Genomic DNA, 57,671 nt, shown 5'->3' on the forward strand with positions numbered 1-57,671 from the left:
ACATAGTCGAAAACGAATGGGGCCGCAGGCGCTACCTAGATGTATCGCTGCTCGAAGACGAGGAGGGCAAAGCGTAGGGCGAGAATGCCGATGGTCTCACCTAGGCATCAGCGAATTTGCGAAAGATTATTGACGGTACCTGACCGCTTTAGCTTCACCACGAACGCTGCTCCCGGCAACCTTGAACCGGGCGATAGCATCTTCAATACATTCACCGCGTATGTCGAAGAAATCGAAACCCCGCCGGCGGAGCTTTGCAAAGACGCCCAAACAGAGGGCAACCCGACCATCGCACCTGGCGAAAGCATTGAGTGGGTGTATTTCTGGGTCGTTGACAACAACTATTATGGACCCATTACCGTCGAATTCGAGAATGACGTATCGGGCGGCACCAACCCCAGCGTGATGCACTTCGATACCACGGGATGCGAGACCGACGAATACAAGGCAGTTAAGGAAAAGGCCGACGAAATCAAGGCCCTTGGCGGCGTCGATTTCGAAACCTATAGCGCGAAGGCCGCCGATGGCTGGACGCTTACCGAAATGGACGAGAAGCACAGCGATGCCGAATTCAGCCTCGATGCCGTAGATGATGGGCACGTCGACGTGTACACCGCCTCCAAAGACCCGATGGGCGAAGCCAAGCTCGCCCAGAACAACATGGGTGGCGGCGAGATTGACGAAGTCGAAATCAATGGCGTAACGTGGACGCGCTTCGTCGCTACGCATGGCGCCACGTACTTGTATGCCGAAGCATCGAACGGCACAACGGTCAGCATCTATGCCAACAGCAATCTTACCTGGGAAGATGCCCTGCCCATGTTCGAAATGGTAACTTTGAAATAACGAGACGCCGTGACCGTTCAAATACAAATGTGACCTGCATAGCACCAACGTTCAGCAACAGCAAAGGCCGATTCCGGAAATTCGGAATCGGCCTTTTTGATAAACGACCCGGTTTCGGCGCAGCAAGCAACGACAAAACGACAGGCTAATAGAACAATTCCACCTCATCTTTGAGGAATTCCTCGACGCCGCATGCGCCAGACGCCGCGCCGCCAACAACGATTCGCTTCGCACTCGGATGGGCAGACAGGAAATCGGCCATCCCGCTCTGACCCTTTTCTTTGCCGCTTTTCACTTCAATAGCCGAAAGCGAATCAAAGCCCTTCGAAACGACGAAGTCAACCTCTTTCGTCCCCTCACGCCACCAATACACGCTCAGACCCTCTTCGGACGCCCGCGCGAGAAGCCGTGCGCCAACCGCCGATTCGACCAAATGGCCGCGCAAATCGGGTTCACCCAAATATCTCGATTTCTCAATTCCCGACGATGCCGTCATAAGCGAGGTGTCGTATACCATGAAACGTGGCGACGATTTTCTGCGCCTCACCTCTTTGGCATCGTATTTCTGAATGCCGCAAAGCATTCCCGCTTTATCAAGCAAATCGAGATAATGCGCAACCGTCACCGTGTTGCCCGCATCTTGCAGTTGTCCAAGCATCTTGGTATACGAGAGTTCTTGCGCTGAATACGTTGCGCCGAGCCGGAAAAGCGCCCTCATGAGCGCCGGCTTGCGAATATCTTCAAGGGCCAAAACGTCTTGCGAAATCGTCGGCTGAATAATCGCTTCACGAATATACGAAATCCAGCGAGCATCATCGCTCGCAAATCGCGATGCGCCAGGGTAGCCACCGTAATAGAGATAATCGTCAAACGAGAAGCCGAACGCCTGGGAGCATTCCAGATAACTCCAATGCGGAGAATGAATAAGCTCAAAGCGCCCCATGAGGGAATCTTCCAATCCCTTGTGCAGCAGAAGCGATGACGAACCACTTAGAACAACCCGAACCGGCGTGTCGTTTCGCCGATCGGCATCGTAGAGAGACTTAACGACGAGCGACCAATGGGGCACCTTTTGAATCTCGTCAACGACAAGCACCACAGGACGCGACCCCAACCGCGTGGCGTTTCGAGCCTGTTGCCATTCGACCTGAAGCCATTCCTCGCTCGGAACGATGGCATCGTCTGCGCTTATGAAAAACTGCTCCGTGTCGATTTTCGCCAAAGCTTGACCGAGCATTGTGCTCTTGCCTGTTTGACGAGGCCCAACGACAACCTGCATAAGCGGATTGTTCGTTTCGGAGATTCTATCGACGATGGTTTTCACATAATGCCGCTCAAACATTCCAGAACCCGCATTCTTGTCGTACTGAGTATTTTTACTCATTGTACTGAGTATTTTTACTCAGTACAATGAGTAACTTCAATCAGGTCGGTTACGACTTGCCGTTTGGCCTGCCCTCCCATGGGAAGGCAGGCGCGCGGCCATCCCCATCGTGCCACACATCACGCACACAGCTGGAACGCGCCTGCGCAACGGGAACGCATTCTTCTCAAATTCTTCCCCAGGGCGAATTCGAGAGCCGAAAACAAAAAAGCAGGACAGAACTTTTACCGTTCTGACCTGCTGAAACTTTTGGTCGCGGGGACCGGATTTGAACCGATGACCTTCGGGTTATGAGCCCGACGAGCTGACCAGACTGCTCCACCCCGCAATATGTTAGGTGCCTTAAGGCAAGAAAATATATTACCAGCCTCAGCGTTTAATGCAAGACCGAATTTCCGAGAATACCCGCCAATCACCAGTTCTTCACAATCGAGGCCAGATAGGCAGTTGCTTCTCAATCATAATAAGAATTTCGTCACCCAAACGCGGAATGATCGCTCGTCCCTTGCAAGCAATAAGAACTTCGGCATCTAAACGCAGAACGGCCCCGATTCCTCGGGGCCGTTCCATTCACTACCGCTCGTCCTTCGCTAGCTGCGACGACGCCAGCAAGCAGCCGCGCCGCAAACCACCAGCGCCAGCCCAGCCGCAACCGCAGCCGCGCCAAGCATCAATCCAGCATCGTCGGCCGTCTTCGAGAACAGCTTCACAACCGGATTCTTCGGCGTCGTTGCGCCACCGCCCGGCGTGGGCGTAGGAGCAGGCGGCTCAGTATAGGAATTCTTGAACGTCGGGGCCGCGCCACCGTCGTAAGCCACCGTCGCGACCAAATTCCCCTGACCATCGTCGACCACGTTCACGACAACGTTATACGTCGCGGTATCGTAGGTCACATTCGCCTGCTTGTCATTCACCTCGGAAATCGTATACACGTAGGTGCCAGGTTCCGCAAACGTCAGCGCAGGGAACGCAACCGATCCCGCAGCATCGTTCTTCGCCTGATAAACTGTGCCGTCTTCCGCAGTCAACGCAAAGGCGAACTGGCCATCGGCCAAAGCCTTGCCACTCAGCACCTTCGTTGCGCCAAGCACCACACTCGTCGTGCCGTGCGCATACGTATTCACAAACGCAGCATTGGCATCATCCGTGGTGAGTGCATGCTCAACCACCAAGCTACCTTCGCCGTTATCGACCACCCTCGTGTGAATCGCAATCGATTTGCCGTCGAACGTCACACCATTATGCGTCGTGCCAGCGCCCACCTCGCGCAGAACGTAATCGTGTTCGCCAGCCGTCGTATACATAACTGCGTTCATGTCCACGTTGCCCGCAGCGTCATTCGTGCCCCGCGCCACAACCTGACCGTTTTCAACAAGCTCGAAAAGGAACTCGCCCTCGACCAGCTCGCGCCCCACGAGCGACTTCGAGACCGGAATCTGGTCGGTTACCCTCGAATCAACGGGGGTAACGCTGTACGCATTGGTGAACTCGAACATCGGCTTGGTCTCGTCGCCGACGCGTTCAACCGTCAGCTCGCCCTTACCGTTATCGGTCACCTTGAAGTTCACCGTTTTCACGCTGGTATCGTTGGTGACGCCAGGTGCGCTGCCAGTTTCGGTAATCGTATAGGTGAACACATGGGAGCGAACCGTGGCAGTTTGCGCCGCGGGAGCAGCACTCTGAACGCTCGCCGCCGCATTATCGGTTGCCGCATTGGCAGCCGCTACAGCGTTGACAGAAGCCGCAGGAGCTGTCGCCTGGTTGTCGGCATTGCCGCTCGGAGCCGCATCGCTTGTGCTGGAAGCGGTGTCAACCGCTGCAGGCTCAGCGCCGCTCGCCGCAGCAAGTCCAACTGCATCGTCACTCACAGGAACCGCACTCTGACCAGAACCGTCGGCATTCGCCGCACCATCGACAGCATTGTCAGCAAGACCATCGCCCGTCGCCGCCTGCGCAGGCGTTGCGGAATCGCCCGCAACCTCGACGCCTGCGGTCGTGCCCGCAGCCACGACATCATTCGCGGCAGGAGCTGCAGACTGAATGCTTGCCGCACCAGTGTCAAGAGCCGCTCCTTGCTGCGTGGTGCCCAGCGCCTTGTTCAGAGCATCGAGCGTAAACACGATTTTGCCGAAATCGATGCTTCCATCAGCGGCATTCGTCGCAGTCGCGCCGCCGGAAGGCATGGGAGCGCCCTCTTCATTCGCCGTAATGGTGAACGTGAATTTGCCCGTGATATCGTTCGGGGTCAAGCCTTCGGCGTGGCTCAAATGCTTCACGCCCGTCACGCTCACCGACGCATCGCCCGTTCCGTACGCGTTCTCGAAAGCCAGCCCCTTATCGCCAGCCTCGATAGTCACAGCAAGCGCGCCAGAACCGCCATCGACAGCCTTAATGGTGAACGGAATCGACTGAGTCGTTGCGGTAATGCCACAATCGGAGAGCCCATCGGTCTTCTCGTACGCAATGCACGGAATAATCCAGGTCACGTCACCATTGTCGCTCGTCGCCTTCGTGGCAGAACCCTTCGCGAACAGCTCGTTCAGTTTCGGTGTGTCGAAATTCAGCGCGCCGAACGCAACCGTGCCGTCGGCCGCATTCGTTGCCGTAAGCACATCGCTACCCGCCGCTTCACCGTTGGCATACTGAACGCCAAAGGCGAACTCGCCTTCAATCAACGCGCGGCCGCTCAAGGTTTTCGTCGCATTCACGTCAACGCTTCCCGAAGCGGAATAGCCGTTCGTGAACGCCACTTTGGCCGCAACAGCCGCTGGGCTATTGCCCGTCTTGTAGGTATACGTCGCAGCATCGGGACCGCCGGAAACCGTCGTGGTCGCTGTAAGCGTTGCCGTAGCGGGATCATCGCTCACGGAAATCGTCACCGTACGAACAGCCGTATCGAAGGTGTATCCGTTGCCCGCGTCGCCAAGCTCGCGAACGGCATACGTGAACGTTTTGCCCGCGTCGAGCTGCGTGAATTCCACATCGCTGCATACCAGGGCACTTGCCGCATTGCCGTCCAAGGCGGCAGGCATGTCGAACACCTTACCGCTCACAGGCAGACCAAGCACTGCAGCCGACGCCTCGTCGTTAGGCACAACCTGAATCTGGAACTGGCCCTGAGCCATGTCGCGGCCGTTCAAGGTCTTCGTCAGCGTCAGTCCGCCAGCAGCCGTGTAGTCGAGGCTCGTTTCGTACTTGTTCACGAACTTGCCGTTCTCGGTCGAGGACGTAGCAACCAGGTGGCCCTCGCCGTCGTCGGTCACCGTCACGTAGACCTTCGCGACATTCGTGCTGTACTGGATGCCAACCTTCACAGGGTCGGGCACGGTTTCACTCACGGTGTAGACGAACGTCTTGCTCGTGACAGCACCGCCATCAACGAGCATATCGCTCGCCGTGAACGTGATGTTGCCAAAATCAAACGCCACCGCCTCGCCATCTTTGCCGCTCGTCGACTGAACAGTCGCAGTCGCGCCGCCGGAAGGCATGGGAGCGCCTTCGGTCTCAGCCTGAATCTCAAACGAGAAGCTATCGCTTTCGATCCAATCGCGGCCCTCGAGAACCTTGTTCAAGCCGAAGTTCGTTGTCGCAAAGTCCACATTAGCTGGTTTGTAGGCATTCGCAAAAGCCACCGTAGGAACGCCGCTTTCGACCAGCTCGCCGTCGACATACGTCGCCACGTCAAGGTTCATGCCGTCCTTCAGGCTTACGGCAATCTCAACCTTATGGGTCGCTTCGTCGTAGGTCACGCCAGCGAGTTTGTCACCGTCGCCAGGAACAATTTCGCTCACGACGAATTCAAACGTCTTGCCCACGTCGGCCTGCGTAAACGCGATACCGTCAATCGGCTTCATGACGTCGGCCACGCCTGCGGCGCGATCGTTCGGGTTGCTGAACTGGAGCACGCCACTGCAGTCTTCGTCAATGCGCTTGAGCAGCGCCTTCGAGGCATCATCGGCTCCTTCGATGCTGAAGGCGAATTCGCCCGCATGCATCGTGCGACCCCCAAGCGTCTTCTCCACCGCAAGGCCACCAAAGCTACCGTACGTCTTTTCCTCGGAATACACGTTGGTAAAAGTCGCCCCACCGTCGTAAGAAACCTCGGCCTGCAAAGTGCCCGAATGGTCGTCGGTCACCTTGACCGTCACCAGGCACTCATGGGTATCAAACGCGATATGGCTCGCCTGCGCAGCTTCGGAATTCAGCGCCTCGCCGCAGTAAGCGTTCTCGACCATTTTGAACGTGTACGTGCCAGGCTTGTTAAACGACAGCTCACCGAAGTCGAAACCCTTCGACCCGCCGTTCGCCAAGCCGCTTACCGTTGCCCGCTTCGCAAAATCGGCGCCGAACGCGTCGGTCGCGGCTTTGTTAGCCGGCGCCAGGCCGAACCCGAAGCTCTCAGCTTCGGTCATCGCACGGCCCTGGAACACCTTTGTGCCAGAAATTGCGGCCGCAGCAGGTTCGGGACTGTAGCTGTTTTCGAATGCAAACGCCTTCGCGTCGGTCGGAACAGCTTCCGCATCGGTCGCGGCACCCTGCTTGGCATACGCGACGCTCAGCTCGATATGGGCATCGGCTCCCTCACCCACGCTTTCAACCGTGACAATCGCCTGCCACGCTGTGGGGTCATACGTCACACCAGGCAAACCTTGGCCAGCAGCCAAGTCTTTCGCATCGACCCACGCATTGCCGACCTTCACCACTTCAGTAATTCCGTAGACATACGTCTTGCTTTGCGCGCCACCCAAGTCGCTCAGGCTGAATGCCGCCTGGGGGAACTCGATGATTCCACCCGCAGAAACCGTCGACACCACACCGCGGTAGTCAACGCCGGCGGCGGTTTTGCCCGTCACGACCTCGACGCCATCCCCCTCGGGCAACGGAGCCGAAGCGTCAGTCGTTTTCGCCATCACGAAGAACATGCCCGACTCAAGCGCACGCTGCCCCGTTGCGTCGTTCCACGTTTTCGTGCCGCTCGGATTCCAGGTCACGCTCTTGTCGCTGAAGGCGTTCACAAACGCAGCAAGTTCGGCGGCCTCGGGCGTTTCGAATTCAATGCCGTCGTCACCCGCAAGCTTCGTCATGGCAGATTCAACCGAAAGCGTGCCGTCATGTTTATCGGCGACAACGACCTTTACCTCGTACAAAGCTTGCGACATGGAAACGCCCGGATTAACGGTGCTGTCTTCTTCCGATTCGTAAATCTGGTAGATATACGTGCCCGGCTGCGTGTACACGATGTCGCCGAAGTGGAAACCAACCTGCGTGCCCGCGGGCGTGCCTTCGGGCTGCGTTACCTCAAGACGTGCCACGCCATCGCTTGCACCTTCGGGCATCGGAGCGACCACGGACGTATGAGCGTCTTTCAGCAGGAATGTGAATTTATCGCTGGGCAGCCAAGCGCGGCCGTTGAGGGTCTTCGCGCCCGCAAGCGCAGTTGAGCCCTCCAACGTGCCCTGCGCAGCATACGTGTTCACGAACTCGGCCTTCGCAACCTCGCCCGCTACAACCGCGCCCGTCGCGGCAATCGCCTTGCCTTCGGCATCAGTCGGAGACGACTGCAAGAAACCAGGGTTCGCATGCGTCAGCGAGCCATCGTCGGCAGATACATTCAGCAACTCCTCGACCGAATAGGCGGCATTCGGAGCAACGCCATACACGTACAGCGTTTCATCGGCCTTGATCGAATGCGTTGCCTTTCCATTCTCGTCAAACGTCAGCTCAAACGGGTCGCCGCACACGTCTCCCGCGGCGTTCTTCACTTCGGCATGCAGCGTTTTACCCGCCGCAGCCTCTACCGTGAGCTCGAAATCAAATGACTTGTCGGAATAAGCGGCCGCATCGAAACCCTCGGGCATATCGAGCGTCTTCGAAACCGCCAGCGTTCCCGGAATTTCAACCGACAGCTTGCCGTTGTTGCCCAAATGCGGAATAACCGTCGTCGCGGCCGAGGTCGACGTCTCGCTGTTCCACTTCGGATTCAGCACGTCAGTCGCCGTGCCGGTGATATTTTCCGCCTTCGACTTCGCGAGTTCATCGATATACGTCAAACGTGCCGTGCCAGCCTTGAAATAGGCATTGCCGCTGGCGTCGTACGCAAGAGCTCCCGAAAATTGCTCGGCCGTGCCAGATGGGAAGCTCACGACTTCCGTTTGAGAAACGGCAGCGCCGCCTTCGCCCATCGCAAAGAAATGATTCTGATAGTAATGCGTTCCACCCGCCTCGATCGCGCCGCGAGTCGCAGGCCGTGTGCACGCTTCATCAGAATAAATGGGCGTATCGCTCGTGAAGTAGTAATACGCATTGCCCTTAGAAGGATTGAAGTGCGAAACGGTATCGCCCAACGCGGCACCCGGGGTGAACGCGTTCGCGTAGAAATTCACCTTGCCGTTTTCGGTGTTGGCCTCGATATATTTCGCCATGGCTTCGTCGGGGTTCGCGACAAGCGCAAGCGCATCGGGTTTAATGCTCGACGTGAAGAAAACGCGCAGCGGATACGTATCGCTTACCGTCATAGTGCCCGCAGTTTCGTTCACATTGAAGTTGCGCAGCGGAATAAGGCCCGCGGGAACCTTCACCTGAACCTTATCGCCCGTGGCCACGTCACTCGATTTCGTCACGGTGATCACGATATTGCCCAGGCTCGCAGTTTTGCCGTTCAGTTCGGTCGTGCCTGCAAATGTGTAGGTGTCGGCGGTATCGGTCGTGGCTTTCGTCACGTCGCTAAACACATGGTTATTCACCACGATCGCTTTGAATGCGTCAACCTGCATGTACGAGCCCAGCGAGTCGTCGAACGTGATGTAGCCATCGCTCATCTCAAAGCCCTCGCGAGCGTCGGTGGGATAGCCCGCGCCCTTCACGATTTCCTTAGAGATGTCTTCAAAGATTTTCGAGAGCTCGCTCGCGCTCGAAGCAGACTTATAGAAGTCGGAGCCTTCAGCGCGATTGCCGAAGCTCCACTTCCACTCGCCACTCAACCAGTATTGTGTATAGGTATAGGCAGCTGCAGGGTAGTTGCTCGAAGCCGCCTGCATGAACTTGTTTTCGTTGGAGGTTCCCGAGGCATTCACATTGGCACTCGGATTTGCGCCATCAAAAATGCCGATGGTATACACCGAGGCGCCCGCGTCTTTCATGGCTTTCGCGGCGGAAATGGCGTCAGAGGCAACCCCATTCGAGAATTCACTTTGAGTCGTCGGCGTACCATCGGTAAAGAAAATAACAATCTTTTTAGCATCGGCTCGGTTGGAGGTTTGGCCCTGAGCAAGCTCCATACCGGCAGCCGCGTTCGTGGCACCCGCCGGTTTAATGGCATTGATGGTGTCTTTAAACGAGCTCTTCGTCGTTTCGCTGCACGCCGTCATGTTTTTCATGACCTGGCTGTAGTTGTATGTGTACCTACCCTCGCGATACGTGTCGTTGCCAACCTTATTTGACTTCTCGCCGGCGAACTTCACGATAGAAACCTGATGCTGCTTCGATGCGTCGGAAATGCTCGCATTTTGCGTTGCAATCTCGTCGATAAACGCGTTTGCGGCATTCTTCAGCGCGTCGATGCGTTTTCCGCCGGTCATGTCGTCGTCCATGGATCCCGATGCGTCGAGCACAAGCACGATGTCGAGCGGCGTGGTCGACGTCGACGCAATGTTCGACGTCGAAGAAAGCACCGAAAGCGCCGTGATGAAATCGGAATCGCCCTTAGAAACCGTAGCGCTCATGGCGCCTGAAATGTCAATATCGTTAGTCGATACCGTTTTATCGGTCCAAATACGACCGATATTTTGAGTCGTATTTTCGACGACGCCGGACCAATCGCCCATCGTCGATGCGTCGGCGATCGTCTCAATGTTTGCTGCCGCGCGAATCTGCTGATCGCGCGACGACGCGCTCGATTCGTCGGCCAAAGCCGTGCTCCCAATCAAGGGAAGCAGTGCGAATGCGAGCAGCGCCGCAATCGCCATTTTCAATCGCTTCATGGTGTGGCCTCCTTCATGCTTCCCGCCTTATGCGCCCATTGCTTGACCCTTCCTACTTTCATGTACGGCTCCTTTCGCCCAAAGATAATTACCTCGATTATTCGATCCCTTTTGTTTCTGCGGAAGTGCCATTTCGCAACAAAAATGGCCAAAAAATAGGCAGCGACCTACTTTCATTTCCTACAAAGAAAGCCCTGGCGCCGGAAGGTTCGCATGTGCGACGCGACACACAAAAAGAGGGCCGTATTTACGAACCCCTTGAAGAAAACGCAGGTAGGAGTAGAGAAGTCAGCTTTTGCGTTTGGAACGCACGCTTAGCCCACAGCGCCCTGTCGCCATCGCGCTGCGGGAGCGTTACGCCCGCCAGATTCCAGAGGCGCGACTGGTCGCTTCTATATGAGAAACTTTTATATACTTATATATCTCTTAGTTACTAACATTCGTTTGAAAAGCTTGCTTCTATTTCAATGTAGGAGCTTTTTAGAAGCTATTGACTCCCAACATTGCAATTGCGCGACATGCGGCTGGGCTGCGTTGTTGTGCGGCGCGCATTCAACTACAATCGACGGCGAAATCGAAATTCCGACCAAGGGAGGAAATCATGCCCACTCGCGATGAGCGCCGCGCTGAAGCCAGCAAGCATTTGGCCCTTATGAAAGGCGCATTCGCCAAAGAAACCCAGGCGACCATCGATGCCGCTGTTGTCTACGAAGACGGCGACGCGCTCGCGCTCGAGTTGCCCGAGCCCACCGCCGAGGCAACCGAAACCCAGGTGACCACCGATTTCACCACCACCGCGCTTCGCCGTGCACAAGGCAAAACCGCCATCGTCGACCCCGTTTCTTACACGCGCCCCGGCGGTGCCTACGAGGACGGCTCCTTCGGCCCCGAGCAAATCTTGTGCTCGGAAAGCAACCTCTACCCTGTTCTGTGCGGTATGAAATCGACCTACCACGACCAAAACCGCAGCTACATGTGCGGCATGCTGCTCACGAGCCGCGCGATGTACTTGCCGAACGTCGTTTTCATTCGTGAAGGCGAGATTCGCGAGGCGAGCGTCATCGCCGTGCCCGAGCCCAACCGCGAGCGCGCCCTGGAAAACCATCGCTCCGAACGCGAATGCCTCGATTGCCTGGCGGCCCGCATCGAAACCATGCTCAACATCGCGGCTGCCAACGAAATCGAAACGCTCATCGTGAACGCCTACGCATGCGGACGCCAAGGCTTCCAACCCGCCCAAGTCATCGAGCTTTTCCAGCAATGGATTGCAGCTCACCCTGGCGTCATCAAAACCATCGTGTTCGCCGTGCCGCGCGCAAGCTTTGATGCGTTCGACGAGGCGTTCGGCCAACCCGCGCCCGTCGTTGAGGAGGTCGTCGCGCCCGCCGAGGAACAGGAAGACGACGAATTCGACTTCCGCGCAATCGATTTGCCCGAAGGCATCACCATTCGCTAAAAGCGATGCCATGGGGCCGCCGACACCATCGGCAGTGTGCTGGGACCGTAAAGCCCACCACCATTCCGACACGACTATCTCCTTCACTAAAGTGGTTTAGCTTGTCACTAAAAGCCTCAATCAAATTTTTAGTGAGATTTTTAGTGAGGACTCTCAGTATTGGAGATAGTCCCTCTTGAGAGCACAGCCAAGGCCCCGCGCTGAATACGCAAAAGCGATTCGAGCTCTGAACGCTAACTGTCAAAAACCACATCCTCACATATCAGTTAAAAATTCTATTTATCACTAAAATATTGAGTGATATGAAGATTCTTTTAGTGAGGTGCTAGAATATTTTATTGAAACAGAAAGCGCCAGTCAGGCAAGGAGCACAATGAGTCCGGAAGAGCTGACGGAGGTCGTCGAAAGGCTGCGCATCCAGCACAACGATGACGAAAACATCGAGGCAAAGAAGTGCGAAACAAAACTGAGCAACGACGTGTGGGAAAGCGTGAGCGCTTTTGGCAACACCTCGGGCGGTCTCATTCTCCTTGGTCTGGACCAAGAGAACGGCTTCACTATTCCCCCGAAATTTGACATAGATAAGTCAATCGAGCAGTTTGTCTCCGGCATGCAACCGAGAGACGGCAAGCTGACTAATCCGCCCCAATACAACCTCTCGAGAGTTGATTTCGAGGGAAGACAGGTCCTCGCCATCCGAGTAGCCGAGGTAGACCTCGCGCAAAAGCCCTGCTTCATCACGAGTCGCGGAGTGGAAAACGGTAGCTACAAGCGTGTTGCCGACAAGGACATGAAGCTCTCGGCGACAGAGATATTCGCTTTGCAGAACGCACTGGTGCCATCACCTGCGGACAAGGAAATCGTCCTGGAGGCATCCGTCGACGACCTCAACAAAGAAACAATCAGAAAAATCATCGAAAACGAGAAGATAAATCATCCCGAAGCGCTGCGTGGAGCCAAGACCCTGCAAGTCCAGATGGCTCGGCTGAACATAACCGATCAAAACGGCAAGATCAGACTTGGCGGCCTCCTTGCTGCGGGCAACTACCCGCAGCAGTTCTTCCCTAAGCTGGCCGTCGACGTCATGGTCCATCCCGACATTGAGAAGTCAACTCCGACAGGCCCCCGGTACCTAGACAGAACGGTATGCGAAGGAGAGCTTGGAGAGATCATAGAGGACGCCGTTGCGGCAACCGCAAAGAACCTCAGGCGAATATCCGTCATAGAGGGAGCTGGCAGAAAAGACGAGCTGGAGATTCCCGAAGAGGTCTTGCGTGAGGCTATCGCAAACGCAGTCATCCACCGAGAATACGGACCCCGCCATGAGGGCCAGTCCGTCACAGTCGACATCTATCCAGACAGGGTAGAAATCACGAACCCCGGAGGTCTCTGGGGCGGCAAGACTCTCGACAACATAGCAGACGGAACCTCGCTTTGCAGGAATGCGGCGCTCATGCGCTTGATGTCCGCAGTCGAGCTGCCTGGAGGGACTGGCAGGCCCGCCGAAGGCGGCGGAGGCGGCGTACCCTTCATGATCAGGGCAATGCAGTCGAAGACGCTCACTGCACCAGATTTCAAGGCAAATATCGACAGCTTCAAGGTAAGGCTCGGCAGGAGCGGAACGGAGATAGCAGTGAACCGCGAATGGATCAGTCGCGTAACCAAGCGGAAGCTATCGCAACACGAGCAGTCCCTGCTTCTCACCATGAAAAAATTGGGCACGTCAACGGTTCAGGAACTCCATAGAACCCTGATGATCGACTCTGACGAGATCCGCGAGACTGCCTCCCGATTCGAGAGGGAAGGCATAGTCTCCCATGTATATGCAGACACTTACAAGATGCTCGCTGACGATACCGGCCAGCACCCAACGCCGGAAGTGGAAGACGTCCTGCTCTCTATACTGCAAACCGACAAGGCTTTAAGTATCCAAGAACTCGCAGAGATGATCGGGAAGACCGTTCCCAGCACCCGCTATCACGTCAAGAAGCTTGTGGAAGCCGGGTTCGCAGTGCCAACCGCATCGTCAACAAGTCGAAGCAGGAAGTACCTGAGGAAGCAGGCTTCTCTGTAATCGCTTAGCCGTCGGTCAGTAGCACACGCACCATGGCGGCGCGCTTGATCTGTAACGTAACGGTCATAAAGGAGGTCGCGGTTGCCTGGAGAAACCCCGCCCACCAGTCTGAACAGCTTCCCATTCCTTGGACACGAGAAATAGGAAGCTGTTCAGACGGCGTGACAGCCTCTGCCATTCAATCGAAACTACAGGCTCTCGTAGTAGCCACGTATTTTTCTAGCCATAAGGATACGGCGCTGAGCAAGGAAGCCCTCGTAATCGGCCGCACCCATATCGAATATTCCTTCCGGAATACAATTCGCTTTGAGATTGGCAATAAGATCCGCCTCGGTGGCGATGTCGCCGAAATACTTGTCTTCTGCCGCAATGGCTTCGCGTGCCTTAGTAAAGTACTCGCCGGGACGCATTTCGCCAATCGCTATGTTGATGCGCTTTTCGAGGTAGGTGTAGTTTGCGATTTGATTATAGAGGCGTTGCGGCGCGTCGATCGTTTTTTTCAAATACGCCTTTGGGAAGATGTGGTGGATATCACCAACGTTACCGATGACGCCGGCCACCTTAAACCCGTTGGTAAACAGGGTGTTGTCAGCTGATCGAACCTGCGAGGCCACATAGACCATCCATGCGCCGGTACGCACCGAGGTCGTAACGAGACTCTGAGGCAAGGCGACTTCCCAGAAATTGTCGGAAAGCTGCGATGCGACGATCTCGTTGTAGAACGGGATGAATCCCTGCTCGGATATACGACGCATGTCGCGATCCATGATAGATTCCGACGAGCCCGAATAGCGCCCCGTAAGGATGGACATCACGTACCAACGCTGCACCCAGCGCTTAACGTCGGTCGAAGGCACAGAGTCATCTTCTCGCAGGGTAAGGTACAAGTTGTAAGCAAAATTAACCGCCCCTTTGGATCCGATTATCGACGAAGACGCGAATCCCGCAGAGCGAAGAGCGGCGGTAAAGTCCTGGAAATTGCTTTTACGCATGAACTTAATCACGCCGTCGTGCAGTTTGGCGAAGGAGGCGTCCGCTATCTCGCCCTTGAAATCACGAGCCTCAAAATCACGACCAGAAAGAAGAGATACCAGGTCGGCGAGTTTGCCCCGGCCGAACATGTGCATGAACGCGACGCGCAGGACGTCATTGTAGTCGGGGTCGTAAATGTCATCCTTGTCGTCTTTGAGCCATTCGCACTTGTCTGCGTACTCAGATCTCATGAACTCAGCGTCGTTCTGGCTGATGGTGGTCCAGAATTCAGGTTTGACGGCCAAATGGCAATAATAGTCGATGGCCTTACGCAGCATGTTGCCTCCGTGCGCCTCATCGGCGGCAATTTTAGACATCGCGAAGTCGGCTTGAGATAAAACGGCGCCCCTAGAATTGATGCGGATAAAGATGTCCGTAACCTCGTCGATGCTGCATTCAGCAGCCACGACGATGCAGCCGAGTTGACGCGTTGCTATCGCCTTAAGATCGGTAATCCTCGAGTTCACGACCTTGGGATCGCAGCCGGGATTCGCCTCGATGTATCCGTTGACGAATGTCCAGGAGTCGAAATCGGGGGCGAAGAATTCGGCGATGTCCGATATCCAGCGCGGATCCTTATCGATCACCGGCGTAAGTACGGCAAAGGGAGTATCCTCGCCTTCGTAAAGAGGGTTGAAGGCTATCTTTACGCGCTTCGACTCGTAATCTTCGTTAAGCACGGCTTTACCCGCGAGCGCGGCGGTGAGCGCAGTCACGCGCTGCTGACCGTCGATAAGCACCGTCTTGCCCTCTGCGACGCCGCCGCCTTTGATTTTCACATCAGGGTTCTTCCAGGTGATCAGATAGCCTGTCGGATATCCATAGTAAAGAGAGTCGATCAAGTCGCGAACTTTGGTGCTGTCCCATACGAAGGGTCGTTGGATTTCAGGAATCGCGATGTCGCCGGATTCTATAAGTCCGAGAATGCTTTGCACTGAGTAAGTAGTGACGCTGTAGCAATCTTTCATATGCAATCCTAGAAACTTGAGCTAAACGAACGAAGCCATTTTACTTCCTATATACGGTTTTCACAGAGATGGATCCCGTTAACTCCCCCTACGAGAAGCGCGTGGATGCCAAGCACGACGTGCTGCAGATTTACACCCATGTCCATCAGAACGTCAGCCGAAGCCACGATGAAATTGGAACGCTTCACGCCCCCCACGAAGACCGGCGCAACTACCCTCATTGCAAGTTCTGGATGGCAAATCCAATCCCAACAACGAGGAAGGCGCCTGCTGAGCCAAGCCTTGGGAAACCGGCTATTTAGCTTAGTTACGCTTTTTCTGGTTATTGCGATTGGCAGTCGTTTTTTTTCTGGCCCAGATTCACACGGATTGCATCCGCACATACCTCAGTCAAGGGGTCGCCTATCGCCTTCTTGTAATCAAATCCCAGAAGCTGCATAGCTTTTAGCGTATCGACAGACAGGAGGGATTTGAACCGCTCGAAGTAATTCAGGGGCATCCCTACATACCTGCCACAGCTGCAACTGCTGTCACGCAAGCATGTGTTGGAACCATGAAAGTTTGGTACTTCTTGGGGTTTGGGACCACTTTGGGACCACTTGGGGTCCAGACAAAGAAAAAGGTCACAAGCTTGAGCCTGTGACCTGGTGTTATTGGTCGCGAGGATCAGATTTGAACCTACGGCCTCCGGATTATGAGCCCGACGAGTTGACCAGGCTGTTCCACCCCGCAATATGTTAGGTGCCTTAAAAAGGAATGCATACAGCCTCGGCAATTAACGCAAAGCCGAATTTCCAAGAATACTCGCCAATCGCTAGCTCTTCATAATCGGGGCAAAGCGCTCGTTCGCTCGTCAATCGTAATAAGAATTTCGGCATCCAAACGCGGGGCGGTCCCTATTCCTCGGAGCCGTCCCATTCAACACCACTCGCCCTTCGCTAGCTACGACGACGCTAACAACCTGCGCACGAAAGCACGCGAACCAACGCAAAAACGCCGCACCCAACGAACGATTGGGGACGGCTGCGCCGAAGATTGACCGCTCGAAAATCGGGCTTGCAAGACGCAACCAGACGCCCCAATCGAAGAAGCCCCGCCCAAACGTCGCCCACACGAAACCAGCCACTGCCCATTTGCCTCGCGCGCTTATTCAATCGGCCCCATGAGGAACATATTGTGCGTCGACTGGAACAGCAGCTTGCCCGTCGCCGCCTCGCGCGTGGTCACGCGAATCACAGCGGTCGAGCGGCCCTTGTGCAAAGGCTCGGTCGTCACGTCGACCTTGCAGCACGGCACCGCTTTGAAGAAATTGATGCTCGCGGAATTGCACACGTTGTTCACACCGAATGAATACGTCGCGAACCCGCAGCCGATTTCTCCAATGAAATAGCCCGTGCCGCCATGGATACCGCCGCGATAATTGCCCAAGCTTTCGGGAATGTCCATCGTGAAGTGCACATACCCAGGCTCGCTTACCTCGACAATCTCAATATTCTCTCGGAACTCGGGCGCTTCAGGAACGTTGCACCACATCTTCTCGATCAGTTTCTCGTCAACCATTCCGATTCCCCTTCCGCATGCAAAAAATATTGTTCGCACCAACAACGTCAGCTGCCTTCATCGGCGTCATTTTCGTGCAACCGTCACATTGCATCAATAAACAACTTCCGTTATCTGTGGAAAGAAGTCGAGCGCAGGCCAGTCCGCCTTCTTCCGCCTAGGCCTTGCGCACTAAATAGCAGCAATGGATTTTGGCATTGCGCTCGAAATCGTGCGGAATGGTCTGCGGCGTAATATCCTCAATTGCCACGCCCGCCTCGGCAAGCGCTTCAACATCAGGCTTGAAATTGCGCAGGTTGCAGCTGAACACCGCTACGCCGTCGCGCTCGAGCAAGCGCACCACATTCGTCAGCAGCTTCACGTGATCGCGCTGTACACTCCAGGTGTTTTTGCCCATGGCCTTCGAATTCGAAAACGTAGGCGGGTCCACGAAAATCAAATCGAAGCGGCGCCACCCGCGCGCCTCACGTTCAATCCACTGCAACACATCGGCGCGCACGAAGCCGTGCTCGGGGCCATCGCAGCCGTTCAATTCCATATTGCGATGTGCCCACGACAAATAGGTCTGCGATAAATCGACCGTAAGCGTCGATTTTGCGCCGCCCACCGCCGCATGAACCGTGCAGGTACCCGTGTACGAGAACAGGTTCAAAAACGACTTGCCCTCGGCCATGCTTCCGACCATTTCGCGCGTCACGCGGTGATCGAGGAAAATGCCCGTATCCAAATATGAACCAAGATCGCACTCGAACACGTTGCCCGATTCCTGCGTATAGAGCACATGCCCCTCTTTTTGCTGGTCGGTATATTGCCCGCCGCCTTTTTCGCGACGGCGTGTCTTCAAGAACACGCGCTCGCGAGGAATGCCGAGCGTTGCCGAAGCGATTTCCACCGCATCGTTCAGACGGGCGGCAGCTTTGGCTGCATCAATCGATTTCGGCGCCTGATACTCGGCTATGACCAGGCAACTCTCGCCTTCGCTTTTCCATACGCCATCATATCGGTCGATAGCCACGGCGAAATCGGGCAGGTCGGCATCGTAAACGCGATAGCACGAAATGTCGTTGTCGCGCGCCCACTTGCGGCGGTCTTTCGCCACTTTGCGAAGACGCGCCGCGAACTGATCGGCGCCCTTGTCGCGACACAGCACCTCGACTTTGCGCCCGCCGTCGATGTTGCCCACTATGAGGGGATACTGCGCAGGCAACGGTTCGAAAGCGGGCTCCGTGGCCGCCAGCTCAACATCGCCGCGAGCGCCGCGGGACGCGCCATCGCCACGGGACCCCCGATCGTTATGGGGTCGGCCATTGCCACGAAATCCCCGTTCACCGCGGGGCCTCCCATTGCCACGGGACGCGCCATCGCCACGCGAAGCACCGCGACCACTTGGCCCGCTTTTGCGCGAATCTCGCCCCCGGAAATCGCCTCGTGCGCTCGAGCGACGCGCTTCTTGGCCGCCTTGGCCATCACGCGCACCACGTTTATCGTGCGATGGGTTTTGAAACTGCTCGTTTTGCGCCACTTACGCACCCGCCTTCACGCCGAATTCGAACGGCGGCTGAGCCACCATCTCGAGCACCAACTGACAACGAATAGAAAGCGGATCGCGATTCTCGCGCAGAAACGCCGGCACCTCAGCGCGCGGAAGAAGGAATGACTCGATAAATTCGGTCGACTCGCTGCGCGGCTCGGCCACACGTTCTACCTCGGCAAATACCATGGCGATGCTCTCGTCGCCCATGCCAAGCGACGAAAAACCAGGCTGCACGCATGCACGCGCGCTCACCGGCTGACCGCACTCGTCGCGCACCAAATCGAAGCCGGTTTCTTCGCGCAGCTCGCGGGCCGCGCATTCCACGATGTCCTCGCCAGGCTCGCGCAAACCAGCGGGAAACGCCACGCACATGCGATTCATGGGGAAACGGAATTCGCGAATGAGCAGGAACTCATCGTTCGCCGTATGGCCCACAATGCACACCGCATCAACCTGGGGCGCAACGGTTCCCAGCGTCTCGATTTCGCTGCGATATTCCTCAAGGCCCTTGCGCGAAACCACGTCATATTTCAGCTCGCGCCCATTCGGCAAGCGATACGTCAGAATATATTTCTTAATCCAGCCATCGCTCACCTGCTCGATGCCGAGCAATTCGGGCAATCCGGCCGCCTCATCGAAGCTTGCCGTGCACACGTCTTCTTCCATAATCGCTCCTTCGAATGCCACTTGGTCGGCAGCGTTTACTGCAGCGTTTTTTAATCTGCACCATTGTATAGCGACGACGCGCGCAAAACAGAAGAGGACGGCAACGCCGCCGCGAAAATGGCTATCGCGCCCCATAGCAGACCCCTTTCCGCAAACGCAAAAGCTCCTATCGTATGCTCGCCGCGAGAGTTTCGCGAAAGAATCAAACCCCTTTCGACGAGCGCGGGAAAAGTCCAATTCGCTGGAATCAGCATGCCGCACGAACGTAAAACCCACGCAAAGCGCAGGTCAAAAATGAAATTCAACTTTTGAAGGCTACTTTGCAAAACGTGAAGATGCTGCTAAAGTGCCATGGACGTTTTTTCACATTTCCAAGAGCAGCTCCATGCGGGTGTACGATGGCGACCCCTTTTACCGAAAGCCTGGAGATGACTCACCCATGCGAGAACGCATCAAATTCCACAGCAAGCGACTTACGCTTTTCTTCATTCAGCTGGCCTTCCTTGCCGGCGTTTGCTACATCGGCGAAGCGGTTTCAGTCCATTTGCCCGTCGAGGTTCCTGCGAACATCTGCAGCATGGGTATTCTGCTCTCGCTGCTTATCTCAGGCATGATCGACGAGAGCAAAATCGAACTCGTATCAAGCTTCCTGCTGAAATACATGCCCGTGTTCTTCATTCCCGCAGGCGTCACGATTCTGCGATGCCTCCCCATGATCGGCGACCGCATCGGCTGGTTCGCACTCGTGTGCATCATCACCACCGTGCTCGTGTTCCTCTCCACGGCGCTCACGGTAATTCTTGTTGGACGCTTGCAGAGATACATTGCAGGCAAACGTGCCGGCAAAGACGTCCACCTGCGTGGCGTGTTCACAACCGAGACCGAAGGAGAATAGCCATGGATTTCGCATCAATTCTTGAAGCAGGCGGAAGCCTGGCGCTGAGCATTGGCGTGTTCGCGTTCGCCGTGTGGCTTAACCGCAAAACGAATTCCCCACTCCTCAACCCCCTGCTCGTCACGGTGGCCATCATCATGATCGGCCTTACCGTGTTCAACATCCCCCTCGATTCGTACGAAAAGGGAGCAACGCTCATTTCGTCCATGCTCGGCCCCGCCACTGCTGTGTTGGCGTTCTCCATTTACCAACAACGCAAGATTCTACAGAGCAATTTCCTGCCGATTTTCATAGGATGCTTGGTAGGATCCACCGTTTCCATGGTGAGCGCATACGGACTGTGCGAGCTGTTCGGCCTGGGCGACCAAGTGGCGCTTTCCACACTGCCGAAATCGACCACCGCCCCCATCGCGCTTGCCGTGACCGGAGAGCTGGGCGGAACGGCGTCTATCACCATGGCGGCCGTCATGACCACGGGCGTTATGGGCGCCATCTTCTCGCCCATGCTGGCCAATTTGTTCCACATCAAGAACAAAGTAGCCCAGGGCGTGGCCATTGGCACGTGCAGCCACGCAGTAGGCACGGCGAAGGCCCTGGAAATGGGCAAACTCGAAGGAGCCATGAGCGGCGTGGCCATTGCGGTATCGGGCCTGCTCACCTGCTTTATTGTTATTGCGGCTACGTCCATTATGTAAGGAGCGAACTTGGGCAGCATTCCCACCCTTGACTTCATTGGGGCGAACACGCCAGCGGCAGCAGACCAACTTGTGGAAGAAACTGCCATAGAAACAGCGCACGGCATCGTGTGGCCGAGCGCTCCACAGTGCGTCCATGGCGCGATTTTCGATCTGGACGGAACCCTGCTCGATTCCATGCCTTGGTGGGACGACTTGGGCGAGCGTTATCTTCGTTCACTCGGCAAAACGCCCGAACCCAACATTCGCTACCACTTCAAGCGCCTTACCATGGAGGGATCGGCGCATTACATGAAGGAAACTTACGGCCTGGAGCAGTCGATTGAAGAAATATGCACGGGCGTAATGAGCGGCATTGAGTTCGCCTACCGAGATTGCATCCAATGCAAGCCAGGCGTCATCGATATGCTTGAGGCGATGCGCGCAGCGGGCGTTGCCATGTGCGTCGCAACCGCCACGCGTCGCGACTGCGCACTTGCAGCCCTCGAAAGGCTCGACATTCTTAGATATTTCTCGGCGCTGTTCACCTGCACTGAAGTGGGCGCAAGCAAAACCGAGCCCGACATTTTCGAGCTGGCGCTTTCGCACCTTAGCACCCCGCGCGAAACCACGTTTGTGTTCGAAGATTCGCTGCACGCCATCGAAACGGCGCATGCGGCTGCCTTCCCCGTGATGCTCATCGACGAACCGGCCAGCGCGAGCGACGCCGAAGCATGCCAAGCCCTCGCCGACGTGCGCCTGAAAAACTTCACAGCCTTCTCAACGCTCTAGTTCTCGGAAGCGGCACGCGTCGCACCTCGCAACCTATTAAATACTCGTAGCGTTTAACAGGCACGGAAAAGAAATGAGGGGAGCGAGCCCGGTGCTCACTCCCCTCCTTCGATGAAACGGCGAATGCGTTCCGATTAGATTTCGCCCGCTTCGGCAGCCTTCAAGGCCTGCGTCAGCTGATCGGCGCAGCTCGTAGTGCGACGACCGCAGGTGTTGCCCTCAAGAACAGAAACGACCCAGTCGACAGGCTTGCCCTCGATGAGCTTTGAGATAGCCTTCAGATTGCCGTCGCAGCCGCCGACGAAGCTCACGTTGTGCACATTGCCGTCGACGATGTCGAAATTGATTTGGCGCGAGCACGTGCCGCGCGTATTGAATGTATGCATGCCATTCCCCCTTGGAACTTCTCGTGATACCCGCACAGCTTACCATGATGAACTCTCATAGGCAGGCTATAATCAATCGCACTGAATACTTGCAGAATTCCTAAGGAGGTGACCATGCCACAACCCGCCCGCGCCCTTACCGGTGCCGCATGCGCGCTCGTGTTGAGCACCACCATGTTCACCCCCGCGGCCTTCGCCGACGACGCCGAAGGCGATGACGCCACAACTTCCCGCAACGCCATCTCCGCCGCCGCCGACTCTATACGCGGAGAGCTTGGCCCCGCACTTTCAACGTACGACCAGGCGAAAAAAACCCTCGAAGCCCTCGAAGCGACCGATATCGCCACTGCCCGCGTTCAGGGCCTGCAAGATATGATGTATGACGGCACCGAAAAGCGACCCACGGTCACCCTGCGCATTGACTCGGTCAAAGACGGCAAGAAAACCGAGACGTCACTTCGCGAGGGCGTCGATTTCAACGTGCGATTCGATGGCGACCTGGTCGATCCCGGCACCGTGCACGTAACCATCACCGGCGCAGGCGACTATACGGGCACCGTGGAAACGGGTTTCGTGATTCTTCCGGCCGACTTGGCGAACGCAACCATCGACATGATTCCCGACCATGTACGCACAAGCTACCCCATTGAGCCCGACCCCGTCGTGAAGCTCGACGGGCGTACCCTTGTAAAGGGCGTCGATTACGAAGTGTCTTATTCCGAAAACGTGAACGAAGGCACAGCGACGCTCATGGTGAAGGGCATCGGCAATTGCGCTGGCGACACGCACGCGACATTTCAGATTATCGCGAATCCCAAGGAAGGAAAAATCGGTTATCGGGCCGTGTTCCCTTACGTAGCTGCTGCTGCGCTGGCCTGCTTCGCCGCGTTTGTCGTGCTGGCGGGCGCCCTTATCCATAAACGCCGCAAAACAAAGCGGTTGCAAGCAAAATAAGCTACGAAGGACGCGCGCCCGCGCCAAACCGCGTCGCAGATACAAAAGCTCCGCGCCAGCATTAAGCCGCGCCCCAACGCTAAACCTGCATTTCGTCATGCGCTCCATCGAGCTGCATCTCGAACGCAAAAAGCCCGGAATGAATCTTCATCCCGGGCTTTTTAAGCCTTATTCAACGAGAAGGCTGCGTTTATTCGAACAAAACCTGATTGTCTTCGTCGTCTTCCACCGCGAATGCGTTCCATGCCCCCGAATCGGCGAAGGCGAGGAAATCATCCGTAGGAATGTCCATGCGCAGGCCTTCTTCGTCGAACGTGCCATTGAAACGCTCTTCGAATTTCGCCCTCACTGGACCGTTCACGGGGCGCGAGAACCATACCCACGACGCCACCGGACCGCCCGCGTCGTTGAAGTCGGCGCCAAAGCCAGCGTCGACCGGCGTGCCGTCTTTACGTTGAATCATATATTCGTCAATCGCGAAACAGCCATCGAACTGCATGCGCGAAGCAATGCCCTCAATGGAGCTATCGACGGTGTTGCCCTTTTCGAAGAACGTGATTTTCACCGTGCCCTCCGCGGGTTCGACGGCAGCAGCGTCACCCTTGTCCATGAATTGCGCGGCCATCATTTCCGCGAGAGCTTTTTCGGAATCACTCAGCATGCTTCCTCCATTCCAAAACGCCGCCCCATCAGCGACGCATAACGACATGTCCTTAATATAGTCGAAGGTCGCAGCACGTGCACCAAATGCGCCCTTCCAATCGCAAAGCGAGACGAATTCGCCTTTATCCATAGGCTCGCCCTATTTATCACGCGCGAATAGGCCCACAACGACAACTGCGACGAAACAGGGGGCTTTCTTTTCGTCGCTGCGCTTTTCGCGACTTTTCAGCGAGCGAAAGCCGAGCGCACTACAATGGGCTCATTCACGAAAGGACCCATGGGCCTAGAAAATTCATTGCGAAGGAGTTATGCGATGTTTTGCGTTTATTGCGGCACAAAACTCCCCGATGAAGCACGATTCTGCTTCATGTGCGGAAAGAAAGCCGAACCCGCCGACAATGCAGAAAATATCGTTGCCGCCAACAGCGGAAGCATCGACGAAGAAGGATTCGGCATCGAAATTCAAGAGGCCCCCACAACCAGCTCCAGCGAGAAAAACCCCGACACACCAGAGCTTGCCATTGAAGACGGCCTCATCGAAGATGCCCACGACGCGTTCGCGACGACCAACGAAAGCGGCCCAGACGAAACACCAGCGGAAAACCAATCCAGCAAGCAAGCACACGGCATATCGGAATCCGCCGACGAAGACGATCACGACGAGGCTGAAGAAGCTCAGGACTCGAACTCGGCCGAGCTCGACGCCCCGAACAGCTCGTCGAACGAGACAACCGTGATTCCCCTTGCCACATCGTCCAGCAAGACGACCGTGATTCCCCTTGCCGCACCGTCGGACAAAACGACGATACTCCCCGGATTCGGCGCCGAAAAAGCAGCCCTCGAGCAGGAAAAATCTGACGAAATCGCCGCGCTTGCAGCTCTCTATCCCGATGCCAACCCCGCTCAATTCTGCGACCCCACGCCTTTTGAGGCGAAAAGCCCCGACATTACCGAGTTCATCGCCCCCGCACCCATTAATGGCACCAAGCCCGCCTCTGCGGAGTCGGTCCATTACGCCGAAGGCCAAAAAAAGAAGAGCGCTGGCAAACGCGCCCTTCTTATCGCCTTCGTTGCAATCATCGCAGTGCTTGCAGCGGCCGCCGCATTCGGCATGTCATTCGACGTTTTACCTGATTAACGTTAGAACATCTCACGTTTATTGAATACGTACAGCTGCTCGAATTCCGACTGGCTCTTCGTAAGGTAAATGATGCCCTCGATAACGCCAATGAGCCATACCACGCCCGCCGCAATGCCGATCGTGAGCAGGCTGCCCAAAATAGTCACGCCCAACATAATGAAACCCGTGGTGTGATAGCCCAGATAAAACTTATGCACACCAAACACGCCCAAGAAAATCGCAAGCAGGCCTGCGGCAACATGGTCTTTCGTATGCACGAGCGGCTGCTGGTAGGGAACCTGATAGGCACCTTGGCTCGACGCATAATAGCCATTGCTTTGCGAATAGTACGCTGCTTGGCCCGGCTGCTGAGCATAAGGTTGCTGAGCGGCATAACCAGGCTGCGCATAGGATTGCTGCGGCTGGCCGGCAGGCTGCTGCGACGCCGCACCTTGCTGCCCATAGGGAGCGCCATTGAAGACAGGAGGCGCCGGCTTGGGAGGCTGCGACGTGGGCATGAAATCGGCAACGGCAGCCGCGACATAGGCAGGGTCGACCGGTTTGCCGTCGTCATCAACGACCTTCTCAATCGGCGGGGTGTTCGGGAAAGCCTCGAAAGTCTCTGGCGCGGCAGCCGACACGTTGGGGGCGGGGGCGGGAACCGCTTCGACCGCGGAGGCGTTGGTTTCGGCAACGAAAGACCCCGTCATACCCGAATCGGCAGCGGGCGCCTCGGATGAAATCGCGGGTTCGACGACCTCAGCAACCCCAGCAACCTCAGCCGAAGCAGCCAAAGCAGAAGAATCGCCCTCGGCAGGCGCGCCCGCGCTCGTGGCCGCGGAAAGCTCCTCGAGGCGCTTGTTCATTTCTTCGATTTGGTGCTTGAGCGCCTCAATTTCAGCAGCATGCGCAGCCGACGAATTCTTCGCCTCTTCAGCCATAACCTCTCTCCTTTTTCAAAACGGCGTATCGCGCATATTCGCGATGCCCGCAATATGTGCTGGGGGCATACTATAACGAAAAAGGGCGACGGCCTTAAGCCGCCGCCCACCTGTTAAACGAGCGTTATGTTTTCGTAAGTTGCATACGCCGCGCGAGCGATGCGGATTCTACTTCTCGGGAACTTTCGTCATAAGAACGAAACCGATGATGAACAGCACGGCAATGCTGAGCACGCCGATAGAAGAATTGCCCGTAATCTGGGTAAACACGCTCACGAGCAGCGTGCCAAGCACCGTTGCGTACTTACCGAAAATATCGAAGAAACCGTAGTACTCGTTGGCATGTTCCTTCGGAATGAGCTTGCCAAACTCGCTGCGCGAAAGGGCCTGAATGCCACCCTGGAACAAACCGACGCACACGGCAAGCACCCAGAACTCCGTGGCGGAGCGCAGGAAAAACGCCGCGAACAACGTGATGCAGAAATACGCGAAAATCGCGATGAGCAGCATGCGCTTCGTGCCGAATTTGCCCGCCAGGCGGCCATACGCGATAGCCGAGGGGAACGCCACGAACTGCGTGACCAACAGCGCAAGCACGAGCTGGGTGGAGCCGATGCCCAGATCGGTGCCGTAACTCGTCGACATCGTGATAATGGTATGCACGCCATCGATATAGAAGAAGAACGCGAGCATGAACATGAACACGCGCTTGTCGGCGAAAATGCGCTTCGCCGTGGCCCACAAGCCCACGAGCGCGTCGCGGAACATGTGCTCGGTGCGCTCCTTGTAATGCGTCTGGTGCACGTTCTTCAGCACGGGCACGCTGAAAACGACCCACCACGCAGCGGTAATCACAAAGGAAATGCGAATGGCGTCGAGCTGGCCGAGGCCGAAGTTCTCGCCGAATAACACAAGCACGAGGCAAATGATGAAGGGCACGCACGAACCAATGTAGCCCCATGCATAGCCTTGCGAAGATACCTCGTCGTAGCGGTCTTCGGAATCGGTCGCGTCAATAAGGAACGCATCGTAGAACACGAGCGACGCGTTAAGCATGATGGTCGCTACCACGTACATCACTAAGAACACCATCGCATTGCCGGGAATGCCCATGCATGCGAGCAGCACGGCGCCCGTGCCAATGGAGCCCACGAGCAAGCGTTTCTTGTTGCCCTTCAAGTCGGCGATACTGCCCAAAAAAGGCATGAGCAACGCGAGCAAAAGCGACGCCACCGTGGTTGCATAGCCCCAGGCCACCACAACAGAGCTGCCGGGGTCGGCAATCGCCGAGAAGTAAATGGGGATAAGGGTCGACGCCAGCAGCACGAATGCCGAGTTGCCAACGTCGTAGACAATCCAGCTCTTCTCGCGCTTCGTCAATTTTATTGCGGACATGCGTGCTTCCTTTTTTTCGTGGGAGGGACGCCCAAAATAACAACTTGCGTAAAGTTCTGGGCGCTGCGGAAAAAACGCTCAAACGATTGTATATCATGGGGTCTACACTGGGACGCGCGCATTGGCGGCTTAACGTCAATTCGCCGTAAAACGCCCCGCGCCATACTTCCGAAAGGGAGGCATCATGCCTGCAATTCTTACCCACGATTTCTTCGGCCAAGACGTCTATGCCGCGCATTCGCACGTCATCGGCAAATCGATTGACGAAAAAGATGCGTTCTTGCTGGGCAACCAAGGCCCCGACCCGCTGTTCTACCTTGTTCTTTCACCGAGTATGAAGCAATTCTTCGGACTGGGCAGTGCCATGCACCACGACGCCCCCAGCAAACTCATCGCCGCGCTGAAGGAAAGCCTGCAAGTGCTCGAGGAACACGAATTGCCCGTGGGTCGCGCCTATGCGCTGGGCTTTCTGTGCCACTATTCGCTCGACCGAGCCATGCATCCGCTCGTGTATTGCCAGCAATACGCCATTTGCGACGCAGGCATCGACGGACTCAACCGCAGCCAGGAAAACGAAGTCCATGCTGAAATCGAACGAGAATACGACGAAATGGTGCTGTTCAGCAAGCTGGGGCGCACCATTCGCTCCTACCGCCCCTTCGAAGAAGCGCTCCACGCGAGCGAGCACACTCTGCAAACCATTGGGAAAATGTACGCCTTCGTCGCGATGAAGGCGTACCGTACATTCCCGCCCGTCGACCTGTTCGTTTCCGCCGTGCACGATTTCCGCCGAATGCAGCGCTTGTTCTACTCGCCGAACGGAACCATGCAAAGCGCGCTCAACGTCATTGAAACGCGCGTCCTGAACAGGCAATTCTCGTTCTATAAATCCATGTCGCACCGCGACAATGCCACACGCGTGAGCGACTTCGACAATCGCATGCGCCACCCCTGGGAAAACCCGTATACCCACGAAGTGAGCACGCAAAGCTTCTGGGATATTTTCGACGGCACGAAAGCCATCGCCTTCAGCGCAATCGAAGCCTTCGATAAAGACGATTTCGACGAAACCGCAGCACGCGCACTCACGGGAAGCCTCAATTTCTCGGGCCAGCCGGTGGAAGAATAAAACGACGGAACAGAAAGGCCGCCCTATCGGGCGGCCTTGTTCGTTATTCAGCAGGCTTAAAGGTATCGCGATCGGGCGCGAAGCTCTGCATGGCCCTGATGGTGCGGTCAAACAGCTCGTCCAGCTCCCAACCGAGCATCTCGGCGCCCGAACGAATCACATCGCGATTCACGCCGGCAGCAAAGCGCTTGTCCTTGAACTTCTTCTTCAGCGATTTCACCTCGAAGTCCATCACGCTCTTGCTGGGACGCATAATGACCGCCGCGCCAATGAGGCCCGTAAGCTCCTCGGTCGCGAACAGAATCTTCTCCATCTGCAGCTCCGGCTTGGGCAAGTCGGGATTGAAGTCGCTCGTGTGGCTCTGAATCGCGCGAATGAGCTCGGGCGACCCCCCGGCAGCTTCGATGAGCGGTGTGGCATACAGCGTGTGCATCTCGGGTTCGTCATCATGCTCTTCCCAGTCGAGATCGTGCAGAAGACCCACGATGCCCCAAAACTCCTCATTCTCGGGATCGAATTCACGTGCGAAATACCGCATGGTCGCCTCAACCGTTTCGCCGTGTTCAATGTGGAACGCGTCTTTGTTGTGCTCCTGCAGCAAATCGAATGCCGCTTCTCGCGTTATGCCAGCATCGAGTTTCGCCATGGTGTTGCCTCCTTATTCCTGCGCGCCGCGCGGGCGGCGCAAAACGAATTCGCCCTTGAGCAAAATGGCACCCGCAGCGTTTCTATCGCTCACCAAAGAGCGACCCCTAACGAAACGATGCAGGTGCCATTTTTGCCCCTCACCCGGGGATGAGGGCAGGCAAATCTTCAATTAAGCCGAATTATAGGCAAAAAGTCCAGGTGGTGCTAGCGCTTGGCACGATAAAGGTTCGCCGTTTGCGCGCCAGACTCGGCATGGCACTCCTCAACTTCGACAAGGCCAAGCTTGCGCAAGCGGAAAATCGCCCTGTCGACGGTTTGCACGCTACAGCCTGCCTGCTTAGCGAGTTCCTTTTTCGAGCAACGCACGCCGTCGGACAGCGTCGTTTCCGCCGAAATGTAACCTAGAATTCTTTTTTGGGCGGAGCTCAAGCGAACTCCCTGGGATTCGGTTTCGCCACGCAACGAAGCCGACCTCCCTTCATCGTCTAGTATTTCCCCTATGTCGCGCCTCGCCGAAGCATGCGACGACACAGACCTTATTACATGCAAACAGTTTTCCAATAGTATGAGCGGTTCCGAATAAACCCCCGCATTGAAACAATACTGTTTACCTGCTAAAAGAGCGCCGAAAAGCCATTAACGACTGACGAACGATCGCAACCCCTTATGCAATAACGAACGCCAGAAACGCCCTTTCAACTGAACGGTTATACTAAACAGCTTCCGAATAATTGTCCATATCATTTCGCCGAAAGACGCAGTTCGACGAAAATTCGACTAAAGCGCAATCCCGAATACTCCAACAATAAATCCGAACACCACGCCGCATGCGACCAAGCCCGCGGCAATAAGGAAATTCTCATGCATGGGACGGTTCGCGCGGAACAAAACAAGCAGGCCAACGCCCGCGCTTACCAACAATCCAGCGAGCATGGCTCCTGTGGAAAGGGCGCCCTCTAAATACAGCTCGGTAAGAACAACTGACGCGGCGCAATTGGGAATAAGGCCCACAATTGCCGAAACCACTACGGAAAGGTTCGAATTCGCAGAAATGAACGAGGCAAGCGCGTCTTCCCCAACGCCGTCGATAACGATTTCAAGCGCAAGCGAAACCAGAAATATGAACAACGTGACCTGCAACGTATGCACTAAAGAGCTCTTCGCGATAGCACCGAAGCCGTGGGCATGGCCATGCGAGCTATTGTGGGCATGGACGTGGTCGCGGCTGTGGTCATGCCCGCGATCGTAGTCGTGGGCGTGATCGCGCTCGTGTCGCTCGTCGGAAGCGCACGCAAGCTCGGCCCCACGTTCTTCCTCGTTCGAATACTCGGCACCCCAATCGTCAATGCGGCTAGCGGCGCTTTCCTCATGCTTTTGGCATACATCGAAAAGCGCGGACGGCGCATCGCTTTCATCGTCGCAGCCGCAGTGGTCGCGCTCGCACAAATCGCGGATACGCATCGCTTCTACAGCATGGTGGCGAAGCCGCAGCACCACGTCAATGGCAAAGCCGGCAATAAGGCCGCAAAGGGCCTTAATCGCGAGAACCTCAGCAATGAACCCCGCTGGGGCTTGCGCGGCAATCATGATGGGCAGCATTTCATCGCTCGTAGAAAGAAATACGGCAAAGAGCGTGCCCAGGGTAATAACGCGCGCGGAATACAGCGTCGCGGCAGCGGCGGAAAAGCCGCACTGCGGCACCACGCCCAGAAGCGCGCCTATAACGGGACCTGCGGTGCCAGCGCGACGAACGGCGACGATGCTTTTCGAGCTCGCGTAGTGTTCGAGCGCTTCCATGGCGAGATAGGTCACGAAAAGGAACGGCACGAGCTTCAAGGTGTCGATGAATGCATGCTCGAAAGCATGCGGGAGTATTTCAGCAAAAGTTTCCATAGCGGAACATTCTAGGGCTGAATGTTAAAAACCGCCTGATAACGTCATCAACTCACACGACGAACATGTGTATTTTTGCTCATATGAGTAGAGATTTGAAGATGGAGGAATAGGGGTGCCACGAAAGCGACCTGCGCTTTATCCCTTCCATCGACGAGGATGACCCTTGCGCGAACGAATGCGCTTCGCCTCTTCATTGCGCTTCTTGGCCTCACGAACCTCGCCGCGCAAACGAAGATAGCTGTCATATCGCTCCTTGGGAAGCTCACCCGACTTCACAGCAGCGCGCACCGCACATCCAGGCTCCGCTTCATGTCGGCAATCGCGGAATCGGCACTGTTCGGCGAGCTGCTCCACATCAACGAATGCAGCCTCGATGCCCGCATCGGAATCCCACAAGGCAAGACCGCGCACGCCCGGCATATCGACAACGCTGCCAGCACCAGGAATCGCGATCATTTCGCGAGAAACCGTCGTGTGGCGACCCTTGCCATCGCCCTCGCGAACGGCGCCCGTTGCCTGCACATCGCTTCCAACCAGCAGGTTCACCAAGCTCGATTTGCCGACGCCGCTTTTTCCCAGCAGCACGGCGACGCGACCTTCCGGAATCAGGGCGCGCACCCCCTCAACGCTTTGGAGGTCTTCGGCAGAAACTACCAAAACAGGCGTGCCATGGGCGATTTTCTCAACCAAATCGCGCGCCTGAGCAAGCTCGACTTCGGTTTCCGCCAAATCAGCCTTGGTAAGCACGACAGCAACGCTCGCACCGCTCTCATGGGCCAAAACGAGCTCGCGCTCAAGCCGGCGCACATTGATGCCCACCAAAGGCTCAGCCACGATAACCGTATCGAAATTCGCCGCAAGCACCTGCTGCTCCATGCGCTCGGTCGGATCTTTGCGCACGAAAGCGCGTTTGCGGTCATGCACACGTTCGATGATGCCTTTATCGTGGCCATCGGGCGCAGACACGTCGACGATATCGCCCGTTGTCGCGCGCACGTCGGCGCCCTTCACCAAAGCCGTTGCGTGCTCACAGCGAAGCTCACGCCCGTCGTTCAAGCGGACGAGCGGGTAGCCGCGGTCAAGTTTGATCACAGTTCCTTGCATAAGCATTAATTAACGCGACCTTTCCCGCATGCGCCAAAACACGAGCGCCAAAACGATGCCCACAGCCAAAGCAACGACGCCAGGCGCGAAATCTTCGACATTGAAGACGTCTTTATGTTCATAGCCGGCCGAAACCACATTTACCACCTGAGCATGCACGTCACTTTCGCCTTCATGCTGAGAACATGTTAGATTGAACATGCCCCGAACGCGCAAAGTGGTTCCCGTCGTACCGTATGTCCCATAGGTGTCGATCTTGCGCAAATCGCTGCGACGCACGAATACAGTAACGGTCGAGTCCGTATCAGAGTCGCGCAGCACGATCCACGCATGGTCGGCGTCGCCCGTCACGGCAATGGCTTCACCCACCACTTCGCCCGTCACCTGCACGGTTTGCTTGTCGTAGTACGAATCGGCGCCAGCCAAATCGGCGATGGACGCATCATAGAGAAATGAGTTGTCGGAGGTTTGCCCGTCATCAATCGAATTATCGGGATTGTCGACGGGTTTGGGCGCCTCCCCATTGTCGCTTTCGCCCTTTGCGGCATCGGCGTCGGCGGCAGCGGCATCGACGCGCGCCTTGGACACATCCTTTTTGTCGGTCGTAGCAGTTGAATCGGAATTCGACACCGATCCGGCCGAGCTGCCATCGCCATCGACGGCAAACGCAACGCCTGCGGGCACCAGGGCCACAGCGGCAGCAAGAACCGCAGCCAAAGCAGTTCGCGATAGCTTGTTTGCGCTAACGTGCACGAACCCTCCTTTTCGGGCGAATGGATGCGATAATGGAAACCAGCAGTGCGATGAGCGTTACGTATTCAAGACGGCCGGCCCACATATCGACGATATAGAGCACCTTCAACGGGTCGGGCATGCCAGGCTGAGTGATGCCGCACGACATGCCGATGTTCGACACCATAGATACCGATTCGAACATAGAAGGCGCGGCGGCATAGCCGAACGTGACCGTAACGATGGTCGTAATGAGAAATGCCACGCCATACAGCAGCAACACCACGAGGTTTGCGCGAACCAAATCGTGGGAAAGGGGACGGCGGCCAACGTGGTAGTACATAACCACCTGTCGCGCCGAAGCTGGGGCGAGCAAATCTTTGATATAGGCGACCAATTCCTTGACTAGAACACCGATGCGCAGCACCTTGATACCACCCGTGGTCGATCCGGCCGAGCCGCCAACTGCCATGCAGAAGATGATGATGAGCAGAGCGCCGCTCGAAATCACCGTGGTCATTTGGTTCACGCTAATGGTTTGGAAGCCCGTCGAAGAGAATGCCGACACAACGGTGAATACGGCCCGTCGCAAAAGCGTCGGCAGGTCGTCGTAGACCTTCGCCGTACACAGCGTCGCCACGAACGCAACCAGAATCACACTCAGCCACACGAAAAGCGTGCGAATCTCAATATCGCGGAAGAAATGCTCGATATGTCCCTTCCATACCTCGATATGCAGAGTGAAGTTAATGGAGCCCAAAAGAATAAGCACCATAATGACGATCTCGAGCGGCGCGCAATGGTAATAGATAATGCCCGTCGACATCGAAGTCATGCCGCCCGTATTGAACGAAGCAACGGCAAGCCAAAGACCGTTGAAGAACGCGCGCACGGGCGCCATGCCGATGAAGAGGCACGCTGCCGTGGTCAGAATCGTGCCAATGACGATGGTCGCCATCGAGAATCGCACGATGAAGCGAGCCGTTTGCATAATGTTGGGAATAACGTGCTCGCTGCGGCCCTCAGAGGAATACAAAGACGAATCGACCGCACGCCCGAACAAGCCCAGCGACAAAGCGATAACGACAACGCCTTGACCGCCGATGCATTGCATGGTGAAGCGCCACGTATTATCGGCAATCGACATATGGTCGATATCTTGCACCAACGAACAGCCCGTCGTGGTCCACGCGCTCATTCCCTCGAACACCGCATCGAGCATGCTGCCATAATGGCCCGACATATATAAAGGGATGGACCCCAAAAGAGCCAACGCAAGCCATGCAAAGCCCGTAACGGCCAAAGCCTGCTTCGGCGTAAGTTTGCCAGGACTGGGGAGAATAAGGCGCAAAAGCGAACCGACGATGATCGCGACGCCTATGCCGAATAGATAATGCGACGCCGGCTGCCACTCACCAAGCACAACGGCCACAACAAACGGGACGCATTCAGCAGCAGCAAGAAACATCATGAGCACGCCCAAATAGTGCGCGATCACGCGGAAGTCATAGAATGAGAATTTCTGCCACATAGCGCGCTAACCCATCAACAGCTTCGTGATAACGACAAGCACACCAAGCCACACGACAAAAGCCACCGTGCACAGCACAACGACGAAGACCCCCTGCATGGGAGTTTTCAGGCTGTTCAAGGTTTCTTTGTAGGCTCGCAAATCCATAATTGCATGATTATACGCCAGCTGGCACAAAACCGCGCATGGGGCGGTTTTCTTGACGGAATTCCACCTCATCGGTTCGACCCCCGCTCCGTGCTCGAAAAACGGGAAGAGAAGATTGGGCCCCTTAAGCCCCACTCGCTCCAAAAACAGCGAGCGGAAGCCGGGTGTCCCAGATTGCCCCGCCGCATGACCAAGCGTACTTCGGTACGCGCCGAGCCATGCACAAGGGGCAAGATGGGGTGCCCGGCTTCCGCGCAGCGTCAGGTCGCCTCATACGAAAAAGCGCCGTTCGTGAGAACGGCGCAATAAAGACTGGAGCGGACAACGGGGCTCGAACCCGCGACCCCCACCTTGGCAAGGTGGTGCTCTACCAACTGAGCCATGTCCGCATATATAAATGGTGGGCGATACAAGATTTGAACTTGTGACCCCTACCGTGTCAAGGTAGTGCTCTCCCCCTGAGCTAACCGCCCATTTAACTGGCTGTTGTCGAATCAGCGGGTAATTATTATACGAGTTTCAAAAACGCGGTCAAGCCCTATTTGAAATTTTTTCTACAGCCTCAAATCGAGCGACACAGGACAGTGATCACTGCCAAAAACCTCGTTATGGATGGCGGCATCCTCAACCGAGGCTCGCAGAGCCTCGCTCACCAAGAAGTAGTCAATGCGCCAACCTGCATTGTTCTTGCGCGCGTTGAAGCGATAACTCCACCACGAATACGCACCTTCCAAATCGGGATGCAGCGTGCGGAACGTATCCACAAACCCCGCATCGAGCAAATCGGTGAATTTGCCGCGCTCCTCATCGGAAAAGCCCGCATTGCCGCGGTTTGTCTTGGGGTTCTTCAAGTCGATTTCCTCATGCGCCACATTGAAGTCGCCGCACATGACCACGGGTTTCGGATGCGCAATCTCATCGGCCCCCGTGCACGGAAGCTCGGCGACGCACACATGCCCCTCGCCCGCCCCCTGCGCCTGCACGGGCACGCCCGCAGGAATCACGCCGGCCTCAAGCCCCTTGCAGAAATCACGAAACGCATCGTCCCAGGCCATACGATGGTCTATACGAGCCAAACCATCTTGCGCGTTCGGCGTATACACATCAACGAGCCAAAACTCGGGGAGTTCCAACGCGACGAGGCGCCCCTCGGTATCAAGTTCAGGCACTCCCAAACCGTGAAGTGCGCGCAGCGGCTCGCGACGCGTAAAAATCGCAGTGCCTGAGTATCCCTTCTTCTCGGCATAGCTCCAAAACTGCAGGTAGCCAGGAAGATCAAGATCGATCTGACCCTCTTGCAATTTCGTTTCTTGAAGGCAAATCGCATCGGCGTCCAAATCGAGCACTGAATCCTCGAAACCCTTCTTCACCGCGGCCCGCAAGCCATTCACATTCCATGAAACCAAACGCATAGCGCGCACTCCTCTTCAAAAACGAAAAACGGGCTAGACAACCCAGCCCGTCAAGTGTAGCAGTCCGGCCCTGTGCGCCGCACCGCGCCACGCATCTTCCGAATTCGTTTATTTCTCCTGCCCAGTGCCCTTCTTCTTAGAAAGCCTAAGCTTTGCCGCGACATGCAGAATACGGTCGTGCTGCCAAATCGCAAGAATTCCGATAACCGCCGCGATGCCAAACAGAATGGCGCTTTGGCCGTAATCCCCTTCGATAAGCCTGTCGGCGCCAAGCGTGCTAATGAGCACGCCTGGGATGCGCCCGACATTCGCGAGCACCACAAAGTTGCGCATGCTCATATTCGTAAGCGGAACCAGATAGGTAAACACGTCTTTTGGCAAACCGGGAATGAGGAACAGAACGAACACCATAACGTCGAGCTTTTCGGAATTCTCAAAGCGCTCGAGCTTGCTCATCCACTTCTCGGGAATCATCGCGCGAACGAACGGCGCGCCGAGTTTATGCACAATCGCAAAAATGAAGGCGCTCGAAATCACGGCGCCCACAATCACGACGAGGGCGCCAATCCACGGGCCATACATCATGCCGGCCGCAATTTGCACGATTTCACCGGGAATGAACGCCACCACAATTTGCAGGAATTGGAAGGCGAGCAAAATGAACACGCCGCCGACGCCCGCGTTGCGCACATCTTCAACTACGCGTTGCAAACCGTCAGGCTCGGATAGCTCGGCGATCCACGGCGCGATAAGCACGCACACGCCCGCCATAAGCACAAAAAACAATCCCAAACCCACCAATTTGAAAATATCGGCCTTGGTCAGGCGAGCAAGAGAAGGACGCTCGGAAACGGGAACTTCGTACTTTTCGTTGAAGGCTTCTTTTTTCGCTTCGTATTTCTCGCGATGCTCCTCGCGCTCTTCTTGAAACTCTTCTTTTTTCAGAGCAATCTTGCCGGTCATGCCCGACGAATTCATCGCCATCTGGTTCACCTAGTTTCATCAAAGCGCCTCACCCAAGCGCATTGACGCCATTGTGACGCAAAAGACGGTGGCGCCAGGCGAAAAACCCGAATGCCACCGTCTTGCCGTATTTTCGTTAGATTGCCGTAACAATAGCTCCTGCGAATCAAAGCCGAACGCCGCCGGAACAAAGCTCGTTCGACCAAGCTACTCGCCCTTCGCCGCCTTGTCGAATTCGCTCTTGAACGCGGCGAACATGCCTCCTATGCCAGGGTCTTTACGAGAAGGCTCCTCGTCGGCATCGTCGTCGTCATCGTCATATTCATCGTCATATTCATCGTCTTCGGGCTCTTCGTATTCGCCTTCGTCGGCTTCCTCGACCAGAGCCTCACCTTCGTCGTCGACCTCTTCGTCGTACTCTTCCTCGACGTCTTCCTCGGAATCCTCGTCGCCGGCCTTGGCCTTATCGAATTCCTCTTTAAAGGCGGCAAACATGCCCTTGGTTTTCGATTCGCGCTCGGCGACCTCTTCGCCCACTTCGGTCTCTTCGCCTGCGGCTGCCTTGCTGAACTCTTCCTTAAATGCCCCAAATGCATCTTTGGTCGCGCTCACCTGGCGCCCAACGCCCTCGGCGCCCTCTTTCACGGCAGCACCCGCGGCAGCCGTTGCGACCTCGACTTTAGGCTTTGCAGCGACAGCGGCTTCTTTCGCCGCGGCAGCCGTCTCTTTCGCGCGAGCTCCAGCCTTCGCCGTGAATTTGCCCGCGGCCTCGGCCCAACCACCTTCGGGAGAGAGCTCCCACACATCGTCGGAGACCAAAATCGCGCCCTTGAACACGACCTCTTCGCCCGCTTCGCGCGAATCTTCCTTCACGGCCAAATCGGCACCCATGCCGCGCTTAAAGCCCGCAATGTAGCTCGCCGGCACCTCGAGCGTTCCCAAAAGAAGCTTCGCCGTAGCACCGTTGCTCGCCTCCACGGCTTCGACCTGGCCCGTTTCGATATCGAACGTGATGTTGTTCACGAAGCCGACCGCCGTTTCGTCGGCAGTCATGATTGGCAGGCCTTCCCACAAAACGCACTTATCCCAATCGAGGCCCATGGCTCGACATACCGCATGGCCCGAAGTAGGCGCATCGGGCTTAACCCGAATGCGGCCGTCGGCGAAATCGAAGCCGCCAAGGGCCACGAAGATATCTTTACGGTGGAACATCCAGAGCAAATCGGGGCGCTTCACTATAAATCCAATGCAGCGTCGCTCGGTCGGATGGAATACGCACGACTTCACCTTACCGATGCGCTTCGTTCCCTTTTTGCCGCCCACAACGCGGAGCTTGCGAATATCGTGGCTTGTCACCAGCTTCTTACGAGCCATGTCGGCTCCCCTTCCGTTCGCGAAAAGGGCCGGCGCAAGGCCGACCCTTCATTGTGCTGTTCCTGTAGCTGCGGCGCTATTCTGCCTTCTGCTCTTCTTCAGCAGCCTCTTCGACTTGCTCGACGGCCTGCTCAACAGCGGCCTCCGCCTGAAGCTCCTCTGCGACCTGCTCAGCGTTCGCGGATGCTTGCTCGGCGTTTTTCGCCACCTGGGCGGCAATGCGCTCGCGGGCGGCGTCGATCTTCGCGCGCAGCTCATCGTTCTTTTCGGCGAATACGGGCTTCACGCCCTCGGCCGCCTCGTGCGCGCGGCCCGCAACGGCCTGAGCGCCTTGGGCGATAGCGTCGGCAGCTTGCTTGCCGCGATCAGACGCGGCTACATACGCCTGCTGGGCACCCTGAGCGACGTTGGTGTACGCCTGCTGGGCGGAAGCGGCGACGTTCGTGTAAGCGGCCTGCGCATTAGCGGCGGCAGCGCCATAGACCTGCTGGGCATTTTGGGCGGCATTGCCGTAGAACTGCTGAGCGTCAACCGCAACCTGTGCGCCCAGGCCCTGGGCCTGACCCCACATCGCCTGGGCCTTGTCGGCCACCATCGCGCGCGTCTCAACGCCCGTGCGAGGTGCGTAGAACAATGCGACTCCCGCGCCAATCAATCCGCCCGCCAGGAACACACCGAGTTTGTTGTTCATATTTGCCTCCTCGAGTACGCGCCGCCGCCACGCAACGACGTTGTTATCGTATTGGCGCCATTATAAAAGAAAACGCCCGCGCGAACGCGAGCGTTGCCGTTATGTTGAAGCGAAAGACCGCCACACAGAAAATGGGGTGCGCACGGCGCGTAGAGCCGTCGACGCCCCCATATCGCGCTACCAGCGCAAAAACCCAGGCGATTTCCGGGTTCGCCCAAAGCACATGAGCATCGAACCAGGCCATGCGCACAAAGCACCAGTGCAAAAACCGCCTGCCTAGCGAACCCGCGCGAGCAAAGCGTCGTTCAGCTCGCGCTGCGCGACGGCGAACGCCTGGCGGGCAATATGCTCGTCGGCATAACTCACCTGCACGCACGCTTTGCGCTCAGGACGATTCGACCACGCGGTTTTGCCGACAAACACCACCTTGCTCGTCGATTCATCAAGCCGAGCCTGCTCGTCAATAACCAAATGCTCGAGCACATGGGGAATCGACGTGTTAGCGGCCACGCTCATAAACGTTTCGCCACGCTCATTCACGCACGTGTGCGACAGAATATTCGGAAAACGCGGCAAAAGGTCGGCAATGAGCGCCGGCGTAGCAAAGCAGAATCGCTCATCGGATACTTCCACATAAGCGATCATACGGTCGGGTCGAACCTCAATGTCCACGATTCGGCACGCCCACCGAAAAGCTTCGGGCGCTTTGGCAGATTCAGGCGGCTTTCGTTGAGGGAACAAGGCTACGCTCCTGCAGCCGCGCCCATCGCGCCAGGCTGCACGGCATTCGATCCAGGAGATAAATCGCCCGAGCTCGAGTTAAGCGCTTCGGCGATTTTGGCGCTTTCCTCTTTATCTAACGCAGGGGCCGAAGAGGCAGCAGATGTCGACCCACCGGTCGTTTCGGTTTGCGCGGCCGAATCACTAGCTGCTTCACCGGAAGTTTCAGCCGATACTTCACCCGTGGTTTCGCTTGAATCGCCAGAATCTTGAGCAGTGGCATTTTCCTGGCTTTGACCAGCATTCATAAGAGCCGCCGCTTCATCGGCCGAAAGCACGCAAGGCTCCCCATCGGTTGAGTCGGAGTATTTCTGGAACACCGTTTGAGACCCGTCGGACTCCGTGATAGTGAGCGTCGCGCGGTCGCGTGAGAACTCGTATGAGCCGCCGCCCGCAAGATCGACGAACGTGTAAGAAATCGTTTTGTTGTTCGTATCCAGGGCGTATTTGAAATCGACCGAATCGGGCATATGGATTTCTTCGGCATCGATGACCACAAGTGCGGTGCCGTTGGCGGTAAGCCATTCGCCCTGAATATCGGCCGAATCGTCAAAGCGAAGCCACGTATCCCACGCCCAGAATGCGGCCACAGCAGCGCATGCGACAAGCACTGCCGCAAGGCATACGGCGACAATCTTAAGAATGCGATTGCGATGCTCCGAAGAGTGGGGCTTTGCCACTGACCCCCTGCGCGAAGGACGATTGCGCGGCGACGAGCCCGCATCGGAGAGGCATGTCTCATCCGATGCGGAATTCGAGAGGGCATCTGCGCCAGACGAAGACGACGCATCGGCACGGCCCGACTCGGCCCCGCTCGGCGGAAACACCGCATCGTGTGCGACAGGAGCTTTCTGCGCAGGCGCCGATTCCTTCGTCGTCGCACCCGCGACCGAGCCACGGGCGGTTTTTTCTTTCAGCGATTTTTTCTTGCGCGATTTCGCCGCGGCCTTACGGCCAAGCCACTCTCCTGCAGCCGCCTCGGCACTGGAGACATCGTCCCCCAGGTCAAACGAATCAGCTGGTTCAAGAAATTCTTTTGCGGACTGCGAAACGGGCTGACGCACGGAAGGGCGCACATGAGGATCGTTCGAGCGAGACTTGGCCATTCCTACTGCAGCCCTTTCTTAAAATTCACTGTGAACCCCATGCCGAACCGAGCAGCGACTCCACATCGCTTCGCGAAACTTGCCACCCATCATCGCCCTGCTCGAGCGTAAGCAGCACGCGCACCGTGCGCGGCTTTTGCTTGTCAATCGAATCGAGCAGCGCTTCTTTCAAATATGCGCGATAAGCATCCTCATCGTCATACGATAAGGCATCGCCCGCCACCTCGCGAGCGAACGAATCAACCGCGCTCGCTATGTTTTTCGAGGTCACATCGATATCGACCCAAGCCATGCCGTTGTATACATCAGCTTGGACGACTTTGCATTCGAACTCCGAGCGCAAACGCGGAGCCAAATCGGAGGCGTCGATATCCAAATCGGCGAGCGAGTAGCTCCTCTCATCAACGACGGAATCGTATGCGTCCACGAATTCCTGCACGCAATCGAGGAACCGGCTATCCTCATCGGCGGCAAGCGCGTTGAGAGCCTGCTGCGCATCGGCCATCGCCCGCTTCGCCTCGTCGTTTTTCGCGGCTTCATCAGACGAAGACGAACGCGCGCTCGACGAATTTTGCGACGATGCATCACCCAGACGGGTGTCGAGGGGAGACTTCTGCGCAAAGCCGATTGCCCACAACGCGAAAATCAAGGCGGCGACAACGATGCATGCGGCAACCAGGGCAACGATCGTAGAAGCGGTAACCACGCGTTTGCCTCCGCGAGCCTTTCCCTTTGCCTTGAGCTTCGCCCGCGACGCAGCTGAGTCTCGCGCGCTTCCACTTTCCTGCCGAAGTTCCTCACTGGGCGCAGGGCTCGACAACTCCGGCGCGTATTTCGGCGGAGGAGGCGGTGGGGGCGCCGCAGCGCCCCGTGTGTCATCGCGAAGGGGTTCGGTCATTCGTATGCCTTTGCGTTTTTACGCTTCGGCCTTGATGTATTCCATGCCGCCCATGTAGGGAACGAGCACATCAGGCACCTTGATAGAGCCGTCGGCCTGCTGGTAGTTCTCCAGAATGGCGGCCATCGTGCGGCCCGCGGGCAGACCAGAGCCGTTCAGCGTGTGAACGTAGCGCGTGCCCTTGAAGTTCGCGGGGTCGCGATACTTGATGTTTGCGCGGCGCGCCTGGAAGTCGCCGCAGTTCGAACAGCTGGAAATTTCTTTGTATGCGTTGTAGCTGGGCAGCCACACCTCGACGTCGTAGGTCTGGCGCGCGGAAAAGCCCAGGTCGCCCGTGCACAGCGAAATAACGCGGTAGGGCAGCTCGAGCTGCTGCAGCAGATATTCGGCTTCGGCGGTCATGCTCTCGAGCTGGGCATCGGAATCTTCGGGCGTGGCAAACTTCACCATCTCGACCTTGTCGAACTCGTGTTGGCGAATGATGCCTCGCGTGTCGCGGCCGGCAGAGCCAGCCTCTTCGCGGAAGCACGGCGTGAACGCGGTGTACCACTTCGGCAAATCGGCAGCATCGAGCACTTCGCCCGCATGCAGGTTGGTAAGCACGACTTCAGCGGTGGGAATAAGGAAGTTGTCGCCGGAAACGTGATACGCGTCGTCTTCGAACTTGGGAAGCTGGCCCGTGCCGAACATGGTCTGACGCTTCACGACGATAGGCGGCCACCATTCTTTGAAACCGCGGGACGTGTGCGTATCGAGGAAATAGTTGATGAGCGCGCGCTCAAGACGAGCGCCCGCACCGCCGAGCACCGTGAAACGGCTGCCTGAAAGCTTATTGCCTCGATCGAAATCGAGGATGTCCAAATCGGTGCCAAGATCCCAATGGGGCTTGAAATCGAAATCGAACTCGCGCGGCGTGCCCCAGCGACGGCGCTCGGGGTTTTCGCTTTCGTCTTTGCCCACCGGAGTGGCATCGCACGGAATGTTCGGCGATCCCACCAAAATGTCATTGAGCTTGGCGTCGACTTTCTCGCGCTTGGCGCTTGCCTCGGCGAGCTTTTCGTTGATCTGGCGAACCTGCTCCTTGGCAGCTTCGGCCTCTTCCTTTTTGCCAGCGCCCATGAGCTTGCCGATTTCCTTAGAAGCGGCATTGCGTTCGGCCTGCAGGCTTTCCTCGGCGGAGATAGCCTCGCGACGCTGCTCGTCGAGCGACGCGAACAGCTCGGCATCCCATGGGAAATTGCGGTTCGCCATTGCCTGGGCAACGGCTTCCTGGTTATCGCGAACATAGCGAATATCAAGCATGGCCTGGCACTCCTTCAAGTGGCTGCGGCGCGCGGAGCGCCGCCTTCGGTGGCTTTGAGCCCCGCGCGCATCGCGAGGGGCAATAGAAACATATCGTCAAAGTATAGCCCAAACGCGCACACTTCATGCCACGCGCCGCCCTACCTGCGCGAAGGTTGCACAAGAGAGGGCCGAAAGCAGCCATAAGGGCGCCCAGGCACAGCACCTCTCTGTTTATTTGCTTTACGCCCCTGGCACTCCCTCAATAACGATGAACACCGTATCGTCTCCGAGGACAAGGCGGTCGCCCGCGCTCAGCCGCGACGTCGAGCCTTCGTGCACAACCATGCGCTCGCCCGTGGCGCCGCTCACGATTTCCGTGCCGTTCGTGGAGCCAAGGTCGCGCACAAACCAGGCCGCACCTTCGCGCACGAGACGCGCGTGGTGGGCCGAAGCACCCGCTCCCACGTCGGCGATATCGCCATCGCCCAAGGCAAGCGCGCCAATTTCAATCTCTTTGCTGCCAGGATCGACCCAATGGGGCGAGCCCTTCACGTAGCCGTCAACGACGCGAAGAAGGCCGAGCGACAAAGGAAGCGGCTCTATTTCACGCGCATCTTCGGCGTCATCATCGCGCATCATAATGGCGGGCGTAGCCGCGAGCCTACCCCCGTGCGAGGTTTGCGCATACTCAAGCGCAAACGCGGCCGCCTTGCGAGCGCTCCCCATGCAACCGGCCGAGATGAACAGCACCATGGCCACATCGGCCCGCTCGTCCTCGGAATAGCCCGACCCGCATACCAGGCGGTCGAACACGTTACGCAAGACGCTCGCATCTTCGCCAATGCGCGAAAGAGCGGCTGTCATTTCAGGAATTCCCTGGTCACGAAGCATAACAAGCACATCGCTGCCCCGCATGGGACGATTGGTGCGAGAACGAAGGCGCGCCATGACGCGAAGCGCCGCCACGCCGTAATCGCAGAAATAACGCTCCTGCAGCGATCCCGCCGGCGCATGCACGATGAAGCGCGAAATCCACGTTCTATCGCCGACGCGGCTTATGGGGCTGCGACCATCCGAAAGGGGGCGATTCGACAGAATAAGGCCCGCAAGCTCTTTGTAGCTGATGCTAGCGTATTTTTTCATCACGTCAAACAGGGCGCCGCAGGGCGTAGGGTTGTTATTCACTCTGGCCGCCTCCTTTCCTTGGGTCTTCTAAAGTCGAATCTTTCTGATTGGCCGAATCTTCCTGATCAGCCGTTTCTTCCTGATCAGCCGAAACTTCCTGCTCGGCCGAAACGTCTTCGCACGCCCTATCGCCTTGGGGCTCTTCCAGCGCCACTGCCGCAGCGCCAAACACGCCTCGAGGCGCCGCACCCGCCGGCAAGGCTCCCCGCATTTTCTTACGAGCGGGACCATATACTACCGCCAACGCGAAATCGGCCACAAACGGACACCATGCCGCAGCAGCGGCCGCAAAAAGGGCCGCCGCCAAACTCGCATGCGCGCTCGACGGAGCCACCGTCGCATTCGACAAAACGAAGCCCTCAACCACGCTCGCCGCCGCAACACCGAAACTCGCCCGAATGAAGCCAGCTCGCGAATGTAGGCTCGGGCCACGAAAAACGGCTCCGAGCACAACGGGCGCAGCCAATGCGAGGGCAACCATCCAAGGTTCAAGCGCCCCCTGCCATTGCATGCCGGGCAAAAGGAGGCTCGCCTCCATGCCGTCCGCCGAATACGCCGCCGACACGGCTACAACCACGAGCACTGCCACCGAAGCCGCCCACGCGGCGATACGCACCGCCAATCGCGCGGCAAACATATCGCGCATCGATCCTGCGCCCGAACCATCGAACGTGCATGGAATCAGCGGTTCGCCCCGAAACGAAAGCACAACGTTTTCCAAATAGTGACCGCAAAATGCCGAAAACGCATTGAAGGCCTCATGCGCCGTGGGGCGCTTTCCCTGATCGGCGGAAAGACAAGCCAAAAGCACGGAAGCGAGCTGGTCATCGACAAACGCGAGCACATCGCGCACTTCGTCGACACTCGGGGCTTGCGCCGCATTCGAGTATGCGCGACGAAGAGCCTTGTCCACCTCCGGCTCGCAGAGAACCACGGCGGCGATATCGGCCGCCGCGGCATGTGCGAACACGGGGCGGGCAGGAGCGGCCTCGGTTTTTACGCGATACGGAGAGAACGCGCGTTTCGTTGCTTCGGCATTTTTTCCCGAACCTTTTTCGCCTCTCGAATCGGTCGCATCGCCCGAGCCGGCCGCAGACTGCGCGGCTTCTGCCTCCAGGTCGAACGGCGCACGCCCGCAGGCGAGCCGGTATACCACGCTCGCCGTCGCATACACATCGATTTTGGGCGATTTGCGCAGCGCATCGATTCCCGCGATATCCTCCGTAAGCATCTCGGGCGGTGCAAAATCGGCCGTCGCCTTGCGAGTAAGAGAACTGGCCCTCGTAAACGACGAGCCCCGCATCTCCTCCGGCGTCGACGACCCGAAATCGATAAGGCACACGTCGAAAAAGCCTTCCTCAACCTGTTCGGCAAGAGAAAGACGTGACGTGCGAACCATCACATTGGCGAGCGAGATGTCGCGATGGACAAAGCCACCTTCAAGGAAATCAAGGTGTGCGAGCAAATCAAACACGTCGCGGCCGATTTGAGCAGCCACAAGCGTAGGCATGCGGCCAGCCCCGTCAACCGCAAGGGCGTCGCATACATGCACGAGCGTTTCGCCGCACACCCATTCCATGACGATGGCAGGCATGCCCGCGACCTCGCCCATCCCATACAAATGAGGAAATCCCTTGAGGCCCGAAACTGCCTTGTGGCACTCGAATTCCTGACGAAACGCGGTTTTCAAACCTGCTTCATACCGTTCGTATTCAGCCTCGCTCGCACGCTCATCGCGCTCGGGTATAACGAGCGTTTTTAGCGCGAACTGCTCGCCAAACACATTGGTCGCGCACACAACCGACCCAATGCCGCCGCGACGGCGTGTAGATTCGTCAACGAAGAGCGTGCCGAAACGGCGCTTGTACGAATCGAGCGCTTCGCCCTGCATGCCGGCAGCTGGCTCGAAGTGCGCAACGCTCACTACCCGAGCGCCGCTGAAAGGGTCACCGCCCCCATCGATCGCAGAATGCCCCAATGGCCGCGAGTCGCGCGGCCCCGAAAGCCAACCACTCATGCCAAGCTCCTCGCCCTATCTTCATGCGCGCGGTAACTCGCATAGGTCGCCGAGGTATCCACAGCGCTCGCCGAGCCCGACTGCTTTGCGATTCCCCACTGATTCACGAGCGCGGCCGACATGGTGCCCAAATCGTTCACCATGCACTGAATCTCGCTCCAAAAATTGCGATAGCAAGAACGCTCGGCCACGAGAATCTTTCTGTTGAGCTCTGCCTTCATGGAGTCAATTGAGTTGTCGTAAATAAGCATGTCGGAATACCATTGCGCGGCATCCCCGAAATCGCCCAAGTCGGCATCGTATTGCAAATGCCCCGAAGACTCGCGCAGGCTACCAGAAAGCTGCACGCATTGATTGAACCGATCAACGAGAAACGCGTGAAACTCATTTTCTTCGGCGGCCGTAAGACCCGACGCCGTCGCGCCGCCGCCCGATCCGCTAGCAGCGCCGCCCGAATCTTCTGAGCCAGCAGGGCTTCCGCCCGACGGGTCCGATTGGTCAGAACCGCCCGACGCCCCACCCGAAGAGAGATTGTCCGATGAAGGGTTTTGTGTTTTGACGGATTCAGTCTTCGAGACGGTCGCCTCGGTCGATTGAATCGCGGAAGCGAAAAAACTCGAGAACGTAAGCGCAGAAGAGGCCGAAACGTCGGAAGAGGACCCATTCCCGTCAACGGAAGAAACCTCGCTCGAGCCACCACCGGCGAGCGCGCGAATAATGCCCTCAGGCGATGCGGCGTTGCTCTTCTCGGCATGAAAAGACGCATACGAGCTCGGCATGGAAAAGCCAGGGAAGAGCGCCGCATACAACAGCGAACTTGAAAGCAAAAGCGCAAAAGAAAATGTCACGAGCGACGCAGCGGCCGGCGCAAGCTTCACCCGCTTGCGGGGGTTCGATACCTCAATCTCACCGCCCAGTCTCTTCAAAACCCACCAACCTTTCCCTTCGCGACGCATTTGCTTCACCAATAACCGCTTATAGTACCGCAAAGCCCCGCAGTCTTCGGGCGCACGCTCGTTAACGGCCCCCTCAATCCGCCGGCGACCGACCGCCGAAGTGCACGAACGCGACCGCGCACGAGCCCGCCAAGCCATCCGCCAAGCTCCCGACGAAAACGCAAGCGCACCCGCGCAAAACGGCCCGCATGCGCCAAAAAACACGCTACGCGCCACAAGCGCGTAATTCCCCCGCACGCGCACCCCGTCCCGCGAGGTTGTTTGGTTCTCTGCAATATGAACAAGTCTCGCCCAACTTCTGCGCACAATCGTTTAGAATCGCAGATGCGCCAAGGCGCAATTATTCATCTAAAACTTAGGAAGATCGTCATGAGCATAGAGTCGCTGTACCACTTTTTCTTCGAGTCATTCGCTGGCGTGGGCATTCTGGTGCTTGCGGGCCTCGTGATTTCGGTTTTGGTGTGCGTGATTATGGAGTGGCGCACCCGCCAAGCGTTCAAAGATCGCGGCGAGGTCGAAGACGATGATGACGATTTCACCTTCTTCGATGACGATGACGACGAGGACGAGTAGTCGCCGAACCAACCGGGCACCTCAGGCCCCAACCGTCGAAAGAAATGCCGGCCTCGTGTCGGCATTTTTATTTTGAAGATAACGCCCGCGAAAACGAGCGCCCCAAAAAGCAGCCCCCCATAGCGCCGAAACCAAAAATCTCGCTTTTTTCGAAAAAGGTGCTTGCATCCATGAATCGCTTCGGATATAGTACTAACTCGCTTCGCAAGAAGCCATGCGGGTGTGGCGGAATTGGCAGACGCGTACGGTTCAGGTCCGTATGGGGGCAACCCCATGAAGGTTCAAGTCCTTTCACCCGCACCACTTAAAACTTGAGGCCAGGAGTTCGCTCCTGGTCTTTTTTATTTCATCGAATATGCGGCACAGTCTTTGGACCCAACGTCGCTTCAAACAAAGCGACCTTTAGCGCGAGCGCGCTTCGAACAAGGTTCCACAGAAAAACGAGCGCCATCTGCGCCAATACCGAAAATGGCACAGACCTTATTCCACAAGACCAAGCCGCCTTCATCTCGCAAACTCCGCCCCGCAGGCGCAAACCAAGAGAATCATCCTTCGGCCCGAAATCGGTCTTTCAGCTCAAAAACGCACGAAGGCCCCGCGCTCATCACGAACGCGGGGCCTTCAAAGGCAACCAAAATCTGAATTAGTCTTCGCTGATCTCGGTGATGCAGCCCATGGGGCATTCCTCGACGCAGTCGCCGCAGGCGATGCATGCATCTTCGTTCTCAACGACGACAACGCCGCCGGCAATCTCCAAAACGTCCTGCGGGCAGGCGTCAACGCAAATGCCGCAGCCAATGCACTCTTCGGTTTCAAGCACAGGATGAGCCATTGTGTGCTCCTCTCACTTGTGTACTCAGCTTCAACGCTGAAAATCAACACTGACAAAAACTCAAACCGGCACCCCGCCGGCTCAAATCACTGACCGCAAAATACCATGACTTGCAGCGTTTGCAAGAAGAAATTCGGAAATGGCGTTGAACGGTTCCAACCTTTTTGCAACGCGTTAGCAAAACCCCACGTCACGCATTCAGAAGATAGCCTTGTGCAACAAATTGCATTTTAGAATTGCTCGTTTTTTTCCATAGGAAACCCTATGAATTATTTGCGGTAATCAGGTTTCTGTGGGATACTAACCACCGTGCAATCAGCAACCGCACACAATTTCATAAGTTTCGCTTACACACACCTTAAACACCGCACGAGCGAAAGGACCCATGGCGCATGGCCACTAAGCTGTCTAGAACTTCATCTCCCGTCGAAGCAACGCTTTCCTTCATGTCTGACAAATGGAAAGTCCTCATTCTTCGCGACCTTCTTACCGGCACGAAACGCTTTGGCGAGCTGAAGAAATCTATCGGCAGCATCTCCCAAAAAGTGCTCACCTCAAATTTGCGCGCCATGGAAGAAGACGGCCTGCTCAAGCGTGAAGTGTTCGCCGAAGTGCCGCCGCGCGTCGAATATACGCTCACCGATCGCGGCCGCAGCCTCGAGCCTGTCATCGACGCCATGCGCGTCTGGGGCGAGGCGCACATGGCCGAACTCATTATTGAAGAAGAAGCCACCTACAAGCAGAACTAAGTTACGCACGTTTCAGCGTTTTGATGAGCGCCCAGTCGCGCTGTTTCAACTCGTCGTCAGATAAATCGCCCTGAAACGATTCGAACGCCACAAACGGGCGCCCCAGCAAGCGCGTCGCAGCGTTGAGCGGCAGCTTTGCGTGGTAGCCATCGGAAAGCATAGCCGCGGCAATCCCATCGGCCACGATAATCGCCGCCGGGTCAAGCGCCTCCACCACAAACGTCGCATGCGCGGGTTCGCCGACAAGCGACACGTCCACTATCACGGGGTCTGGCATGCCAATACCCGCGCATGCCGCACGAAGCGCGGAAAACACCTGGTCAGGCAATTCGCCAAAACCAACGATGCACGCATCGGCATCCACGTCGCCCGCAATAGCCGCATCGTATTCCGCGAGCTGCTCGAACTTCGCATCGAGATACATGTTACTTTTCGCTGGTTTTTTCACACCTATCCCCTTTTCTTGCTTTCAATGCACCACGCGCAGGACCATAATAGCCCCAAACCCGAGAGGCCAAACAGCAAAACCCTCTTCAGGGAAACTTCGACGGAGCAGCCCGCCCGAAAGGCAACGCGCCCAGTCGCCGCACTTCCAATCGCGAACGACAGCGCAACGCCCGAAGGCGCACGCCCGCCGAAAACCGTACGGATGAGCGCCCATCGCGCCCATCACCATTTTTTTTGCGCCTGCCCCAACGACCACCGGCCAGCGAGGCCAAAGCGTTGCCTGCGAGGCGCAGCGAGAGGAGCCACCATGTGCACCAACGGCATTAACACCGGCCAGTTCGAGCAAATGATCGAGCAGATCGACGACCACATCAAGCTGGAGCGCCGCTGGGCTCACAACCTGGCCCACCAGGCAGAAGACGCGGGCTTCGAAACCGCTGGAGAGAAGCTCCACGCGGCCATGAGCGCCCTCGACGACATTCGCGCGCTACTCGACGACGCCAAAGAAGCTCTGGAAGACGACGCCGAAAAAGCCAGCGGCGTAACCGTCAAACTGGTGTAAATCATGGCTCAAGACCTTATGAGGTTCTCGGTTGCAATGCCCGAGAGCCTCTTGGTTCGCTTCGATGCCCTGGTCGCGCGACGCGGCCTGGCGAAAAACCGCAGCGAGGTCATTCGCGACCTGGTGCGCGACGCGCTCATCGACGAAGAATGCTCCATGCCCGGCGAAGAGGTCATGGGCACGCTCACCATCGTGTTCAACCATCACACGGGAGACGTACGCGACAAACTCGACGGCATCCAGCACGAGTTCTTCGAGCAAATTGTTTCGAGCATGCATGTGCATCTCGATGCCGAAACCTGCATGGAAGTCATTATCCTGCGCGGCGAAAGCGGCCTGATTCAAACCATCTCAAATATTATCCTGGGCACAAAGGGCGTGACGCACGGGCATCTCACCATGACCTCGACGGGACATGGCATCTACGACAATCAGCCCACGCCGGGCACCGACGCCGTGAATGCTGCGCGCGCTTACGCGCACGACCATCCGCATACCCACGGCCATAGCCACACGCACTAGCCCCAAGGAGCATCCATGAGAGAAGCCCTCGACATAGAAGTTCACGGCGTCGTTCAAGGCGTAGGCTTTCGCCCGTTCGTCTTCAACGCCGCGCTGCGCCACAACATCTGCGGTTGGGTGCTCAACGCCACCGCGGGCGTCTTCGTGCACGCGGAAGGCGAGCCCGAAGACATCGACGCATTGGTTATGGAAATCAATAGCAATGCGCCGGCCGCCTCGCGCGTGGACGAAATCAATATGAAAGAAGCCCCGCTCGAGGGGTTCTCCAATTTCGAGATTCGCTATTCAGACGAAGCCGAAGCCGACGCGACCACCCTGGTATCGCCCGACTTGGCAACATGCGACGAATGCGTGGCCGAGCTGTTCGACCCGCACAACCGCCGCTTCCATTACCCATTCATCAATTGCACGAATTGCGGACCGCGCTTCACTATTATCGACAGCCTCCCTTATGATCGCGCGAAAACTTCCATGGCGGGCTTTCCCATGTGCGAAGCGTGCGACGCCGAATATCGCAACCCGGCCGACAGACGTTTCCACGCACAGCCCGACGCATGCTTCGAATGCGGCCCTCATATCTCCTGGTGGGAAAAGGGCTTTACGGAAACCCCCGCGACGAACGAAGCCTTTAACGGCGCCGATATTGACGAAGACGGAACGTTGTGGGGCAGCACCCTTCAGACCAGCGATGCGATTTTCGCGCGCGCGGCCGAACTTTTGCATGAAGGGGCCATTGTTGCCGTGAAGGGCCTTGGCGGCTTCCATTTAGCATGCGATGCGCGCAACCCCGAAGCCCTCGCCGAGCTGCGCCGCCGCAAGCGCCGCGAAGGCAAAGCATTCGCGGTTATGTATCGCACACTCGACGACGTGCGTGAAACCTGTCAGGTCAACGATGCCGAACGCCGCTTGCTCACAGGCACGCAGCGACCCATCGTGCTCTTGAAGAAGCGCGACGACGCGAAATTCGCGGCGGGCCTCGCCGACCATCTTCCCGAACTGGGGGTTATGCTGCCGTATACGCCGGTGCAGCACCTGCTGCTTGCCGCGTTCGGCGGACCGCTCGTCATGACGTCGGGCAATCTGCACGATGAGCCCATTTGCATGACCGATGACGAGGCGCGCTCCCAGCTCGCAAGCATCGCTGACGCGTTTCTGGGCAACAATCGCCCCATTCGTTGCCGCTTCGACGATTCGGTCGTGCGCGTGATTTCGGCGGGGAGCGCCGGAGACGCCGTGCAAATGGTGCGCCGCGCGCGCGGGTTCGCACCCATGCCAATTTCTCTTGCGAAGAAGGGCGACCAAACCAGCAGACGAACAAAACGCGTGCTGTTCGCCGCAGGCCCCGAGCAAAAGAATACGTTCTGCCTGCTGCGCGGCGACGAGGCGTTCGTGAGCCAGCATATTGGCGATATGGAAAATGCCGAGACGTTCGACGCGTGGCTTTCGGCAAAAAAGCATTTCGAAAGCCTGTTCCAAGCCGCGCCCGAAAGCCTTGTGGCCGACATGCATCCCGAATGCCTCTCGTCGAAATGGGCCGAAGAGGCCCATCGCCGCGCAGCCGACGCAGGCGAAGATCTGTCCCTTGAGAAAATCCAGCACCATCACGCGCACATCGTAAGTGCCATGGCCGAATGCGGCCTCGACGAGGCGACCATTGGCGTTGCCTTCGATGGCACGGGCTACGGTTACGACGGGCGCATTTGGGGCGGCGAGGTTCTGCTCGCGAATCGAACCGATTTCGAGAGGTTCGCGAACTTCGCCTACCTCCCCATGCCAGGCGGCGCGGCGGCGGTGAAAAACCCACTGCGTATGGCCTATGGGGCGCTGCACGAATTCGACTTGCTCGATCACCCCGCAGCCATCCCCGCGATTGAGGCGCTCGGCGATGCCGCCCACGTGTGCGACCACATGATTGAACGCGACCTGAATTGCCCGCGCACTTCAAGCGTCGGCCGACTGTTCGACGCCGCGAGCGCGCTTTTAGGCGTATGCGAGCACCCCGCCTACGAGGGCGAAGCCGCTGTGCTGCTGGAAGCGGCCATAAGCGACGCCTCGTTGGGCCGAAAGCGAATTGTCGACCCCGAAGCCGCAGGCGACGCCTACCATATGGGCGTCTCCAAGAATTGCGCCAACCCCGACAGCACCGCGCACGACACGAGCGTCATTCTGCTCGACGCCCAGCCCGTATTCGCGAGCATGCTCGACGACATGGCGGCAGGCGTGGCGACGTCGGCCATCGCCCGCAAGTTCCACGACGCCATGGTCGAGACCATTATGCAGGCATGCCTGGTGGCAAACGCGGCCTACGGCATTTCCACCGTGGCGCTTTCGGGCGGTGTATTCATGAACCGCTACCTGCTCGAGCACACGCTCGCCGCGCTCGAAGCCGCCGGCTTCACCGTTGCGCTCAATAAAGAGTTGCCGTGCAACGACGGCGGCGTTTCATTCGGACAAGCCGTCATCGCCGCAGCGCGCCACGCTGGGGCAGATGCGCAGAAATAGAGGGAGGAACCCAGTATGTGCCTTGCGATTCCCGCAAAAATCACCGAGCTCGACGAGGGCAACATGGCCACCGTCGACATTTTGGGCGTCACGCGCTCCATTTCCATCGACCTTACTCCGCAGGCAACCGTAGGCGACTACGTGTTGGTGCATGCGGGATTCGCGATTGAGGTGGTAAGCGAACAGGCCGCGAACGAAACGCTCGACCTTATTCGCCAATTCCCCGAATTCGCCGAAGACGTGCAACCCGCGCCCGCGGTGTAGGTGACAGCCATGGTTGACCAAAACAGTTTCAAAGACCCCGTGCTTGCACGCGGGCTCATCGAAAGCATCCAAGCCCTCGCGCCCGAGCATGCGACCCTTATGGAAGTATGCGGAACGCACACCGTCGCCATTGCCCGAAACGGCATTCGTTCGCTCATGCCCGAAGGCTGCCGCCTTGCAAGCGGTCCGGGCTGCCCCGTATGCGTGACGAGCAACCACGACATCGATACGGTTATTGCACTCTCTCGCGTTCCGAACGTGATTATCACCACCTTCGGAGACATGACGCGCGTACCTGGCTCCACGAGTTCGCTCCTTAAGGAACAGGCCGCGGGACGCGACATTCGCATTGTGTATTCGCCCCTCGACGCACTGACGGTCGCCAAGGAAAACCCCACGCGTCCCGTCATTTTCGTAGGCGTCGGCTTTGAAACCACCACGCCGCTCGTTGCCATGGCGATCAAACGCGCCAAGGCGATGGGACTCGCCAATTTCAGCGTGTATGCTGCGCACAAGAACATGCCCGGTGCGCTCGACGTGCTCATGGGCGACCCCGAGCTGAAGGTTAACGCCCTCATTTTGCCGGGGCACGTAAGCACCATCATCGGAATGAAGCCTTACCAGTTTTTGGCCGAGAAATACCACATCCCTGGCGTTATCACCGGGTTCGAGCCGCTTGACGTACTCGAGGGCATAGCCATGATCATGCGCCAGTTGCACGAAGGGCGCGCCGAAATCGAGAACGCATACGCGCGCGGCGTCATGCCCGAAGGCAACCCCGTGGCGCTTGCCGCGATTAACGAGGTGTTCGATACCTGCACCGCAACATGGCGCGGCCTTGGCCCCATTGAGGGAAGCGGCTACCGAATTCGCGACGAGTTCGCTGATTTCGATGCGATGCGCGTGCATGAGGTCGAGGTAGAGCCCACAATTGAGCCGAAGGGTTGCCGCTGCGGCGATGTCCTGCGCGGCATTATGGCGCCAAGCGAGTGCCCGCTGTTCCGCAAGGTTTGCACACCGGAAAACCCCGTGGGACCCTGCATGGTGAGCTCCGAGGGCTCCTGCGCCGCATATTTCAGGTATTACTAGGGTTGTTGTCCGCGCCGGGCGGAGGGGGCCGATTTGGCATGCCCGCTCGGCTACCGGCCGCTTCGCGGCCTATGCGCCTCGCTCCGGTTTCCCGTTTTAGGAGAAATTGAGAAGCCGAGCATGCCAAATCGGCCCCCTCCGCCCGGCGCTCCCGAAACCGTCCAGCGAACGAGGGAAACGCGGCGCTTTCCTCGTTCGCTGGACGATGGGAATACTTGTTTCGTTTGCTTCGCCTTTTGGCGAGGCAAACGAAACATCGGGCATTTCTGCCGTTTGAAGATTCATTCCAATGCGTCAAGCTATAAAGCTGACGAATTTGAGCGAATCCCGCTATTACTGGATGGGTCCACACTCATCACCCGACGAAGGGAGTTTTCATAATGGCTGACGAAACCGTTCTTTTGGGTCATGGCTCCGGCGGAACCATGATGAAGCGCATCATCGACGACGTGTTCGCCGCGACCTATGGCTCTGAAGAACTTGCCCAGGGCAACGACGCGGCGCTCCTGCCCGCCCCCGCCCCCGGCGAGCGCCTGGCGTTTTCCACCGACACGTTCGTGGTCACGCCGCATTTCTTTCCCGGCGGCAACATCGGCCGCCTGGCCGTTTGCGGCACAGTGAACGACGTTGCCACAAGCGGCGCCAAGGTGAAATACCTCTCGGTCGCCATGGTTCTCGAAGAGGGCTTCCCCATGGATGACCTGCGCCGCATTTGCGAAACGATTCGCGAAGTCGCTGCCGAGGCTGGCGTGCATGTAGTAACGGGCGACACGAAGGTCGTGAATCGCGGACACGGCGACGGCATTTACATCAACACGGCAGGCGTGGGCCTGGTGCCGGCCGGCGTCGAGCTTTCCGGCGCGAACTGCAAGCCGGGAGACGCCATTCTGCTTTCCGGCACGCTGGGGGATCACGGCATTTGCATCATGAGCCAACGCGAGAACCTCTCGTTCAACGCCCCCATCGAAAGCGACGCCGCCCCTCTGAACGGCCTTATTGCCGACGTGCTCGCCGCCGCCCCCGATACGCGCTGCTTCCGCGACCCCACTCGCGGCGGCCTGGCCTCGACGCTCAACGAGCTGGGCGCGCAAAGCGGCGTTGATATGGTGGTCTCGGAAGACGACGTTCCCGTGAAAAATGTGGTACGTGGCGCGTGCGACATGCTCGGCTACGACGTGTTCCAGGTTGCCAACGAAGGCAAAATGGTTTGCATCGTGCCCGCCGAGCAGACCGAAGCGGCGCTTGCCGCCATGAAGGCCAACAAATACGGCGCCGATGCCGCCATTATCGGCCGCGTCGAAGAAGCCGACGAGACCCGCGGTCCAAAGGTTTTCCTGGAAACGGGCTTCGGCTCGCGCCGCATTCTCGATATGCTCGTGGGTGAACAGCTTCCGCGCATTTGTTAATTACCCGCAATGGGGGCAGGGAACATCCTCCTGCCCCCATTTTTTGCGGCCGCATCCGCCCCTCCATCACGTCGCCTCCACATTGAACAGGTGATAATTTCCAGTTGAGGCCTGATTTCGGTACAATACCCCAACAACGAAGATATGACTCAGGCGCGCGTTTTCTGTGCGCCTGCTTCGTGAAGGGGAGATTTCGGCAACACCCGTACCAGATTGCTCCCCGCATTCGCATAATAATTGCGAGAAAGAGGAACCATGCTCATCAACGACACCGAGAAGCTCTACCCCTCGGCTAAGATTCTGGTTCGCGACAAAGTCGCCAGCCGCCTTCACGCCAAGGATGAAAGTCTCTACGATTTCGACGAAGCTGCCGCCGAATGCGCAAAGAACTACACCGGCTGGGCAACGCTTGCGAGCCAGCCGCCCTATCCTTATAAAAAAATCCAGGCTTTCGCAGAAGGCATCATCGCCGAAGGCTTCAAGACCGTTTTGCTTATTGGTCAGGGCGGCTCCACTCAGGCTCCCATGACCATCACCAAATACAACAAAGTCGACCGCAACGCGCTCGACTTCAAGGTGCTCGACTCCGTATCGCCCGTTCGCGTGCGCTCGATCCTAGCCGGCCTCGATCTGGAACGCACGCTCGTGCTCGTTTCCAGCAAATCGGGCGGCACCATCGAGATGCGCAGCGTACTCGACGCCGTGCTTGATCACTTTGAGATGTACCTGAAAACCGAGAAAATCCCGTCCCATCTGGTCGCTATCACCGACCCCGGCAGCGACTTGGAGAAGCGCGCCCACGACGAAGGCTGGCGCGCATGCTTCCTTGGCGAGCCTACCGTTGGCGGCCGCTTCAGCGCGCTTTCGGTATTCGGCTTGGTGCCCGCCGCACTCGTCGGCATCGACCTGGGCGGTTTTTTGGGCCACGCCAAAGATGCCGAGCGCGTGTGCAGCGAAAACTCTATCGACAACCCCGCCATCACGCTGGCAAGCTTCCTGTACGACAACTACTTGAACGGCCGCGACAAATTCAGCTTCCTCACGCCGAAGCGCGGGCGCGTGCTCGGCCTTTGGATCGAGCAGCTCGTCGCCGAAAGCCTCGGCAAGCAGGGCGTGGGGATCCTGCCGAACATCGAGCTCGACACGCTGCTTCTTGTCGAAGACCCGAAAGACCGCAGCGTCATCACCTACCAAACCAAAACCGACCTGTGGGACGAGCGCAAGAATTTCGACATGAGCCTCGCCTACCTCGATTCGGCTATTCCGCGCCTTTCCTTCCGCATCGACAGCGTGCTCGATTTGGCCGAGCACTTCGTGATGTGGGAATACGCAACGGCCATGTGCGGCTATCTTATGAAGCGCTGCCCGTTTGACCAGCCCGACGTTGCCTCCACCAAGGCCGCCGCGCTGAAGTTCCTCGCAGAAGGCTGCCCGAAACCCGATTTCACCGAGAATTTCATCGGCAACGTGAACATGGGCGAGGCCGAGGTCACCATCGCACCGTGCATCAAATCGGATACGCTTATGGGCGCTTTGCGCAATCTATTCGCGTC

The 57,671-nt window shown here is 57.3% G+C and carries 48 protein-coding genes and 4 tRNA genes (1 of these 52 running past the window's edge); 19 read left to right on the forward strand and 33 right to left on the reverse strand.

The genetic code is table 11. The annotated features are described in order from the left end of the window. The first annotated feature begins 129 nt into the window (after window positions 1-129). Window positions 130-846 (forward strand): hypothetical protein, encoded by a 717-nt coding sequence (locus DMP05_RS05440; protein WP_123219515.1) that lies wholly within the window; start codon window positions 130-132, stop codon window positions 844-846. A 145-nt stretch (window positions 847-991) separates the two neighbouring features. On the opposite strand, the gene DMP05_RS05445 is transcribed toward DMP05_RS05440, so the two are convergent. From DMP05_RS05445 to DMP05_RS05455, 3 genes are all read right to left on the reverse strand, one after another. Then, window positions 992-2,230 carry an ATP-binding protein gene (locus tag DMP05_RS05445; protein WP_244595061.1) on the reverse strand — a complete coding sequence of 413 codons (1,239 nt, stop codon included), beginning with the start codon at window positions 2,228-2,230 and terminating at the stop codon, window positions 992-994. A 250-nt stretch (window positions 2,231-2,480) separates the two neighbouring features. Next, window positions 2,481-2,558: transfer RNA gene (locus tag DMP05_RS05450), tRNA-Met, on the reverse strand. Window positions 2,559-2,820: 262 nt separating this feature from the next. Next, window positions 2,821-10,209: a Spy0128 family protein gene (locus tag DMP05_RS05455; RefSeq protein WP_123219517.1), complete on the reverse strand. Its 7,389-nt coding sequence runs from the start codon at window positions 10,207-10,209 to the stop codon at window positions 2,821-2,823. A 601-nt stretch (window positions 10,210-10,810) separates the two neighbouring features. Here DMP05_RS05455 and DMP05_RS05460 point away from each other — a divergent pair. After that, window positions 10,811-11,665, forward strand: coding sequence for a TIGR02452 family protein (locus DMP05_RS05460; protein ID WP_123219518.1), 855 nt, complete (start codon window positions 10,811-10,813; stop codon window positions 11,663-11,665). 373 nt (window positions 11,666-12,038) lie between these two features. Further along, complete coding sequence (locus DMP05_RS05465; RefSeq protein ID WP_123219519.1) at window positions 12,039-13,739, forward strand: ATP-binding protein; 1,701 nt, start codon at window positions 12,039-12,041, stop codon at window positions 13,737-13,739. Between the two features lie 188 nt (window positions 13,740-13,927). Here DMP05_RS05465 and DMP05_RS05470 read toward each other — a convergent pair whose 3' ends face one another. The 4 genes from DMP05_RS05470 to DMP05_RS05485 form a co-directional block, all read right to left on the reverse strand. Continuing rightward, window positions 13,928-15,739, reverse strand: a complete 1,812-nt coding sequence (locus DMP05_RS05470; protein ID WP_123219520.1) for a GmrSD restriction endonuclease domain-containing protein — start codon at window positions 15,737-15,739, stop codon at window positions 13,928-13,930. 1,146 nt (window positions 15,740-16,885) lie between these two features. Next, window positions 16,886-17,299 (reverse strand): PaaI family thioesterase, encoded by a 414-nt coding sequence (locus tag DMP05_RS05475; protein ID WP_114615333.1) that lies wholly within the window; start codon window positions 17,297-17,299, stop codon window positions 16,886-16,888. A 157-nt stretch (window positions 17,300-17,456) separates the two neighbouring features. Further along, window positions 17,457-18,482, reverse strand: a complete 1,026-nt coding sequence (locus tag DMP05_RS05480; protein ID WP_244595062.1) for a class I SAM-dependent methyltransferase — start codon at window positions 18,480-18,482, stop codon at window positions 17,457-17,459. Window positions 18,483-18,821: 339 nt separating this feature from the next. Continuing rightward, a complete protein-coding gene (locus DMP05_RS05485; RefSeq protein ID WP_123219577.1) occupies window positions 18,822-19,499 on the reverse strand; it encodes an NUDIX hydrolase in 678 nt (225 codons plus the stop codon). Between the two features lie 439 nt (window positions 19,500-19,938). Between DMP05_RS05485 and DMP05_RS05490 the strand changes: the two genes are divergently transcribed. Genes DMP05_RS05490 through DMP05_RS05500 form a run of 3 tightly spaced genes read left to right on the forward strand, consistent with a single transcriptional unit; the run spans window position 19,939 to window position 21,860 of the window. Further along, window positions 19,939-20,394 (forward strand): CidA/LrgA family protein, encoded by a 456-nt coding sequence (locus DMP05_RS05490; protein ID WP_161957481.1) that lies wholly within the window; start codon window positions 19,939-19,941, stop codon window positions 20,392-20,394. A gap of 2 nt (window positions 20,395-20,396) precedes the next feature. Beyond that, window positions 20,397-21,089, forward strand: coding sequence for an LrgB family protein (locus tag DMP05_RS05495; protein ID WP_123219523.1), 693 nt, complete (start codon window positions 20,397-20,399; stop codon window positions 21,087-21,089). A 9-nt stretch (window positions 21,090-21,098) separates the two neighbouring features. Continuing rightward, window positions 21,099-21,860 carry an HAD family hydrolase gene (locus DMP05_RS05500; protein WP_244595063.1) on the forward strand — a complete coding sequence of 254 codons (762 nt, stop codon included), beginning with the start codon at window positions 21,099-21,101 and terminating at the stop codon, window positions 21,858-21,860. 134 nt (window positions 21,861-21,994) lie between these two features. Here the strand turns inward: DMP05_RS05500 and DMP05_RS05505 are convergent, their stop codons facing one another. Next, window positions 21,995-22,246, reverse strand: a complete 252-nt coding sequence (locus tag DMP05_RS05505; protein ID WP_114615330.1) for a TIGR03905 family TSCPD domain-containing protein — start codon at window positions 22,244-22,246, stop codon at window positions 21,995-21,997. A gap of 114 nt (window positions 22,247-22,360) precedes the next feature. Here DMP05_RS05505 and DMP05_RS05510 point away from each other — a divergent pair, with 114 nt between their 5' ends. After that, entirely contained in the window at window positions 22,361-23,200 is an 840-nt protein-coding gene (locus DMP05_RS05510; protein WP_123219524.1) for a hypothetical protein, read from the forward strand. A 190-nt stretch (window positions 23,201-23,390) separates the two neighbouring features. Here DMP05_RS05510 and DMP05_RS05515 read toward each other — a convergent pair whose 3' ends face one another. Further along, complete coding sequence (locus DMP05_RS05515) at window positions 23,391-23,993, reverse strand: hypothetical protein (RefSeq protein WP_123219525.1); 603 nt, start codon at window positions 23,991-23,993, stop codon at window positions 23,391-23,393. Between the two features lie 183 nt (window positions 23,994-24,176). On the opposite strand from DMP05_RS05515, the gene DMP05_RS05520 reads away from it, so the two are divergent. Continuing rightward, complete coding sequence (locus DMP05_RS05520; protein WP_161957482.1) at window positions 24,177-25,001, forward strand: zinc ribbon domain-containing protein; 825 nt, start codon at window positions 24,177-24,179, stop codon at window positions 24,999-25,001. A 2-nt stretch (window positions 25,002-25,003) separates the two neighbouring features. Here the strand turns inward: DMP05_RS05520 and DMP05_RS05525 are convergent, their stop codons facing one another. After that, window positions 25,004-25,924 carry a TM2 domain-containing protein gene (locus tag DMP05_RS05525; protein ID WP_123219527.1) on the reverse strand — a complete coding sequence of 307 codons (921 nt, stop codon included), beginning with the start codon at window positions 25,922-25,924 and terminating at the stop codon, window positions 25,004-25,006. Between the two features lie 168 nt (window positions 25,925-26,092). Beyond that, a complete protein-coding gene (locus DMP05_RS05530) occupies window positions 26,093-27,319 on the reverse strand; it encodes an MFS transporter (protein ID WP_123219528.1) in 1,227 nt (408 codons plus the stop codon). Between the two features lie 184 nt (window positions 27,320-27,503). Here DMP05_RS05530 and DMP05_RS05535 point away from each other — a divergent pair, with 184 nt between their 5' ends. Then, the gene (locus DMP05_RS05535; protein ID WP_123219529.1) at window positions 27,504-28,448 is read left to right on the forward strand and encodes a peptidase; all 945 of its coding nucleotides are present in this window, start codon (window positions 27,504-27,506) and stop codon (window positions 28,446-28,448) included. Between the two features lie 43 nt (window positions 28,449-28,491). Here DMP05_RS05535 and DMP05_RS05540 read toward each other — a convergent pair whose 3' ends face one another. The 20 genes from DMP05_RS05540 to DMP05_RS05635 form a co-directional block, all read right to left on the reverse strand. Then, window positions 28,492-29,094, reverse strand: coding sequence for an HD family phosphohydrolase (locus DMP05_RS05540; protein WP_123219530.1), 603 nt, complete (start codon window positions 29,092-29,094; stop codon window positions 28,492-28,494). 206 nt (window positions 29,095-29,300) lie between these two features. Continuing rightward, a complete protein-coding gene (locus tag DMP05_RS05545) occupies window positions 29,301-29,558 on the reverse strand; it encodes a helix-turn-helix domain-containing protein (protein ID WP_114615323.1) in 258 nt (85 codons plus the stop codon). A gap of 315 nt (window positions 29,559-29,873) precedes the next feature. After that, entirely contained in the window at window positions 29,874-30,989 is a 1,116-nt protein-coding gene (locus tag DMP05_RS05550; RefSeq protein ID WP_123219531.1) for a putative manganese transporter, read from the reverse strand. 138 nt (window positions 30,990-31,127) lie between these two features. Next, the gene (gene rsgA, locus DMP05_RS05555; RefSeq protein ID WP_244595064.1) at window positions 31,128-32,084 is read right to left on the reverse strand and encodes a ribosome small subunit-dependent GTPase A; all 957 of its coding nucleotides are present in this window, start codon (window positions 32,082-32,084) and stop codon (window positions 31,128-31,130) included. Window positions 32,085-32,105: 21 nt separating this feature from the next. After that, window positions 32,106-32,849, reverse strand: coding sequence for a hypothetical protein (locus tag DMP05_RS05560; RefSeq protein ID WP_123219532.1), 744 nt, complete (start codon window positions 32,847-32,849; stop codon window positions 32,106-32,108). Next, a complete protein-coding gene (locus tag DMP05_RS05565) occupies window positions 32,839-34,359 on the reverse strand; it encodes a TrkH family potassium uptake protein (protein ID WP_123219533.1) in 1,521 nt (506 codons plus the stop codon). The genes DMP05_RS05560 and DMP05_RS05565 overlap by 11 nt, the downstream gene beginning before the upstream one ends. Before the next feature lie 6 nt (window positions 34,360-34,365). Next, entirely contained in the window at window positions 34,366-34,578 is a 213-nt protein-coding gene (locus DMP05_RS05570; protein WP_123219534.1) for a hypothetical protein, read from the reverse strand. A 241-nt stretch (window positions 34,579-34,819) separates the two neighbouring features. Continuing rightward, window positions 34,820-34,895 (reverse strand) — tRNA-Gly (locus tag DMP05_RS05575). 9 nt (window positions 34,896-34,904) lie between these two features. Next, window positions 34,905-34,979: transfer RNA gene (locus tag DMP05_RS05580), tRNA-Val, on the reverse strand. An 81-nt stretch (window positions 34,980-35,060) separates the two neighbouring features. Then, complete coding sequence (locus DMP05_RS05585) at window positions 35,061-35,918, reverse strand: exodeoxyribonuclease III (protein WP_123219535.1); 858 nt, start codon at window positions 35,916-35,918, stop codon at window positions 35,061-35,063. Window positions 35,919-36,026: 108 nt separating this feature from the next. Continuing rightward, window positions 36,027-36,902, reverse strand: a complete 876-nt coding sequence (locus tag DMP05_RS05590) for a TVP38/TMEM64 family protein (protein WP_244595065.1) — start codon at window positions 36,900-36,902, stop codon at window positions 36,027-36,029. 186 nt (window positions 36,903-37,088) lie between these two features. Beyond that, window positions 37,089-38,255 carry a PRC-barrel domain-containing protein gene (locus tag DMP05_RS05595; RefSeq protein ID WP_123219536.1) on the reverse strand — a complete coding sequence of 389 codons (1,167 nt, stop codon included), beginning with the start codon at window positions 38,253-38,255 and terminating at the stop codon, window positions 37,089-37,091. Window positions 38,256-38,331: 76 nt separating this feature from the next. Then, window positions 38,332-38,946, reverse strand: a complete 615-nt coding sequence (locus DMP05_RS05600; protein WP_123219537.1) for a YtxH domain-containing protein — start codon at window positions 38,944-38,946, stop codon at window positions 38,332-38,334. A gap of 276 nt (window positions 38,947-39,222) precedes the next feature. Then, complete coding sequence (locus DMP05_RS05605) at window positions 39,223-39,618, reverse strand: cyanophycin synthetase family protein (protein WP_148039694.1); 396 nt, start codon at window positions 39,616-39,618, stop codon at window positions 39,223-39,225. Window positions 39,619-39,689: 71 nt separating this feature from the next. Further along, on the reverse strand, window positions 39,690-40,832 hold the full coding sequence (locus DMP05_RS05610) for a hypothetical protein (RefSeq protein WP_123219539.1): 1,143 nt from the start codon (window positions 40,830-40,832) through the stop codon (window positions 39,690-39,692). A 25-nt stretch (window positions 40,833-40,857) separates the two neighbouring features. Further along, window positions 40,858-41,538: a hypothetical protein gene (locus tag DMP05_RS05615; protein WP_123219540.1), complete on the reverse strand. Its 681-nt coding sequence runs from the start codon at window positions 41,536-41,538 to the stop codon at window positions 40,858-40,860. 210 nt (window positions 41,539-41,748) lie between these two features. Next, window positions 41,749-43,032, reverse strand: coding sequence for a serine--tRNA ligase (serS, locus tag DMP05_RS05620; protein WP_114615311.1), 1,284 nt, complete (start codon window positions 43,030-43,032; stop codon window positions 41,749-41,751). A gap of 222 nt (window positions 43,033-43,254) precedes the next feature. Further along, window positions 43,255-44,199, reverse strand: a complete 945-nt coding sequence (locus tag DMP05_RS09970; protein WP_211326863.1) for an FHA domain-containing protein — start codon at window positions 44,197-44,199, stop codon at window positions 43,255-43,257. After that, window positions 44,192-46,216, reverse strand: coding sequence for a protein kinase domain-containing protein (locus DMP05_RS05630; protein WP_123219541.1), 2,025 nt, complete (start codon window positions 46,214-46,216; stop codon window positions 44,192-44,194). The genes DMP05_RS09970 and DMP05_RS05630 overlap by 8 nt, the downstream gene beginning before the upstream one ends. Beyond that, window positions 46,213-47,142, reverse strand: a complete 930-nt coding sequence (locus DMP05_RS05635; protein ID WP_123219542.1) for a hypothetical protein — start codon at window positions 47,140-47,142, stop codon at window positions 46,213-46,215. Before DMP05_RS05635 ends, DMP05_RS05630 begins: the two co-directional genes overlap by 4 nt. Window positions 47,143-47,541: 399 nt before the next feature. Here DMP05_RS05635 and DMP05_RS05640 point away from each other — a divergent pair, with 399 nt between their 5' ends. Both DMP05_RS05640 and DMP05_RS05645 read left to right on the forward strand, forming a co-directional pair. Further along, window positions 47,542-47,745: a DUF6724 family protein gene (locus tag DMP05_RS05640; RefSeq protein ID WP_114615307.1), complete on the forward strand. Its 204-nt coding sequence runs from the start codon at window positions 47,542-47,544 to the stop codon at window positions 47,743-47,745. A 216-nt stretch (window positions 47,746-47,961) separates the two neighbouring features. Continuing rightward, a tRNA-Leu gene (locus tag DMP05_RS05645) sits at window positions 47,962-48,048 on the forward strand. 340 nt (window positions 48,049-48,388) lie between these two features. Here the strand turns inward: DMP05_RS05645 and DMP05_RS05650 are convergent. After that, a complete protein-coding gene (locus DMP05_RS05650; protein WP_114615306.1) occupies window positions 48,389-48,577 on the reverse strand; it encodes a 4Fe-4S binding protein in 189 nt (62 codons plus the stop codon). Window positions 48,578-48,969: 392 nt separating this feature from the next. Here DMP05_RS05650 and DMP05_RS05655 point away from each other — a divergent pair, with 392 nt between their 5' ends. After that, window positions 48,970-49,326 carry a winged helix-turn-helix transcriptional regulator gene (locus DMP05_RS05655; protein ID WP_114615305.1) on the forward strand — a complete coding sequence of 119 codons (357 nt, stop codon included), beginning with the start codon at window positions 48,970-48,972 and terminating at the stop codon, window positions 49,324-49,326. A 1-nt stretch (window position 49,327) separates the two neighbouring features. Here the strand turns inward: DMP05_RS05655 and DMP05_RS05660 are convergent, their stop codons facing one another. After that, window positions 49,328-49,774: a hypothetical protein gene (locus tag DMP05_RS05660; RefSeq protein WP_148039695.1), complete on the reverse strand. Its 447-nt coding sequence runs from the start codon at window positions 49,772-49,774 to the stop codon at window positions 49,328-49,330. Window positions 49,775-50,080: 306 nt separating this feature from the next. Between DMP05_RS05660 and DMP05_RS05665 the strand changes: the two genes are divergently transcribed. The 7 genes from DMP05_RS05665 to DMP05_RS05695 all read left to right on the forward strand — a co-directional run. Further along, complete coding sequence (locus DMP05_RS05665) at window positions 50,081-50,335, forward strand: dynein gamma chain protein (RefSeq protein ID WP_114615303.1); 255 nt, start codon at window positions 50,081-50,083, stop codon at window positions 50,333-50,335. A gap of 3 nt (window positions 50,336-50,338) precedes the next feature. Further along, a complete protein-coding gene (gene nikR / locus DMP05_RS05670; protein WP_123219544.1) occupies window positions 50,339-50,857 on the forward strand; it encodes a nickel-responsive transcriptional regulator NikR in 519 nt (172 codons plus the stop codon). Between the two features lie 15 nt (window positions 50,858-50,872). Next, window positions 50,873-53,359, forward strand: a complete 2,487-nt coding sequence (gene hypF, locus DMP05_RS05675) for a carbamoyltransferase HypF (protein WP_123219545.1) — start codon at window positions 50,873-50,875, stop codon at window positions 53,357-53,359. 15 nt (window positions 53,360-53,374) lie between these two features. Then, window positions 53,375-53,623, forward strand: a complete 249-nt coding sequence (locus tag DMP05_RS05680; protein WP_123219546.1) for a HypC/HybG/HupF family hydrogenase formation chaperone — start codon at window positions 53,375-53,377, stop codon at window positions 53,621-53,623. A gap of 9 nt (window positions 53,624-53,632) precedes the next feature. Beyond that, window positions 53,633-54,712 (forward strand): hydrogenase formation protein HypD, encoded by a 1,080-nt coding sequence (gene hypD / locus DMP05_RS05685; RefSeq protein ID WP_123219547.1) that lies wholly within the window; start codon window positions 53,633-53,635, stop codon window positions 54,710-54,712. Window positions 54,713-55,092: 380 nt separating this feature from the next. Then, a complete protein-coding gene (hypE, locus tag DMP05_RS05690; protein ID WP_123219548.1) occupies window positions 55,093-56,118 on the forward strand; it encodes a hydrogenase expression/formation protein HypE in 1,026 nt (341 codons plus the stop codon). Window positions 56,119-56,373: 255 nt separating this feature from the next. Continuing rightward, window positions 56,374-57,671, forward strand: the 5' portion of a protein-coding gene (locus DMP05_RS05695) for a glucose-6-phosphate isomerase (protein ID WP_123219549.1). It continues 427 nt past the right edge of the window; the window shows 1,298 of its 1,725 coding nt (coding positions 1-1,298); its start codon is at window positions 56,374-56,376; its stop codon lies beyond the right edge, outside the window.

The organism is Slackia isoflavoniconvertens (assembly GCF_003725955.1).
Taxonomy (GTDB): Bacteria; Actinomycetota; Coriobacteriia; order Coriobacteriales; family Eggerthellaceae; genus Slackia; species Slackia isoflavoniconvertens.

Excerpts from the sequence above, each read along its gene's own strand:
- DMP05_RS05445 (WP_244595061.1), bottom strand. The coding sequence starts at position 2,230 with ATGAGTAAAAATACTCAGTACGACAAGAATGCGGGTTCTGGAATGTTT.
- DMP05_RS05455 (WP_123219517.1), bottom strand. The coding sequence starts at position 10,209 with ATGAAGCGATTGAAAATGGCGATTGCGGCGCTGCTCGCATTCGCACTG.
- DMP05_RS05460 (WP_123219518.1), top strand. The coding sequence starts at position 10,811 with ATGCCCACTCGCGATGAGCGCCGCGCTGAAGCCAGCAAGCATTTGGCC.
- DMP05_RS05465 (WP_123219519.1), top strand. The coding sequence starts at position 12,039 with ATGAGTCCGGAAGAGCTGACGGAGGTCGTCGAAAGGCTGCGCATCCAG.
- DMP05_RS05470 (WP_123219520.1), bottom strand. The coding sequence starts at position 15,739 with ATGAAAGATTGCTACAGCGTCACTACTTACTCAGTGCAAAGCATTCTC.
- DMP05_RS05475 (WP_114615333.1), bottom strand. The coding sequence starts at position 17,299 with ATGGTTGACGAGAAACTGATCGAGAAGATGTGGTGCAACGTTCCTGAA.
- DMP05_RS05485 (WP_123219577.1), bottom strand. The coding sequence starts at position 19,499 with ATGGAAGAAGACGTGTGCACGGCAAGCTTCGATGAGGCGGCCGGATTG.
- DMP05_RS05490 (WP_161957481.1), top strand. The coding sequence starts at position 19,939 with ATGCGAGAACGCATCAAATTCCACAGCAAGCGACTTACGCTTTTCTTC.
- DMP05_RS05495 (WP_123219523.1), top strand. The coding sequence starts at position 20,397 with ATGGATTTCGCATCAATTCTTGAAGCAGGCGGAAGCCTGGCGCTGAGC.
- DMP05_RS05505 (WP_114615330.1), bottom strand. The coding sequence starts at position 22,246 with ATGCATACATTCAATACGCGCGGCACGTGCTCGCGCCAAATCAATTTC.
- DMP05_RS05510 (WP_123219524.1), top strand. The coding sequence starts at position 22,361 with ATGCCACAACCCGCCCGCGCCCTTACCGGTGCCGCATGCGCGCTCGTG.
- DMP05_RS05515 (WP_123219525.1), bottom strand. The coding sequence starts at position 23,993 with ATGGATAAAGGCGAATTCGTCTCGCTTTGCGATTGGAAGGGCGCATTT.
- DMP05_RS05520 (WP_161957482.1), top strand. The coding sequence starts at position 24,177 with ATGTTTTGCGTTTATTGCGGCACAAAACTCCCCGATGAAGCACGATTC.
- DMP05_RS05525 (WP_123219527.1), bottom strand. The coding sequence starts at position 25,924 with ATGGCTGAAGAGGCGAAGAATTCGTCGGCTGCGCATGCTGCTGAAATT.
- DMP05_RS05530 (WP_123219528.1), bottom strand. The coding sequence starts at position 27,319 with ATGTCCGCAATAAAATTGACGAAGCGCGAGAAGAGCTGGATTGTCTAC.
- DMP05_RS05535 (WP_123219529.1), top strand. The coding sequence starts at position 27,504 with ATGCCTGCAATTCTTACCCACGATTTCTTCGGCCAAGACGTCTATGCC.
- DMP05_RS05540 (WP_123219530.1), bottom strand. The coding sequence starts at position 29,094 with ATGGCGAAACTCGATGCTGGCATAACGCGAGAAGCGGCATTCGATTTG.
- DMP05_RS05550 (WP_123219531.1), bottom strand. The coding sequence starts at position 30,989 with ATGGAAACTTTTGCTGAAATACTCCCGCATGCTTTCGAGCATGCATTC.
- DMP05_RS05565 (WP_123219533.1), bottom strand. The coding sequence starts at position 34,359 with ATGTGGCAGAAATTCTCATTCTATGACTTCCGCGTGATCGCGCACTAT.
- DMP05_RS05570 (WP_123219534.1), bottom strand. The coding sequence starts at position 34,578 with ATGAGGTGGAATTCCGTCAAGAAAACCGCCCCATGCGCGGTTTTGTGC.
- DMP05_RS05585 (WP_123219535.1), bottom strand. The coding sequence starts at position 35,918 with ATGCGTTTGGTTTCATGGAATGTGAATGGCTTGCGGGCCGCGGTGAAG.
- DMP05_RS05590 (WP_244595065.1), bottom strand. The coding sequence starts at position 36,902 with ATGGCGATGAATTCGTCGGGCATGACCGGCAAGATTGCTCTGAAAAAA.
- DMP05_RS05595 (WP_123219536.1), bottom strand. The coding sequence starts at position 38,255 with ATGGCTCGTAAGAAGCTGGTGACAAGCCACGATATTCGCAAGCTCCGC.
- DMP05_RS05600 (WP_123219537.1), bottom strand. The coding sequence starts at position 38,946 with ATGAACAACAAACTCGGTGTGTTCCTGGCGGGCGGATTGATTGGCGCG.
- DMP05_RS05610 (WP_123219539.1), bottom strand. The coding sequence starts at position 40,832 with ATGGCCAAGTCTCGCTCGAACGATCCTCATGTGCGCCCTTCCGTGCGT.
- serS (WP_114615311.1), bottom strand. The coding sequence starts at position 43,032 with ATGCTTGATATTCGCTATGTTCGCGATAACCAGGAAGCCGTTGCCCAG.
- DMP05_RS05630 (WP_123219541.1), bottom strand. The coding sequence starts at position 46,216 with ATGAGTGGTTGGCTTTCGGGGCCGCGCGACTCGCGGCCATTGGGGCAT.
- DMP05_RS05640 (WP_114615307.1), top strand. The coding sequence starts at position 47,542 with ATGAGCATAGAGTCGCTGTACCACTTTTTCTTCGAGTCATTCGCTGGC.
- DMP05_RS05650 (WP_114615306.1), bottom strand. The coding sequence starts at position 48,577 with ATGGCTCATCCTGTGCTTGAAACCGAAGAGTGCATTGGCTGCGGCATT.
- DMP05_RS05655 (WP_114615305.1), top strand. The coding sequence starts at position 48,970 with ATGGCCACTAAGCTGTCTAGAACTTCATCTCCCGTCGAAGCAACGCTT.
- DMP05_RS05665 (WP_114615303.1), top strand. The coding sequence starts at position 50,081 with ATGTGCACCAACGGCATTAACACCGGCCAGTTCGAGCAAATGATCGAG.
- nikR (WP_123219544.1), top strand. The coding sequence starts at position 50,339 with ATGGCTCAAGACCTTATGAGGTTCTCGGTTGCAATGCCCGAGAGCCTC.
- hypF (WP_123219545.1), top strand. The coding sequence starts at position 50,873 with ATGAGAGAAGCCCTCGACATAGAAGTTCACGGCGTCGTTCAAGGCGTA.
- DMP05_RS05680 (WP_123219546.1), top strand. The coding sequence starts at position 53,375 with ATGTGCCTTGCGATTCCCGCAAAAATCACCGAGCTCGACGAGGGCAAC.
- hypD (WP_123219547.1), top strand. The coding sequence starts at position 53,633 with ATGGTTGACCAAAACAGTTTCAAAGACCCCGTGCTTGCACGCGGGCTC.
- hypE (WP_123219548.1), top strand. The coding sequence starts at position 55,093 with ATGGCTGACGAAACCGTTCTTTTGGGTCATGGCTCCGGCGGAACCATG.